Consider the following 57,671-nt stretch of genomic DNA (forward strand, 5'->3'; position numbering starts at 1 on the left):
TTATCCATGGCACCATAAGCGGCCTGAATGCGATCACGCAACAAAAAACAAAGTCTTTCGAGCATAAAAAAGCCAAAAGGCGTGTCCTCGCGCATGTATTTTCTGAGCGGCCGCCCCTTGATCCGAATGACCGTCGAGTCCTTCTGGCAACTGGCCGAGGACATAAGCACATGGGGTTCGCCCAAAAGCGTGGACCAGCATCCCAGGGTGCGTCCCTTGCCCAGGGCATCGATCACCACAGATCCCTTGTGCTTACCAATGTCCATGGCCCGTTCTAAAAAAATGTAGCCATCAACAATAATGAACAGGTCTTCGCCAAAATCACCCTGCCGAAATACATATGATCCGGCCGGGTATTGATCGATGCTGCAAAATTCGCTGATGGTGGTCAGGTGCTCTGAAGAGATGTTCTCCAAAAACTGGCACGACTGCAGTGTGGCTTGGATTTCGGGATCTACCATGGTTTCCTCCAAGAGTTTCCTCCAAAGTTGCCGTCGGTGGCGGCATGGATGCAGGTTATGGGTCATCGTAAAATGGTGTGGAAGCGCACGATGAGCAGCTACTCGCTTTTAGCGATTAGTTGTTACCATGCCTATCCACTTAACGCACAAAGCGATTCTTGAATAGGTAATAATCTACTGTAAATACAGGCATTAATAGGATTGATATCCAAATGGCATACTATAAAATTCATGTATGATAACAGCATTTTTAACCTTGTATGGGCAACATCCGGATAGGCATGGTTGTTACCTTACTATTCGGATAATCCAGGCATCCTAACGGCTAACGCCTAATTGCTAAAAGCGTTAGGCTGTGTTGCAAACCCGTAAACAGGGAATGAAGATCGAACGGCCAGCCCCAAACAGTGGCTGATTCTTTAATTTATAGTATGGTTGAAAACAGGGTGTCAAATCGCAACCTGAGATGAGGGGGGGGATAAAACTAAGTACCCCCTGTTCGTAAATACGGTAGCGTACCTTGCGTCGCCGAATTGTGTCGATTGCTGCGATATACGGGATTATGTACCAAGGCCCTGATGATTTCGGATGAACAAATTGATGCTATCTGTAATTGGGCATGACTTGTACTTATAGTCGACCTATTTCACCTCAGCGCGGGAGCTAATAGCAGTTATGCCATCAGGCCGTTTTCTTTGTCCGTGTTGACACCCAACTACCTTGCTGCCATATTCAAATCAAATAGAAATCTATTTCCTAATCCTTGGGCTCGGATAAACAAACCGAATCAGCTATCTATTTAGCGATGGACAATCAATCATTTTTCCGATTTTGCCGCGTGTTTGCTTTGCTGTGTGCGTTTTTTCTGCATCCTGCCTCGGGAATGTCTCTCACTCTCTTGCTGGCTACTGATGATACGCCTGGCAATCCGTGGATCATGGGTGGTGGTCTCCATTTCCAAAAGGACTTGCCAGGCATTGAGATCGAGCTTTACCGCCATATGGCCGGACAACTGGGTTTGGAACTTAAAATGGTGCGGATGCCATGGAAGCGCTGCCTCTTTGAACTGAAAGCGGGTCTACTGGATGGTGTATTCCCCGCCAGTTTCAAGCCCGAACGTCTGGAAATCGGTGTTTTTCCATTTAAAAATGGCAAGGTCGATCAAACTCGAAAGAGCCGCGACAGCGCCTACTACCTTTACCGACTTAAATCGTCTCCAGTGACCTGGAGAGATGGCAAATTTGTTAATCTGGAGCAAATGCCGCGCCCTACGATTGGGGCACCCCTGGGATGGTCTATCGTCGAGGATTTGCGTCGTATGAACATCGATGTTTTGGAACGGCCAAGGCCGATTGAACTGCTGGAAATGCTATCCAAGGGCGGATTGGCAGGTGTGGCTTGCCTTTCCACCGTGGCTGATGTTTATATTGTTCAAGCACCGCACAAGCTCGGTCAGATTGAAAAAGTGTATCCACCCATTTCCGAGAAAACCTATTTTTTAATGCTCTCACACCAATTTATAGCGGCCCACCCGGTCATTGCCGAAAAAATCTGGGACACCATTGCAGAGTTCAAAACTGGAGATGTTTTCAACTCCATTTCTAAGCGATATACCGACTAATTCTGGATGAATAGTATTCACCTGTTTTCCTCGACGGGTGACTTGATTCTGGTCCGGAACGATGCCTGTGCGCTTGCCATTCTCCATAAAAAAGGCTCATTCCACCAATCTATCAACGTATTTGAGTTATGTACCATAGGTAGTTAGACCCAAAATACAAGAATATTGGCTGGATAGGACGACAATTACCTATCGAAGATCTTTGTAGGATGATCTATAAATGCGGTTACCCTGAACCTGACGAACCTTATAATTGACAATAATTTTATATTTCAGTATATTTTAATATCGTAAAATTAAATTCTTATCTATTTTCTTGTTTATGTCATGCACATTAAAAGTTCAATTTATCTATTATCTTTCAACTTTTTTATTCTATCCATTATATTTTCAACGTTCGTATTTGCTGATGAGAGCCCATTCCCCGTTGAAAGGGGGCTTTCAATTAATAATGTATTTAACCAAAAAAAAAGGAAAAGGATTGCACTTGTCATTGGAAATAAAGATTATCTCAGTTCGCCGTTGAAAAACCCTATCAATGATGCAAGTGATATCGCAGAAGTTCTTCGAGATTGTGAGTTTAGGGTGCATCTATTCCTGAATGCTACTAAGAAAGAAATGGAAGAATCAATACAAGATTTTGGACAAGAGCTTAGAAAAAGTAAGGGAGGCATCGGATTTTTTTATTTTGCTGGTCATGGAATTCAATATAAAGGCATAAATTTCCTTATTCCTATTGATGAAAAAATTATTAGTGAAGCAGACATTGAGTTTGAGGCGGTAAATGCAAACAGAGTGTTGATACAAATGCAAGAAGCCAGAAACAGTTTGAATATGGTATTTTTAGATGCATGCCGCAATAACCCTTACGCGAATAGCTTTAGATCGACTGTTAAAGGTTTGGCAAGGATGAATGCTCCAAAAGGATCCCTTGTTTCATACGCGACAGCACCATTTTCGGTGGCTTATGATGGGCATGGGAGGAATGGAATTTATACAAAACACTTGATTGATAAAATGCGTATGCCAAATGTAGAGTTGTCGCAGATGATGAAACTAATTAGGGCAGGCGTGATGAAAGATACAAAAGGTAAACAAACGCCTTTTGAAGTTTCTTCTCTTATAGGAAATTTTTATTTCAAAACAACTGAAGATTACAACATTAATTCTGTTTCTATGATTGAAAATACACTTGAATCATTAAATGATTATTCCATGCATTCAAGTGAAGGAATTATATATGATAATGATGAAAAAAAGCTTTGGTTATTCTTGGACAAGAACTTAAGGTTAAACTATAAGAAAGCTTCTTTTCATGTGGAAGGAATAAATAGATTGAAAAAGAAATGGAGAATTCCAACATATCAAGAAATATATAATTTTTATCAGAAAATAAAATCTTCTGATTTATTTTTCGAATTCGCTTTAAATGGTATTTATTGGACTTCTTCAATCGAAGGAAAGAACCGAATCCTATTTAATTTTGATACTGGCAATCTGTTCAAATCTTACTCTTTTAACAAGTTTTTCTGCATTGCTGTTACTGACTATTAATAGATTCTAATTGTGAAAGGAGGACTAATTGAAAAGATTTTCATCTTGCCGTTCATCACAAACCATTTTTGGCCTGATGTTATTATTGTTTTTATTCGGGTGTTCTAATTCAATTAAGGTAACGAGGATTTCAAAACTTGAGGCATCAGAAATAAATTCAGACAATATTAAAAAACTTGATTTAACGATCGTTTTTGGATCAATATTTGATAATAGAACACCATATGAGAACTGCTTTGAAGGATGGTGGGCGACGAGCGGAAACGTTCCAATAAACGGTAAAGAGTTAAGACAGCAAATTGTGAAAAATTTGATGGACTTCGATTACTTTAGCCGGGTTTCAATCTTGGACCAAACAACATTTTCTTCAATAGAGGAAGAAATTTACCTAGCAGATAAAAAAGGAGCGGACATTTTGGTCCGTTCACATTTAGGCTCGTTTGAATATTCTGCTGATGTCAACGGCGGAGGGGCCTTCCTGGCTTCAATCCCTTGTATTCCGTTTGGAATCCCCTTAGGCGCCGGTTCACTTGCTGCGGCTCTCGTTGTCGGAATATTTGGAGATGAAGGAGATTTATTTGATTACCGTTGGTTTGCTTGGTGCGATGCAGCTTTTCCTGTTATGAATACCAAAATCCAGCCGATGATCCAAATCGAACTCATTGATATTTCAACGGGTGAAATAATTGGCGAATCATCCATTGAATTCCTTCTAGAAAAAAATGTCACGGCGCCTCTGGGAACCGTGAAAAGTGCTTGGATAGGTAGGGCGAGGGAATTAACCGCTGAGGCTTATCAGCCAATCTCGAAAGATATTGCTGCTTTTTTATATTCTGAAATATCAGAAATGGTTATGGTTTATTAACATTCCAATCAATAAAATTGTTGTCTTATCTTACATTTCGCACGTTTCAAAAATAGTTACTTGAATATTTTTATGAATTCAAAGAAAAACGGTCATGTTTCTTTAAATTGCCACCATGTCCCATGTAAGTCCCCATATGCAGTTCTGGGAACCTCCAGTAGTTTATTGACTTGTTCGTGTAAATCGCTAAGCCCTTTCACCATTGATTGTATACATACGCCATCTTTGATAATCTTCGCATAGTGAATATTGCGATAAAAATATCGGAAAACATTCAGAGGGGCTCGGTAAAACATAACAATACCGTATCCAATAATTACCTTGATTGCAGATACATACTGATTCCAAGGAAAAGGAGACCTGCCAATTACCCGAGTAAGTTTCGAACTTCCCAGGACGACGTTGCCCCAATTCACTTGACTGTGGTCCAGGTTCATCCAACATATCAACAATAATATAGAATTCCAGAATCTTAGTCAATCACTTCCGGTATACCTGATCGCCATCCGACGACAGAAAAATGGCACCATGGGTACAAGTACACCAGATACCACAGCCGGCCCCGCGATAGCGGCGGATCACCTCGGCATGGGGGAAGCCAAAGCGATTGTTGACACCGGCGCTGATCACCACCGTTTGCGGCTGCACAGCGGCAATCAGGCCGGCCGAACTCGAGGTGCGGGAGCCGTGGTGGGGGGCAAAAAGCACCGTGCTAGCCAACTGCAGGCCTTCCCGTTGCACCAGGCCCTTTTCAGCCTCGGCCATGATATCTCCGGTAAGTAAAAAGGCGGTCTTTTCAAAGCGTGCCCGAATTACCAAAGAGGCATTGTTGCGGCGATCCTGCTGGTCGGCACCCACCGTCACGGCATACCCTGGTGGGGGGTGTAAAACACTAAGGGTCACTCCGCCAACGGTCTTATTCCTTGTGCGCGTATCCAGGATACGTACAGCGATGCCTTTTTCCAGGCAGACCGCCATCAATTGCTTATAGCCCCAGGTGGTGTTGGCATCGCCGTTGATCCACAGTTCCTGCACATGAAAATGCCGGGCGATAAAAATCAGACCGTTGAGATGATCGGCATTGGGGTGAGAAAGCGCCAGGATGTTCACACGGGCAATCTTCCTGCGCCACAGCAACGGTGCCACCACCCGCTGTCCCATATCGAAAATACGATTGTCGGAAAAACCACCGCCGTCCATCAGCATCACATCACCGCCGGGAAATTCCATCAACGTAGACGCACCCTGTCCCACATCGATGGCCGTGACTTTGAAATCGCGGTGCCAAAAGCGTTGATAGGTCCAGTAAAGTCCATCCCCAACAGCGACACCGATTACAATGGCCAGCACCCAGGACGCGATAGGGATCCTGCGCCAGTTCAAAAGGGCCCAGCCGGCCGTGTAGTATATCCCGATTTCCAGCACAGAAGGGGATACCGTACGCAGTGCGGCAAAGGGAAGCGCCGCAAACCCATCGATCACCATCAACGCGACATGGACAATCGCCAATGCCATCTGGAAGCCTAAAATTGCCACCGGCTCAAGAAAAAAAGACGTCACCGCGCAAACCAATCCCATCGGTACGGCCACAAATCCGACCAGCGGGATCAGCACTAAATTGGCCGCAACTCCCACCAGCGAGGTCTGGTTAAAATAATAAAGGACCACCGGCATGGTACCGGCAACAGCCAATACGGACACCAGCACACCGCCGATCAGCCATTGGACGGTTTTCCGGGTCAACGGAGCACCCGGGTCCCGGTGGATTCCGATTCTCTGCATGCCCACCACGATGGCCAGCACGGCGGCAAAGGAAAGCTGAAAGGAAATCGAAAACAAGGCCGGCGGAAAGACGATCAAAATTATCAGGGCCGCCACGGCCAGGGTGTTGAGTGTATCGCGCGACCGGCCCAGCATCAGGGAAAACAAAAACACGGCCACCATGATCACGGCCCGTTGGGTGGAGGGGGACATACCGGCCAATAGCCCGTAGGCCAATACGGGAAAAAGGGTTGCACCCGCTGCCCAAGCGCGCCCCCACCCCCGCCACAACAAGGCGGGAAGAAAAGAGAACAGCCACTTGAACAGGCCAAAGGCCAGCGTGGCCACAATCCCCACATGCAATCCGGAAATGGCCAGCAAATGGCCCACCCCGGCCCGGTTGAAGCGCTGGCGCAGCGTATCGTCAATGCCTGACCGGTCGCCGACCACAAGGGCCTTGAGCACGGCTTTATCATCCGCTGTCCACGGGTTGCCAGTCGCGTCGATAATCTGTGCCAGCTTTCTGCGGGCATCCTGGATCAGACGCCCAGCGGATCGCGATGGGGGGCGGGGATCGATGCCAAGTTTATCTGAGCGCACCCAGGCGCTGCCGTGAATCCGTTGAAAAGCCATGTAACGGCAGTAATCAAACCCACCGGGGTTGCGAAAATTATGAAAGGAACGCAGGCGCGCGCGAAAGGAAACAATATCCCCTGGATTCGGGGCCACATCCCCCATCACCGTTAACCGAATTCTGCCGCTGACCGGATGGCGAGTATGCGCACGGGACAGGGCCTGGACCGCGACGACAAAGCGCGTGCGTCCCTGTCGGTGGATTGGGCGATCCACCACCCGGGCCCGAACCAGCCAACGGCCGCTGTCCAGGAAACAGGTGACATGGTCAGGTCCATGGCGGGGAGCAAGCCAGGGCATCAAAGAAAGGTATCCAGCAGCCATGGCCGCCAGCAGCGGTGCCCACAGCGACGATCGGGACCGGTGGAGGCAATGCACCACCCGGAGGATGGTTACAAAAAATATTGCCAAAGCGGCAACGCTGAAACCAGGCAGGGCATCGGCAATGATAATTCCGGTGATCAACGCAGCAGTAAAGGGAATCACCGGACGAAATAGTGGTCCCCCTGCCGTTTTGGCAACAGAGCCCTCCCCCATCAACACGCCCATCTACATTACCCCCATTTTTATTCTGGCCAGCGGTTTTAAAGGTTTACACTGGAATTGACAGCGGCAACCGTCCAATGTACCTTGAAAGCAACCCGTATTTCTAAATTTTGTATATGGATATTCCTCTTCCCATTGTGTTGTCCGGGAGTAAATCCCTCAGGCAAACGCGAGAGTATGGCGATGGCCGCGAAAAATTGGTTGGAAAAGACAACCCTTTCCCTGCGATCCAAATTGGTCTTAGCCGGTATTTTGATCCTTTTGATTCCCATGACCATCATCGGTTCCGTAACCTTTGTCCAATCCTCCCGCACTCTTGAAGAAATCTCCAGCCTGCAGCTGGTTCAAGTGGCCGAAGGCCTATCCGGCATGATTCAGATTTCCCTCGAGAAAGACTTGAGAAATCTGAACAGCATGGCCGCCGACCCTCAGGTTATCCGCGACACAATGGCCGGTGAATACAAAAACATCCAGAAAAAACTATCCGTTCTGTACCAACTGCTGGCCGCCGATTTCGAGGGGATCGCCGTTTACGACACGCACGGGATTATCCGTGCAGATGGTGCGGACAGCGCCCGGATCGGTATTTCCATCACCGAGCGAAACTACTTCGCATCGGCAAAGGAAGGCAAAACCGGTGTGGGCCCCATGGTGCCGTCAAAGGCAACCGGCGCACCGATCTTCGGCCTCAGCGCCCCCATCGTGTCTCCGGATGGAGAATTCATCGGAGGGGTCCTGGGCGTACTCAAGGCCCAGTACCTGGCGACATACATTGCCGCCATCCGGTTGGGAAAAACCGGTTATGTGTTCATGATCGATCAGCAAGGCACATCTATTTCCCATCCGGATCAAACCAAGATTCTGAAAAAAAATATCCGTGATGAAGCTGAAACCATGTCTCTGGCCCAAAAGATGATAGAACAACAAAAAACGTCGGTGGCGTATAACTATCGCGGAACGCCAAAAGTTGCCGGCATATGCCCGATCCCCCTGACCGGATGGAGTATCGGCGCAACGCAGAACAAAAAAGAAATCATGAGCCTGGCCTATGCGAATATGCGTTTTCTGCTACTGGTAAGTGCTTTTTTTGTGGTTCTGATTATTCTGGCCGTCATTTTCTTCTCCAAGACTATCAGTACCCCCGTTCAAACCACCCTGACCACCTTGAACACTGCCATCAACCAAGCCGCCGAAGCATTTGTCATCATCGGCATCGATGGGAACGTCCGGTTCGCCAATCCCGCCATGGCCGCTGCCATTGACCGGCCAATGGCAGATATTGTCGGCCATTCCTTCCGTCCCGACACAGACAACCCGGAAGTAAATCAGGAAATACAACAGGCCATGAAAAAGCAAACGGTGTGGAGCGGCCATTTCAAGGGCAGCCGACAAAATGGCGAATCCCATACTTTGAATGTGACCCTCACGCCGGTTCTCGATCCAACCGGCAACCTGATGTGTTATCTGGCCGTTGGCCGGGATATCACCAAAGAACTCATGATGCAGGAACAGCTTCAACAGAGCCAGAAAATGGAGGCCATTGGCACCCTTGCCGGTGGTATCGCGCATGATTTCAACAACATATTAAGTGCCATATTCGGCTACACGGATCTTGCCCGCCATCACCTCTCCGAGACTGAACGCCTGCAGCAGTACCTTGGGCAAATCATGAGTTCCGCCAAACGGGCCAGGGACCTTGTCAGCCGCATCCTGACCTTTAGCCGCAAATCGGATATGGGCCGGTCGCCGCTGGTTCCCAAAGAGATCATCATCGACACGGTAAAACTGCTGCGGGCCTCATTGCCTTCCACAATTGAGATAAAGGCGAGTTTGGAAAGTGATGCGGCAGTAATCGGAAACGCCACCCAGATCCACCAGATGACCATGAATTTGTGCACCAACGCCGGTTACGAGATGAGAGAGACCGGGGGAACGCTGGAGATCACATTAGATGAAACCCATGCCGGAGCGGACATGTGCCTTCAATACCCCAAATTGCAATCCGGACAATATCTGCGGCTAACGGTGGCCGATTCCGGCAAAGGGATCGAACAGGACGTCCTGGATCGTATCTTCGATCCTTTCTTCACCACCAAACCCACCGGAGCGGGTACCGGCCTGGGCCTGTCCGTGGTCCATGGCATTGCCAAAGGCATGGGTGGAGAAATCATGGTGTCCAGTCAGCCCGGCAAGGGGACCGCGTTCACCGTTCTGCTGCCCATCGCCGAATTGCACCAACTGTCCCTGGACGAAACAGAACACGAAGCCCTGCCTCGCGGAACGGAGCGGATCCTTTTAGTGGATGATGAAGAGGCGATCATCCACTCAACCCAGAACCTGTTGGAAAAACTGGGCTATACCGTTGAGGCGTTCAACGGCTCACCATCAGCATGGAACGCTTTCTCAGCCGATCCGGATGCCTTTGACATCATCGTTACCGACTATACCATGCCCCAGATGACGGGGATTAAATTATCCGAAAAGGTACGGCAGACAGGTTCGTCGATTCCCATCGTGCTCTGCTCCGGGTATTTGGAATTAAAGGAAAAACTCAGTCCGTTGCAGCCCATCGAATTTGTCAAAAAGCCAGTCACGGCAAACGAACTGGCGAACGCCATACGGCATGTCATGGACCGGTCCGATAAAGATGGGCGCTAACTAGTGTCCATCCAGAAATAGGCAAATTTGGTCGAGATCAAGGCGCCCGAAAAATTTTACCACAGACATATGGTTGATATTTCGAGGATAAAATTTTTCGCGCAACGCCGATATCGGGCAAATTGGTCATTTCTGTATGAGCACTAACTATACGCCCATCAGGGTAACCTCGATCGGCCGTTTCCGGGCGCGATTATCGTGGTTGATAACGACGACTTGCTGCCAGGTGCCCAGTTTTAACCGTCCCTTTCTGATGGGCAAGGCAATTGATGGCCCCAACAGCGCGGCTTGAACATGGGAATGGCCGTTGCCGTCATGCCATGCCAGCTCATGCGCATAATCCAGTTCTCTGGGCGCGATCCGATTGATCGCGTCTTTCAAATCCTGGACCACCCCCGGTTCATATTCGATGGTGGTCAAGGAGCCGGTACTGCCTGTCACACACGCATTGACAGTCCCGTTCTCAATGCCGGAACGGGCGATGAGACGATTCAGATCGCCTGTTATGTCTTGAATATCAATCCCCGTATCGAGGTTCACCTCAATGGTGGAAAAATGAAATATGGCTGAGGCCATTGGTCCCTCCTTACTTCCGTAACCGTCTTATGGCGACAACGGCATGTCGATTCGATTGAGCCGTTAATTTTCAGATCATTGGGCTATAACACCCTTGCAATTTTTTCCGCAAACATCAGAAATCAAATTAAAAATGGGGCATGCGAATTCGTTTACAAACTGTTACCAGCATGTAACCCTCCCACCATAAAGACAGGGAGAAAACAGGCGAAATCCAAGTCAGACAACTAGGAGGGATAAAACCGCGCCACGTCAATCAGGAACCCTATGATACAAAAAGTGGCACAAAGCAACAAGGCAATATTGCCTTAACGCACGGGGGAGGCATAAGATGAGCGGGATAGAAACCGTATTGGCCGATTCACTGACCTGGACCGCGGCGTCAACCGTCCTCGACGAAAAAGATGCCACGGATATTTTTGCAGCCCTGGTCAGTCAGAATGATGGTCTCACCCAGCTGTCCAACCAGTTCTTGCAATCCGGGATGGATTCCTACACCAATGAAGACTATGAAAAAGCCGCCAAGGCCTTTGAAGCGGCCATCGCCATCGCTCCGGATTCGGATTACAACACCGAGACCACCCAGTATCTGGCGCAGACCTACCTGAAACTGGAAAAGACCGATAAGGCCATCGAAGCCTACGAAAATGCCATCCAACGCAATGGGGATGACGCGACCCTGCGGACCTCGCTGGCACAGCTGTACTACATGCAAGAGCGCTATGACGATGCCGCGTTCCAGTACGGCAAGGCCGTCGAGCTCGACGACAGCGCAGAGAACCGCTATTCCTATGGCGAGGCCCTGCTGAAAATAGAAGACTACGAAGAGGCCGAAGTTCAGTTCAACAAGGTCAAAACCACTTACCCGGACAGCACGGCCGGCTATTACGGGATGGGCAAAATGTATTCCTTGACCGAAGCGTATGAAAAGGCCATCGAAGAATTTGAAGCCGCCCTTGAGATCGACCCGGAATTCTACGATGCCATGGCTGAGATCGGATATGCCTACACCGACATGGGAGAATACGAAGCCGCCGAGGATATTGTCGATGAACTGGAAGATCTTGACGAAGACCTGGCCGGCACACTCGAGGACTACATCTACCAGTCCAAGGAACCTGAAATCGCCTTTGCCTGGGCCACCAGCACCTTCCCCGATAACATGGCTTCCGGCTATCCGGTTTCGGCCATTGACAGCTACCTGGAAAATGCCGGCGCCGAGCTGAGCATGACCATGACATTTCAGTTCACTAAAGAAATGGATGTCTCCTCGATCCTCGACCGCACCAACTGGACCATCACCCGCGCCTCGAGCCTCAACATCGCCAAAACCTACAACTACGGCGACGAGATCCCCGCCACTGAAATCACGCTCGATTACAACCCGGATTATGTCACCTACGATCCGGACACGTATACGGCGACCATCGGTTTCACCGTCCGCCAGAACGAAACCGCCGACGGCACCATCGACCCCTCACACATTGTTTTTACCTTCAGTGGCGAAGATGTCTACGGCGTGTCCATGAGTGAGGATGCCGACGAATACAGCGGATTCTCGGGGGCGGCCTGACGTCATTTCAAATTTCAAATCTCAAATTTGAAATCATTTCAAGCCGATCGTCCAGTTCCATAACCCCTGTCGCGACTTGATGGTCACCGCCTTGGGTACTGGCTCGTCCAGATGGGCGAATAATTCAATACCGGCCCGCACAAGCTGCTTTTGCTTCTCGGTCAGGTCAAGTTTCCAATTGGGGAAAATCCAATAGTCCGGTCCGTGTTGATCCACCCAGGCCGTTTCCCCCTTGGGGCTGATAAAGGGCTCGCGCAGCCGCATGCCGTCGGCCAGGGTTCGTGATATGCAAAGGGGCCAGTGCCCGGATAAAACGATCCCCAACGGCAGCGGTCGCTGGCGGCAAAGACTGATGATATCCGCCTCTCCCAATTCAGGACTGATAAAGGCGCCGGTCATACCCAAGGTTTTAAAGGTTTCCAGGCAAAGGGCATTGGCGGCATTGCAAAACGGACCGGCCCACAAATCCAGGCCCTTGGGGCGATTGAACAACGCCATCTGCCAGGGCGCTCCCAGTACAAACCGGCGCACCCCGGCTTTCAAACTCTGTCCCACCAGCCCGGCGACCCGGGATTCATCCTCCGGCCAGATCACGGGCGGCAACCAGACCCACAGGTGACCGGCTGACGATTTTCCGATATTGGCCACCGCGGTTTCCGAAAGCCATACGCCGGAAGCACCCCGGCCAACCCCTTTAGGGAGACGGCGACTCACGCGAATTTCCGTAAAGCGCCCCTTTTTCTCCAACGGGCGCGGCAGCGTGACACTGGCATGAAAGGGGCCGGCCGGTTCCACGGGACGCACCTCATGTTCCACCTCGGCCAGGATGGTTTCCAGGGCTTTTTCACGGCGGTCGGTGAGAAAAACCGGCGCACCGGTCTTGGGTGTCTTCACGCTGCCCAACTTCAAGGGGAAGCGTCCTTTCACAGGCACATGGCGTTTGACCCGGCAGATGGCGTGCCCCGGCTCGTCCTCGTATCCGATGCGCAAAACATCACCGGGGAACAACGCCTGGCGAACCACCACCCAGGGATTTTTCGCCGGTCCCTGAACCTTGCCCATGAACAGTCCCGATGCCGTCTGATGCCGGGTATTGATCGGCTTTTGCGGCCGCTGCGGTAAAAACTGGTAATGGGTGGTTTCCCGTCCCAGATTCTGATCCAGAAGACTCAAGGCGTCACGCTTGACCGTTGCATCATGGCCCTTATCGCGCAGCATACGGTAAGCGGATACGGTGTAATAGACATAATGAGGCCCTTTTTTGCGGCCCTCGATTTTCCAGGCGGCCACCTTTTTCACCTGCCCCAGAATCTTGACCAGCACATCCACGGAAAAGTCCTGACAGGAAAAAGCCCGGGCGGTCTGTCCCCCATGGCGGTAATGGCGGCGGCAGGGCTGCACACAGCGCCCCCTGAGCCCGCTTTTACCGCCCATGTAACTGCTCCAGTAACAGCGACCGGAAACCCCGTAACAAAGCGCCCCGTGAATAAACGCCTCCAGGTCCATGTGCGGCGGGCATGCCGCGGCCATGGCCTTGATCTCGTCGATGGACAGTTCCCGGGGAACCACCACGCGGCACACCGGCAGGTGACGGGCAATGAATCCCACGGCCCTGGGAAAGCTGACATTGGCCAGGGTCGACAGATGCAGTTCACCGACGTATCCGACCTGACGAGCCAGGGCCACCACCCCCAAATCCTGAACGATCAGCGCATCGGGATGAACATGGTCGGCAAGGCCGCGAATCAGTTGGCCGGCCCGATCCAGCTGATCCGGTTTGACAAGGGTGTTCATGGTGACGTACACCTTGACCTTCCGATCGTGGGCCAGCCGCACCAGTTGGGCCAGCTCGTCCAGGGAAAAATTCTTGGCCTCCATGCGCGCCGACATGGATTTCAGGCCGCAGTAAATCGCATCGGCACCGGCAGCCAGGGCAGCCAGGAATGCGGCCCGGTTACCGGCCGGTGCAAGGATGGACGGAAAAACAGAATCGTTTGATGGCATGGGTCAGGTTATCCGTATTTTTTTACGAAATTGAGAGTTATGGATTTGAAAGTCGACTGAATTTGAATTCATGGCCATTGGCGGTCAGGCCCTCTTGCTCCACAGGCAACATGTCTTATATTATCGGCATTGTTGATACAACGGCGCAAGTGGATTTTCTTAAGCTCGAAGGAGCGTGTTCACTGTAAACCAAACATTAAATAATAGACTAAAAAGCTTTCATATTGGCTAAACCCAGTATAAGACACACGTGACTTTTCGTCTTTGTCGATCATCATGTATGGCATGGAACGGCTTTTTAGGCAATTCTTCTCCATAGGCGATCCTGGCGATGCGAGCGGAAAAGAAAGGAACAAATTATGAAACTGGCAGTCAGTGGTAAAGGCGGTGTAGGCAAAACGACATTTTCCGCGCTTCTGGCCCGGATGTTGAGTGACCGGGGCAAAAAGGTCCTGGCCATTGATGCGGACCCGGACGCCAATCTGGCAGCGGCCCTGGGCATTGCCGATTCCGAGAAAATCACCCCCATCGCCGATATGAAGGAACTGATTTTCGAGCGCACCGGCGCCCAGGCGGGCACCATCGGTGGTTTTTTTAAGCTCAACCCCAAAGTGGATGACATCCCCGACACCTTGTCAACCCAGTTGGACAACATCAAACTCATGCGCCTGGGCAGTGTCAAAAAAGGCGGCGGCGGCTGCCTTTGTCCGGAGTCGACCCTGCTCAAGGCCCTGATCACCCATGTGGTGCTGGGGCGCGACGAGGTGGTGATCATGGATATGGAGGCCGGTATCGAACACCTGGGACGGGCCACGGCCCAGGCCGTGGACAAGCTGATCGTGGTGGTCGAGCCGGGCCGCCGCAGCATCGAAACCGCTGAAAACATCAAACGCCTGGCATCGGAAATATTCTTGAAAAACATTGCCATTGTGGGCAACAAGATCCGCAGCCCCAAGGACGAGGAATTTCTGCGCGCCAATCTGAATGGATTCGAGTTTTTAGGCTTTATGCCGTACGACGAGGATCTCATCGAAGCCGATCTGACCGGCAGTTCACCCTACGAGACCGCATCGGCGGCCAAAAAAGTGGTGGCCGGCATCATCGACAAGCTATAAGCGCGCAGCAATATGAGCAAACCCGTCAAAGGCGCCCCCCAGGGGCGCCGACGCTATCCGCAGCGAAAAAAAGGCAACAACCGGCGCGCATTCAGGCAGCATCATCTAAAACCCGATGCGGACCGACAACTGAAATCCGTTTTCAGTAAAATCGGTGTACCGCGGCAGCGCCCGTTTACGCCCGATCGGTTTCAAACCCAGGCCGTCGAGGTCATGCGTGAATCAGACTGCCTGGTAACCGCCCCCACCGGTGCCGGTAAAACCTGGATTGCCGAACAGGTGATTCGCCGCGTCTTTGAACAAGGCGGCCGGTGTTGGTATGCATCACCGCTCAAGGCCCTGACCAATGCCAAACTGATCGAGTTTACCGAGATTTTCGGCACCGGCAATGTGGGCATCCTAACCGGCGACCGCAAGGAACTGACCGACGCCCCGATCATCGTGGGCACCACCGAAATCCTCAGAAACCAGCTCTACGATGCCATGCACCACGGGGTGTCCCTGAACACCGATCTGGTGGTTCTGGATGAGGCTCATTTTTTAGGCGATGAGGAACGCGGTGTGGTCTGGGAAGAGACCATGATTTACCTGCCGTCACGCATCCCTTTGTTGATGCTTTCGGCAACCGTGGGCAACGCCGGTGCCATCGCCAACTGGCTCACCGCCATTCGGGGTCGGCTGTGCCGGGTAGTGGCCGAAACCCGCCGCCCCGTTCCCCTCTATCCCATGGTCCTGAATCCCGAAGGCACCTTGCTGCCCTTACTGGCCAAGGAGGGGAGCGGAAAACGGAAATTGCACAAAAAAGTGTACCGGCTGATCGGCGGGAAAACTCCGCCGGAACTCGGCCGACGACGGGGCTTGCCCCCGTTCGGCGATATTCTGCGGGTCCTTAAAGCCTTTGACCTGTTGCCGGCGATTTTCTTTTTGAAATCACGCAGCGACTGCGATGCGGCACTGGCCCTGTGCCACGGTGCCGTAGCGCTGACCGAGGAAAAAAAGGCCGGTATTGTTGGCCGCATCAGCCAGCTTACCGATAATTCACCGCACTTGTCGCGCCATCGCCAGCGCATTCATCTGGAACAGGCCGGGGTTGCCGCCCACCACAGCGGCCATTTGCCCGGCTGGAAGCTGGTGGTGGAAAATCTCATGACCGAGGGGTTGTTGACGGCCGTCTTCGCCACCTCCACCGTGGCCGCCGGCGTCAATTTTCCGGCCCGCACCGTGGTGTTTTTCAATTCCGACCGATTCAACGGCATCGAGTTTATGCCTCTGGATGCCACCCAATTGCACCAGATGACCGGGCGCGCCGGCCGCCGCGGGATGGATCGTATCGGTTTTGCCCTGGCGGTTCCCGGCCGCTACATGGACCTTCATCTGGTTGCCCGTCTGCTGGCATCCAAGCCGGACAAGGTGGTCAGCCGCATCCGGATCAATTTCTCCATGGTGCTCAACCTTTTGCTCTCACACACCCCGGCCCAGGTGGAGGAATTGCTCAAACGCTCCTTTGCCACCTGGCTGCTCATGACCGATGCAGAGGAAAGCCGCCAGAAAAGCCGCATGGCCGACGTTCACGAAATACTGTGGGAGGATTTTCTGCGCCACCTTGATTTTCTCAAGGCCACCGGGTTCGTGGATGCCGACGACCGGCTGACCGAAGACGGTATCTGGGCTTCCCAATTGCGTGTGGACCAGCCCCTTTTGGTGGCCGAGTGCCTGCGCCAGGGCCTTTTGCCGGATACCGACGCGGCCCAGATGGCCGGTGTGTTTGCCTGCTTTGTGAATGAAAAAGAAACCGATGATCGCCTGGAGGGACGCCTGGTGCCCAATCGGCTTAAAAAAGTCGTGTCCCGGATCCAGAAAAAACTGACCGGTTTTGCCCGCCACATGAAATCCCGGGGATTCGAGGTGCGCCAGCTCTATTTGCGGCCGGCAGCCATGACCCATGCCTGGGCATCGGGCTACCCCTGGGAAACGGTCGCCGGCGAATACGGCATGGCCGAGGGCAACCTGGCCATGCTGATGATGCGTACCGCCGACAACCTGCGTCACACCGCCAATCTGATCAATGTATTTCCTGAAGCTGCCACCGCCGCGCGGGAGGCCATCGACCTGATCATGAAGCCGCCGGTGGTGGAAGAAATGGAGGAGGAATGATGATATTTCGTCTACACGGTTCCCGGCTCCGCCCACAACCAGCTGCTCTGGCCCACCGGCCGCGGCAACTATCTTCGCGACGGACGGCCCTTTGCCGATGGTGGCTCAACCAACATCGACGATGGAGATCTGGACGGGCTTGACCTGCACGCGGTGGCCTGGGATTGGGGAGCGACCAACTGCTATGCACCGGACTGCCCCGGTGATCTCACCGGGGACGGCCGGGTGAATGAAGCGGATCTTGAAGCATTGATTGAAGGTTTTGGACATTGATTCTAAATAGTGTCCCTCCAGAACTGGTTTAATCCTATCTGGAGGGACACGCCACGGTTTAAGGATGTTGCGCTTCCAGATACGGCACCCCTTGCTTGGTAAGACGCACCACCCCGGTCAGCGTGACGGGCTCATCATTGGGACTCATAGGACGCAAGCCTTTGGGCACACTGCCGCTCACATAGATGCACCCCGTATCGTCCGCCAGCATCCAATCACTTCTGGTTTTGGGCGGGGCCTCCTTGCATGGGCCCTCCCAGCCTTTGAACCGGCCGGTCAACAGAACCGTCCTGCCGGCGTAACCGTCCGGGTTGTCTTTTATGGCGTTGATGGTGAGCACTTTGCTGGTCGTATCCTCAACATCAGGCGATGAAGCGCAGGCCATGGCCCAAAAAATCGCTGAAACGACGAGCAACAAACATACGATATTACTGTTTTTAAACATCCCCTACCTCTTTTCGTCGGCGACGATCGGTTTGGCCTTTTTGTGTTTGATGGTGATGTTAAAGTTCCGTTCACCGGAGAGCAGTCGGATGGTCTGACCATCGGTCAGTTCTCGGGTGACATTGCCAGGGTACCACCAGTCACTGTAGCTAGCGAGGTCATCCAGGCTGCTGTAGCCTGTCCCCGGATATTGATTGTTCAGGTCCATCTCCTCCTGACCAACCAGCTGCCAATCTTCATAACCGTTTTCAGGATCGATATAATACAGGCTGACCACATCGCTGCTGTTGGAGCTGTCGTAAAGATTGATCATCACATCGTAATCACCGGCCTCCACATAGTCGTCAGCCGCATAGTATTCCTCATGTTCCCCGCTGTCGATAGAGTCGGCGGAAAAATATCCATTCGGGGTCGACTGCCCCATCCAAGGGGCGTATGCGGTACCGCTCGGTTCTATAACGTACAGGTCAACATCCGTATTGGTATCCTGCCAGTACACATAGAATGCAAAGCCACCGGGCTCGAGAACGGTATCCGTATCCCCACTGTTATCGACCATTACATTGACCGCATCCAGCCATACGCTGGCGCGGCTTGCATTGCACGCCAACTGACCGTAACTGGTCAGATCATCGCTGGCGCTGGATATCTGGTTATTGGTCGGCGCATAAATGGCAATCCCGTGAGAATCGTCAACCTCGCTGCCGTAGGTTTTGTTGGCAACGACCATGCTGGTCACGGTATCCATGATGTCTGCGGCAGCGGTTTTGGTATCGTAGTCTGAAGTAAGGTAGGTCGCCAGATAATCCGCAAAATCGTAAAGATCGTGGTTCTCCGCATATTCATAGGCTTGGGCCTGCTGCTGGGCAGCGGTCACAGTTGATGAAATACTATTATATTCAGTGACAATGCCATCGGCAAGCGCCAGCACCTGGGTGTGCAACTGCCCCACAAGAGACATATCCACGGCCGATTTGGTAATGCCTTCGATCCGAACCGCCGGATCACTGTAATAGTTATGGTACGCGTTGACGATGGTCTGCGACAGGGTGCGGGCGGACATGGAGGGCGTGGCCACCAGCGCAGCAAGGATGGTGTCATAGGGGTCCCCGTTACCAGGCTCGGTTTCCTCTGAAAAGACCATATAGTCCACGAGTCCGTTGAACTCATAAAGCACTTCATACATGCCCATCAGGCAGGCGTCAAAATTGATGATGTCCAGATGGACACCAGCATCGGTAACCGCCTGGGCCAGATCCGGAAGGCTCATGAAACTACCGCTGGTTGCGTCCTGCACCGCCCCTTTGAACTGCATCGTTGCCAGGCGCGATTTTTTCCACCCCGCGCCGTGATCCCAGATGACCAGCGCGTAATGATCGGCCGGATAATTGGTCGTGGCCCAGGTGATGAAAGCGCTCAGGGTGGCCGGATCACCCATGTCCTTGTTGCCGATCGACGTTCCGGCCGCCAGGTTGACATCGCTGGTATCGTTATCATTGGCCACCAGAAAACGAAGCGTAGTCCAGTCGTATCCGTATGATGAATCAAGGCTCGGGGTGTATTGATCGCTGAACTCCGCCTGCAGGACAATCTTCACGTTAGCATTGGATCCCACGCTTTCCATTTCATTCAGATCCACCAGCCCGGCGCTGGAAAGGTTGTTGTCGGCGCCCATGTAAACCATATAGGTCCACGAAGCACTGGATGTGGAGCCGTTATCGGTCGTTGTGGTACCGTCGTCTCCCCCACCGCCACAGGCAACCAACACGGCAAAGGCTAAAAAAAGCATCGTCAATTGGCTTGATTGAAAAATAGTTCTTTTCATTTTTTCGCCTTCCATTTGGTTTGGTGTTTTGCTTAGACTTGATCGAGTCTTGTTTAACTTTTCCATCGACATCTGCTGGAAGCAGAAATTTATAGGTTCTTTGTCAATGGAGCTGATGAGACATGAAATTGATTGTGTGATGGGATTAATATCGACAAAAACGAAAAATAATTAATGCAATTTTTCTTAAAACAGCACCGTCTTGGGTTTCAGCATACTATTTTCGTATAATGGTCAGAAAGAAAAAAAATCTTATTCAAATATTAAATCAGCATACCATCGTTGTCACTATAGAATCAATCGGGATAGAAAAATTCGTTTGTGTTATAGCCTGTTAATAGCTATTTTGTAGCGCGAACCGAAAGCGGGTGACCACTGAAAAGACCATGGGGACAAAAATGACTGGAAATGTAGTCGCATTCGACAGCAATTATGCGTTGGTTCCGAAATCTGAAATTCATTTTCGAATTGAAAAGCTCCAACGTTGGATGGCATCAGAGGCGCTGGACGGTGCATTTTTATTTCAACATGTGGATATTTACTATTTCAGCGGCACGCTGCAGCGGTCCATTCTTTTTGTTCCAGTTAGCGGTCAGCCGCTGTTGATGGTAATCAAAAGCCTTAAGCGGGCGCAAACCGAATCCCCTTTGGAACAGATTCTGCCCCTTAAAGGGCGCAACGCGCTGCCCCCCATATTGTCCGATTTCAACTACACCGGCTTAAATCGCGTGGGGCTTGAGCTGGATGTGCTGCCTGCGGGGCATTATCTCTGGTTCAAGAAAACCTTTCCCCATATCGATGGAGTTGATATATCACCGGGCATTCGAGGGTTGAGGATGATCAAATCCGCCTATGAAATCGATCAAATCCGGCGATCGGCCGCGGTTACCGACAAGGGATACCAGACCATTCGGGGATTGATCCGGGAGGGAATGTCCGAGCTTGAACTGGATGGACTGCTCTTCTCCATCGGCCGAAAAAATGGCCACCTGGGCCTGATGCGCATACGGGGCTGGAACCAGGAAATGATGAATGCCCATGTATTCACCGGGCCCGGGGGCGCAGCGGTGTCCTGTTGCGAAACCCCGGGCAACGGCATGGGCATATCACCGGCCCTGCCCCAGGGGGCCGGCTTCGGGCGCGTTACCAGAAACCAACCGATCTACATTGATTATGGCGTGAATTTAAATGGTTATCACAGTGATCAGACCCGCACCTTGATCATCGGGGCCCTGGCCCCCACCCTGGCCAGAGCCCATGCCTGCGCCAAAGAAATCTTAGACGTTCTTGAGGATCAGATCCGTCCCGGCATGGCTTGTCGAGAAATCTACCAAAAAGCCAAGGACATGGCTACCGAGCAAGGATTTGCAGACCATTTCATGGGCCATGGCGAGGGCCAGGTGAGATTCTTGGGGCATGGCCTGGGCCTTGAGATCGACGAGTTTCCCGTGATCGCGACGAAATTCGATATGCCGGTTGAAGAAGGGATGGTCTTTGCCCTGGAGCCCAAGTTCAGTTTTCCCGGCATCGGCATTGTCGGCATGGAGGACGATTATCTGGTCACGGCAAAGGGGCTGGAGCGTTTAACGCTGACCGAGCAGATCCTGCTTAAGATTTGAAGGATTGACTGCACCAATTTCATCTCACCTGATGAGACATCGGTGAGCAATGCATTCGATGAGATTTTTCCCTGAAGGCAATAATACTCTTTTATTCATCCGATAATTTCGATAATTAGAGACGTGCTCATCTTATATGTCGATAATTTACCAAACGCCAATCTAAAGGAGGAATTCGGATGAACGGCCAAACGGTAACATGGTCAGCAAGGGTATTTGTGATTGAAATTGTCTTGTTCGCGTTTTTATCGACATTCCATGGAGCCGCATCAGGCGGTCTGTTCTATATCGACCCCATCAATGGCAAAGCCTCCAATGACGGCACCGCCGAGCACCCCTGGCGCACGCTGGAGCAGGTGGCAGCTGACGGTTTGATTGAAACCCAGGGCTACGACAATCTGCCCTATACCGGTGACAACCCGCTGGTGGTTAAAAATCCGCAAGGACCGGTCAAAGCCGGTGACACCCTGGTGTTGCTGAGCGGTTATCACGGCGCTCTGGAACTCAGCGGTGCGATCAACGATACCCCGATTATTGTACAGGCCACCGCCGGCCATACCCCTACCCTGAGCCATATCTCTCTGGTTGCCGCCTGCAACTGGCACTTTGTGGGCCTGACCATCACGCCCAGCGCAGCCGCCACCTATGAGAAACAGACCCTGTTCAACGCGGCCTCTCACAGCTGGCATGGCCCAAGCAGCCAGATTACTATCGAGGACTGCCAGCTCTATTCCGTCACCGATACCAGCGCCTGGAGCGCGGACGAGTGGAATGCCCTGGCCTGCAATGCCATTGCCATGTCCGGCGATCAGATGACCGCCCAAAACAACACCTGCCGCAACGTCAACTTCGGTATCACCATCAACGGGAACCTCGGGGTGGTGGCGCACAACACCGTCGAGAATTTCGCTGGTGATGGGATGCGCGGCCTGGGCAATGACCTGCTTTTCGAATACAATCTGGTCAAGAATTGTTATGACGTCAACGACAACCACGATGACGGCTTCCAGTCCTGGTCCATTAACGACGATCCGCCCCGTGAACGGGTAACCCTGCGCGGCAACACCATCATCAATTTCGAGGACCCGAACCAGCCGTTGTGGGGGCCCCTGCAGGGGATCGGATGTTTTGACGGGCCCTATGTGGACTGGGTGGTGGAGAACAACTTGGTTATCACGGACCACTGGCACGGCATCTCCCTGTACGGCGCCGTGGACAGCCGCATCGTCAACAACACGGTGGTGGATGCGGATCCGGGAAATCCCGGCCCCCCCTGGGTGATGTTCCACGACCACAAGGACGGCACGCCCAGCTCGGGCTGCCTGATCCGCAACAACATCGCCGCCACGGTATCGGTCAGCGGTGACACGACAGCCGACCACAACTACCTGATAGGCAGCGGCGGCGACATCTTTGTGGATCCGGAAAACTACGACTATCATCTGCGTGACAGTGCCACCGCCGTCATCGACTCGGGTAGCAGCGCGTCCGCCCCGGACACGGACATGGACGGCACGGTCCGTCCCCAGGGGGCGGGTGTCGATCCGGGCTGTTACGAGCGCTGATTGGTTTCGTTATGATTTCACTATAGGTCCCGAGGAAGCGTATTATCAGGTTCAACAGAATCAGCGGGACCATATGGGATAGGTGTTTCCCGCAGCTCAAATGATAATCCTTTTCCACCGCAGTGGCATGATAGCAATCTTGCCAAAATGCTCCCTTTCTATTTTTCCTTGAGTTATATTCCTGGCCGGTTCTACTCTCAACCAGCTTGATCGAATCAGGGATAACGTTACGCCCGCCACGATCAAATAAAAGCAGGTGGATATGGTTGGTAGTGACCCTACTGACCTACCTAATGCGGCCTCCCTGTCTGGAACCAATCAATCACGGGCAAATCGATTTTTTTGAGCTCATGCTCAATAAAAGAGTTGATCCGATAGAGGACTCGTTGTAGATCAACTGCGGTACGCGCCGTTGCAAAACGTAAATTAATAGGAGAGCAGTTAATGGATATACAATCACTGAAAATCGGCTATTTTTCCCCCACGGGCACAACCCGGACGGTAATTGAAGGCATCGCACGTGGAATCGATCACAGCACCTCGGAATTCATCGATATCACCAAACCCGATTTGAGAAAGCAGCCGCTCCAGGCATCCCAGGATGACCTGTTGGTAGTGGCCGTTCCGGTTTACGCCGGAAGAGTGCCCGCTGTTTTGCAAGACTGGCTGAGTGAGATAAACGCCAGCAACACGCCTGCGGTCTGCGTTGTCGTTTATGGGAATCGTGAATATGACGATGCATTGCTCGAGCTTAAAAACATTCTGGAAAAGCGCGGCTGCAAACCGATCGCCGGCGCGGCATTCATTGGCGAGCATTCATTTTCCGGCCCGGACACGCCCATTGCCGTTGCACGTCCGGATGACGATGATTTGAATCATGCAGAAGCGTTCGGGCGAAAGATTAAAGAAAAACTGGGCTCGTTATTATCTGCCGACCAGATTTCTGAACTGAAGGTGCCCGGCAACTTTCCCTATAAAGAGGGGATGAAAAAGATCACAGGCGATTTTATCGCCGTCAGTGATGAGTGCACCCAATGCGGCGTTTGCGCACAGTTTTGCCCGGTTGAGGCAATTGATGCGGAAGACAGCTCGACCACTGATCGGGAAAAGTGCATTTTGTGCTGTGCCTGCATCAAAGGCTGTCCTGAAAATGCGCGCACCATGATGGCCGGCCCGGTCAAGGACATCGCCATACGGCTCAACAAAGCGTGCCAGGATCGAAAAGAGCCGGTTTTCTTCATAGACGATTGATCTAAAAAACTCAGGTTTGCCAATCCTGCCGCACCTTCCGAAATCAGATGGCTTGTCGTTGCAGTCGCCTGCAGCGAAAAGCCATCTTTTTTGAAATCAATTGATACCGTTTATTTGGATTGTTTGAATTCACCTCTTGTGCTTTAATTTTGGTTCGTACATACCACTGATGACTCGACGGATTAATAAGAGGGAAAAACAGGGACAGCTATCCATTGTAAGGAGGTTTGGCCATGGGAGACGATCAGGAGCCCAAGAACAAAAGCGGGTCGAGACTCACCCGCCGCACTTTTCTCAAGACCATGGGCAGCAGCGCCGTGATCGCAGCTGGAGCCGATAGCCTGACCGGATTCAGCCAAGCTGCAGCAGCGCCGGCCGCACCTGAAAAAGTCGTGCGAATCGATTTTTCGGTCAATGACGTTCGCCGCTCCTTGGTTGTCGAACCCCGCTGGACCCTGCTCTATGTCCTGCGGGAAAAACTTGGTATCATGGGGCCCAAACCGGGGTGTGAACGCGGGGAGTGCGGTGCCTGCACCGTGCTGGTGGACGGTGTCTCCCGATATGCTTGTTTGACATTGGCGGTGGAGACCGACGGTTGCCGGATCACCACCATCGAAGGTCTGATGGACGGTGAAAATCTGGGCCCGGTTCAACAGGCCTTTGCCGAACATGACGCCTTTCAATGTGGGTATTGCGCACCAGGCCAGATCATGTCCGCCGAAAGCCTGCTGCGCCGCAATCCATCGCCCGATCCTGACGACATCCGCAGCGCCATGAGCGGCAATGTCTGCCGTTGTGGCGCGTATGCCCATATCCATAAAGCCGTGTCCCATGCGGCGACGCTAAGGCAGAGAAAGTGAGGTCGATGGTGAATCGTGATCAGCCTATTTTCATAACATCGGATCAGCCGGTGCCGGACACCCCTCGACCTGGCGAATCCCTGCCGCCATGGGAAAAAACCCGTTTCGTCGGCCAGGCCGTCCCCCGCGTCGACGCTTATGAGCGGGTCAGCGGGTCAGCGGTCTTTCCTTCGGATGTTGTTTTGCCCAATATGCTTCATGGCGCCATTTTGCGCTGTCCCCATCCCCATGCCAAGGTGCTTCGGGTTGACACGCAGCGAGCCCGGCGTATGCCCGGCGTGCATGCGGTCATTGACAGCCGCACCGCGGAGGCGGATCTCAAGTGGACCTATGCCGGCTCCGGTGTAACCCTTCAAACCAAACTGTTCGACCCCATCTGCCGGTTTGAAGGGGAAACAGTGGCCGCCGTAGCCGCCGAGACCCCCTATCAGGCCCGGGATGCCCTCAAAGCCATTGAAATCACGTATGAACAGCGGCCCTTTGTTGCAGATGAGCGTAATGGGCTCAAGCCAACGTCCGCGAACGTTCACCCCGATGGCAACCAGGTCGGAAAGACGGATACCTATACGCGCGGAGACGTGGCACAGGGGTTTGCCCAAGCTGATGTGGTTCTCGAACAGGACTATCGAACAGCCTGCCAAATCCATACGCCCGTGGAACCCCATGGCTGCGTGGCCAACTGGGAAGGCGACCGGCTGACGCTTTGGGAATCCACTCAAGGCGTGTTTGCAATCCAGAAACAAGTCGCTGAAATATTGGGGATGCCCCTATCCAAGGTCCGCGTCATCGGTTCCTATATGGGCGGGGCTTTTGGCAGCAAACTCGTAACCGGCAAATACACCATCATTGCCGCCCTTCTGGCCCGCATCACCGGCCGCCCGGTCAAACTATTCCTGAGCCGGGAAGAGACCTTTCTGGCCGTTGGAAACCGCCCCCCCACAAACATGCATTTAAAGGCCGGCGTCAAAAAAGACGGCACCCTGACCGCACTCGAGTTCACCTGCAACGGTTCAAGCGGCGCCTACCCCTTTGGCGGCGCACTGGTGGTTGACTGGCTGATTCGCGATCTTTATACCTGCCCCAATGTTAGAACCACGGCCACCGATATCTATATGAACGCCGGCCCGGCCCGGGCCTTTCGGGCGCCGGGCCATCCCCAGGGCGCATGGGCTCTGGAGCAAATGATGGATGCCCTGGCCGATGCCATTGGGATGGACCCCGTGGATTTGCGCGTCAAAAATATTTCGCTTTTTAGCCAGGCGCGCAAAGGTCAGCCCCCCTACACCATCACAGGATACAAAGAATGCCTGATACGCGGCGCCAAAGCCTTTGGCTGGCACGGAGCCCGCAAGTCAGCCGCAAGCGCCGGCATAAAGAACGGCGTTCGCCGGGGCGTGGGCATGGCCGGTGGGCTTTGGTCTTCCGGTAACGGCCGGCCGCCGGCAACCATCATTCTTAAACTCTTTGCCGACGGCAGCGTCAACTTGAACATGGGCGCCAGTGATCTCGGCACCGGCACAAAAACAGTCATGGCATTGGTGGTGGCCGAAGAACTGGGGGTAGCGCCCGATGTCATCCAGATCGAACACGCCGATACAGGCACCACCCAATATGCCTCGCCCAGCGGCGGCAGCAAGACCGTACCCACCGAGGCGCCGGCCGTACGCGCCGCTGCTGTGCATGTTAAACAGCAGCTGATTGAAATGGCCGCGCACAACCTCAAGGCCGATCCTGCGGATCTGCGGTATATCCCGGGAAAGATCGTCAGCAAAACCAATGCATCCCAAAAAATCGATATCAAGCGCATCTCCGCCCTCAGAATGGCCGGAGTGGTCGTGGGCATTGGCACGCGGGCGCCCAATCCCCCGAACAAGGTTGCCAATCCCTTTGCCACACAATTCTGTGAAGTTGAAGTTAATCTGCGAACCGGCGAAGTCCGGATTCTCAGGTTCCTCGGCGCCCATGACAGCGGCCGGGTAATGAGTCGATTAACCTATGATAACCAGGTATTCGGCGGCATCACCATGGGAATCGGCCTGGCCATGACTGAAGAGCGGATGCTGGATCGTAACCAGACCGGAAAAATGGTCAACCGCAGCTGGCTGGATTACAAAATCCCCACCATGATGGATGTTCCCATTGACATGACCTGCCTTCCCATTGAGTTGGTAGACAATATAGCCAACACCACCGGCGCCAAAGGACTGGGCGAGCCTGCCACCATTCCCACGGCAGCCGCTGTTGCAAACGCCATTTACAACGCCACAGGCCTGCGGGTCACTGAAACCCCCATTGACCCCATCCGACTCTGCCAACGTCTGGCAGCCCAACGAAAGGTGGATTAGCCATGTTGCCCAGCTTTGCTTATATTCGCGTCAAATCCCTGGATCAAGCCATCGAGGCCCTTTCCGTTGATGGCGCCCGGCTGCTTGCCGGCGGCACCGATCTGATCGGCTGTCTTCGGGACGGCGTTCTGGAGGCCACCACCATCGTCAGCATCTCCCGTCTTGCGGAACTTCACGGCGTTCGGCGCACAGCCGAGGGCGGCCTGGTCATCGGCGCCTTGGAAAGCATCGCCGATGTCGCCCGTCATCCAATCATCCAATCCGAATATCAGGCCCTGGCCATGGCTGCCGAGACCGTCGCCAGCCCCCAGCTGCGTCACCAGGGAACCCTTGGCGGCAACCTCTGCCAAAAACCAAGATGCGCTTACTATCGCGGCGAATTTGATTGTCTGCGAAAAGGCGGCGATCTATGTTACGCTGAAAGTGGCGAAAACACCCGTCACTGTATTATCGGCGGCGAAAACTGCTATTACGTCCATCCATCTGATACTGCTCCTGCCCTCGTGGCGCTGGGCGCCAGCGTCGTCCTTGTCGGCCCCAAAGGCAAGCGTGTCCTGCCATTGGAACGCTTTTATCTATCCTCATCCGAGGACTATACCCGTGAAACCGTTCTTAATGGCGATGAAATTCTGACGGCAATCCATTTGCCGCCCCATGCGGGCACCCTGCAAAGCACCTACCGCAAAGTGCGGATCCGTGGAGCCTGGGATTTTGCGCTGGCCGGCGCCGCCATTGCTGCTCAGCGCAAAAACGGCCGGGTGATCCATAGTCGAATCGTCTTAAGCGGCGCCGCACCCGTCCCATTTCGCGCGACCGCTTCAGAAGCAGTCCTTGCCGGCAACCCCCTGGACCCCGACACCATTGTCAACGCAGCCCAGGCCGCCATGCAAAACGCCGAACCCTTGGCGCAAAACAGCTACAAAATACCAATGTTCAAAGGTGTTATCGAACAATGCCTCAGCGCCATGGCTTTAAAAAGGGGATAGGTATACATCGACAAGCACGCGCGATAGCCGCAAACGATTTGCGATTTCGGGACGGGCCAGGCCAAGCCAACCAGTTGAAATGAAATAAAAAAGGTTGAAAAAGTAGGCCTATTTTCATTTGTTTAGTTCAAACCATTCCCCATCACTTCCACAATTAGTATGGAATTGACAGTTATTTTGTTATTAAAACCATTCACTCGGTATGTTTTTCAATGTGTGATCGTGACTGCCGAAATCGCCTCCAAAGTTTTCGATCGTTTCGATAATCACATTCAGCAAAATTTCTTTTTCTCTTTCAAAAAGCAATGTTGGTTTCCTGTAAATCCTTTCCGCCTCTTGTATGTCACGGTTTAGACGGACGTGGTTTGCCAGAAGTGCTGTAATACCACTGTCGTCAAGACTCTGAATATGATGCAAAGCGGCGATATCATTTTCGGCTTTGACAAAAGAAAACAACGCCAAGTCACCCAAAAAACCATAGCAATGCCGGATCATGTGCCAGCCCTCTAGTACCGCATCCCATAGAATTATTGCTCGGACGGTTTGGTAATCGGTGTTAAGCAACTCGTTTTTGTGTACGTCTCCTTCAATTGTGCAGCCGGACTGAATGCTGGCGATATCCAGCAAGCGGGAGGTGTAGGCGACCAGATAATTAACAAAATTATGGACCACTGAACCAATCTTCAAAGATGGTTTTTTTCCTGGCGTGCACATGGTCGGATATGCACCGTTGATCACTTTTGTTTCCGGATTGATGCTATAAGCGATCGCCATCCCGGCAAGGAACTCAGCAAAGGCTAACAGTGCAATACCATAGGGCGTCATCGGGCCGTTTTGTCCGCTGAACGGCTGTGTAGTCAACATGACTGGTATTTGCCTCTCTACACAACGGATGAAAACATCAATGCTTTCTCTATAAGAAAGGGTGAGTGGGGAATGGAAAATCGTGTGATGGACAATGATGTAATGTCCATTTCGGATTTGTTTTTCAGCTTCTTCAACACCCGATTCGGTGGAGATGAAAAAGAATTTAGGACCACTGAAAATATTGGATGTCACACTGAATTGTTCAATTTCATATTTGCCCAATTGACGGGCACAGACAAACGAAAAAGGGATTTCATATTTTTGCACTAGCATCGCTTGCTTCAAAATGTGATTCAGGTCAGGGTCTTTTAGTTCATAGGAATCGTTTTCACCGGAGTGGATAAACCCTGCTATACCGCCAGGGCCGAAGGATCTGTCAATGATCGGGAAATCAAAACGGTAGGCTTGGTCTACAATGTTTTGGATGTAATTCGGATCGAAATGAATTCGCTTGGAGGTCAGATCATAGATGGCACCATAGTCGGTTCCCCGGGTTATCCGTTTAACGATGTCGGAATAATCGACAATGGAACCGTTTGATTTTCTATCCGGTACTTTCACACCGCAATATAGCAGGACCTGTTTTGCATCGTAGATGAGATTCCGTGCCAATCGATTCCACAAATTCTCATAATCTGATTGTCGGATTCTTTTCAGCATTTTGCAACCTATCGATTTCGTGATAAATGCATAAAATGCCGTTTTGGGGCCGGCCGAAAAAATGAAATCTTGTTGAGACCTGTTGTTCTGGTGCTGTTTTCATCGGCAAGGGTGCATGCAACTTAAACAGATAGCTTTTATACAATGGCAATAATCCATCATTTTTGTCAATTCGTTCAAGCCAATTATAATTTTTTTGTGGAAAGCCATGTTCTGTCGCAAGGAAAAAACGATAGAATAGAATGCCCCGATAATCCCACGAAGGTCGTAACTCAACCGCCTACTATGATCTAACCACCCTGCTGCCCGTACGCACCGTGGTTCCGGGACTGGCCGAGGTCGAGTACGGCTTTGATGCCAAGGGCCGGTTGCCACATGTGCTCACGGGAAGCCGTGAAACCACCTGTACCTATACACCCGAGTGCTTTTTGGCCACGGGCGCCGATCCGGAGCAGACCACCACCTATGATCACGATGCCCTGGGCCGGATAACCGCCGTGCATCGACCCGATGCCGGTTATATCCATTTACCGTCGCCGTGAAAGCAACGATTAACCGCCAATTATTTCATTCAATCCGTCAATGATGAGGGCTAATTCTTCTTCAGATGCTTCGGCAATTTTATTGCCGATTCGCTTCGTTGAAAGGATTCTAATCTGACTAATCTTTACCCAAGATTTTTTTGGTAGTTTGGTATCCATTAGTTCCATGGTTAGTGGATAGCCAGCCCTTTGTGGTTGAGAGGTCCCTTGCAAGGTATCAATCCTTCTTTGTCTTGTTCAAGTGGGCCTGGACCAGTTTGATCTCACCGTAGGAGACGTCGGCCCCCAGGGCTTGCTTGACTTCCTTGAAGGACGAGGTCTGGGGCTGAAGCAATTCCTTCTCGATGCGCTTTTGTTTCTCAGATGACACCAGCCGGTCGATGGAAATCGTGCCGGTTTCCACAAAATGGGCCAAATGGCCTTCGATGGTGGCGGGCACCAGCTCGCGCGCCTTTGCGATTTCTTCGATACCAAGGCCTTTTTCGAACATGGCCAGGGAAATCTGTTTGGTCTCACCGCGGGGTGTTTTGCTCTTTTTTGGTTTCTCATCGGCTGGCGGCGGATCCGGCAGGGTCACGGTCTGGATATCGTGCTTTTTGCGATAGTCGCCGACCAGGGTTACCAGTTCCTCGCCATACCGCTTGGCCAGCTGTTTGCCGATGCCCTTGATATTTTTCAGGGCCGTCAATGAGTCAGGCAAATTGATGGCGATCTGGATCAAGGGTTTCTGGTGCATGACCTGAAAATGAGCAACGCCTTCGCTCTGGGCTTTCTCACTGCGCCAGGCCTTGAGGATTTCAAACAAATCGCGGTGGGTGATGTCGGTTTCCGAATAGGTTGCTGCCTGCGGTTTGGGCGTTGTTGGTTTGCTGCCGGTCACTGCTGCGGAAATGGCCCGGAAATAATGGTCTGCTGAAAACCCCTGGGCGCAGCTTTTTACAGCGGCCAGCTTGACGTCGATCTCCTCCTGCAGGCGTTTGCGGGCCAGGTTGACTTTCTTTAAGATGGCCTTGTTGTCCGAATCAATGGCCAATGACGGAATCGCCTGCCCTACGCCGATCTCAATTTTCTCCTGAAAATAGGCGGATGCCTTGGTGATGCGCTCCAGCACGGCGGCATCGTCCGCCGGCAGGCGATCGGCGGCGAAAAGCCCCTGCAACTGCCGGCCGAATTTTTCGCCTACACTGATAATTTCTCCCTCGGCTTGGTTTTGCAGGGCACGCAGGTCCTGACCGCTGGCCACGTGCACCACACCGGGATTGCCCAAAATCAACCCGATCAGGCGCCGCAAACGCGCGCGCAGCCCATTGAAATCAAAACAAGCCAGCAACAGGCGCTGTTGGTACTGGACCTTGTGGTGCTGCAACTGCTCGGTTGTCGGCTGGTTCTGGCGGTTTTCCGCGTTGAAGCGTTGTACCGCCGGATCAGCCTTGATCGCCCTGGATGACAGCGGTGTGGACAGTACCATGCCCTCAAGAGTCCGGCAACGGCTCAAGGCCACATAGACCTGTCCGTGGGCAAAGGCGGCCTGGGCATCGATGATGGCCCGGTCAAAGGTGAGCCCCTGGCTCTTGTGGATGGTAATGGCCCAGGCCAGCCGTAAGGGATATTGGCTGAACGCGCCAATCTTGTTTTCCTTGATTTCCAGGGTCTCCCGGTTCAGCGTATATTCGATATTCTCCCAGGTGACCGGCTCTACATCGATCACGCTATCGTCTTCAGGACACCGGATACGGATCTGTTTGCTTGAAATATGAGTGATCGTCCCGATTTTTCCGTTGAAGTATTGTTTATCGGGAGACGGGTCATTGCGCACGAACATGACCTGGGCCCCTTTTTTTAGCGCCAGACTGGACGCCGTGGGAAAGGTATGCTCGGGAAAGTCGCCCTCGATATCCGCCGTGAACGTGTGGGCGCGTTGGGCCAAGGCACCTAGCCGGTCGGCATTGATGGTATCGGCCTGTCGATTGTGGGTGCAAAGGGTGATGCTTCCGTCAAATGATTTATCGGGCCCATGGGCAAGATGGCGTTGGTTGAGGGCGGTCAGGGCGGCATCGTCAAGCCGGCCACCTCTCACCTGGTTGAGCAGGGCGATAAAGCGGTCGTCCGCCTGGCGGTAAATGTGCATCAGCTCGATACTGACCATCTCGGTTTGCTGCAGTGCCGTACTGCTGAAAAAATAGGGTGATGCATAATACTTTTCAAGCAGCGTCCACTCCTCGTCCCTGACCACCGGCGGCAGCTGAAAAAGATCACCGATCATGAGCAGTTGCACGCCGCCGAACGGTTCATTGCCCGGGCGAAAACGGCGCAACATGGCGTCTACGCCATCCAACAGATCGGCGCGCACCATGCTGATTTCATCGATGACCAACAGATCGAGATTCTTGATGATGTCGATCTTGTCCCGGCTGAATCGATACTGCAGACGGCCGGTTTCACCGTCCGGCACAAAGGGACCGAAGGGCAGCTGGAAGAAAGAATGCAGGGTCACCCCGCCGGCATTGATGGCGGCCACGCCCGTGGGCGCCGTGACCACCAGCCGCTTGGGAAAGGATTGTTTAAGGGTCTGCAGGAAAGTGGTTTTTCCGGTTCCGGCCTTGCCGGTCAGAAAGATATTGCATCCCGTATGGCGCACATACTCGCCGGCAAGCTGCAGTTCGGGATTGGTGGCATTCATTGTCTGTGACCTCCTCTTAGCGCACGAAAAATCATCTCAACACAGTGAGATATTTTTTTAATTGGACACGATCATCCACACGAGGGTCAGCAATCCAGACAACAGAAAAAGGCTCTCCACCAAAAATTCCATGTGCATGCCGGGCAACATACGGCCCTTTTCATAGGACCGGATCAGCTTGAACATGACCGCCGGACAGAAAATCAGAAGAAAACCCAGTTTGGAAAACACACCGATGGCCGCCATGGCCGCCGGCAGAATCATGCAGCCAATGAGAATTTTTTTCAGCAGATCAAACGTCCGGCGATCGCCCAACAGGATGGGCAGGGTCTCCTTGCCGATGATACGGTCTCCCTGAACATCGAGCAAGTCGAAAAAAGCGGTGCGCGCAAACACAAGGGCCGTAGCCCACACAAACACCGCGCCAACACTGACCACCGATGCCGAGTTGCCGGTGAACCCCGGCAAAATCGCCACCACCACCCCCCATGCGGCAGCAATCAGAATGGTTTTGGAACCGGGGATATCCTTGATGCGCCGGAACCGATAGCCAAGACTTGCTGGAATTAAATAGAGATTGTAGGACAGTCCCAAAAGACTCATGACCAGCAGAGAAACAAAGGCTACGCCGCCAATGGCCGATGCAGACAGCAGTCCAAAGCTGCCCGCGGCAATGGAAATGGCGGACAGGGCCAATCGGTGCTGACGGTAAAATCGTGCCCGTTCCGGGTCATTGTATTCATCTTCGGCTGTGCCGGTAAGGTGGTTGAGCAAATGCATGGACAGCACATACAGCACGGCCACACTGATCGGTGCGATCTCGGTTGGTATCGCCATCAGCTTCGCACAGGCGAAACACAGGCATCCCGCACCCACCGCCACATAGACATTGACCAGCAACAACACCTTGATCAAGGTGTTGACGGCCCGGGCAGCACCGTTCTGCCGCTTGGACGGCAGCCGCTCCAGTTCTCGATAAACCCGTTTGATGATCCAGTTAGGCGTGGAGGCCCCGGCCGTAATGCCCACCTGCTCTACCCCATCCAGACCGCATCCGTCCAATTCCACTTCGGTCTCAATGTGAAACGCTGGTTTGCCGGTCTCAGCGGCAATTTCAGCCAGGCGCCGCGTATTGCCGCTTTGCTTTCCGCCGACCACGACCACGGCATCCACGCGCCCGGCCAGCTGTTTGACTTCCGCCTGCCGCTTTTCCGTGGAATCGCAGATGGTGTCAAAGGTTTTATAATGGGGGAATGTCTCGGCCGCCCAGGCCTTTACCTTGCCGTAAAACCGGAGATTCTGCGTGGTCTGGGCCACGATAATGGCTTTTTCAAAAGCCGGCAGCGCGTCGAGCTCGGCCATGGAGCTGACCACATGTCCCATATCACCGGCATATCCGACCAGGCCGACCACTTCCGGGTGATCTCGATCACCGACGATGATGGCGGCATACCCTTTTCGTGCATGCACACGAATGATGGTCTGCACCCGGATAACCCGAGGGCAGGTCGCATCCACCACCTGAAACCCCGCATCGGCCAGCCGCTCTTTATCCGCCGGTGGCACACCATGGGCCCGGATCAGTACGGTGCCATGCCCTTTTTCAGGAATCGATTCAAGCACCGAGATTCCTTTTTCGGCAAAAAGTCCCAGCACCTGCGGATTGTGGATCAAGGGGCCATAGGTAAAAATGGGTTCAGCGTGTTTTCCCGGTGCATCCAGCGCAAGCTCAACAGCCCGCCGCACCCCCATACAAAAACCGGCGGTCTTGGCAATCTCAATCTTCATCAGCGATCAGCAGCTCTTTTCAACCTTCCAACGATTTGAGAAAAACTTTATGGTCGACAAGCGAAAGGGATTGAATCTCGGCCCGCAAGAACTTTTGCTCACCGAAAATATTGACCAGTTTCAATCCATCCCCTTCAGGGGTAACGTAATCCACGGATTTCATGACCAGTGTTTCTTCCCCGTCGGCAACTAAATATGCATTGGCTTCACACATGGGTATTTGTACCTTCCAATATTGGTGGTCAATGGGTATCGTCCACCAGTGGTTTGAGATGATTCGTGACCAGGGCATCCACAAGGTGGGGCAAAGGGTCGTCCGATACGCCGATCACATCGACGTTCTCCTGAGAAATGGGCAGAATCAGCTTGATTGCCCTACTGCCGGACACGGCGGCAGCCATTTTGGGCGTGACCTCCCCCATCATGGCATGCGGCAGCATGATGGCCAGGGTACCGACCACCACATCCATCCGCGGAACCGTCTGGACGATGGCATTTTCTCCGGATGCCCCCCGATTGGCCCGGGCCTTGAGCATCTGGGCCGTGGCAATGGCGTTGGTGCCAAGGGCAATGATCTCCACCAATTCACCAAACTGTTCCTTGATCTTCTTGATGATCGTACTGCCGATACCGCCCCCCTGCCCGTCGATCACACACACTTTTTTCTGCGCACCGTCCATATCCATTCCTGATTTTTCAGATTAACGCTACAGTTTGTCTGCCTTGGCCTTGGCCTTCCGCTTGCGCTTGGAAAGCCGCCGACGGGGCCCCTTTTTACGCGTTGTCGGCTTCCATCCCGTATCCTCGTCAAACTCCTTACCGCCTTTGACCGACAGATAACGGGCCATGATCACCTTGGACTCGAATGCATTCGAGTCCATGGCCGCCGCACCCGCCGATTCGGCGGCGGCCATGACTTCCCGGTCACTACTGACCACCAGCGCCCGTTCTCTTTCTCGCCGGGCCATGCGCCGGATCACATCATCAGCACTTTCCCCGCCATGAGAAAAACGCAGACGGATTCCTTTGGCACGATCTCGATTGCCATACAGGAAAGGCTCCTTTACACCGTCAAAAACCACGGTAATCTTATGCGGCTTGAGTTTTTTGTAAACCGCCAGCATGTCTACCAACGCCTCACGTCCCAGTTGCAGGTCCTGGATGTCCAAGGCGGAGAGTTCGGGTGATTGGCGAATCAGGTTATAACCGTCGATGATAATGTGAATAGCCATGGGAAGAGGTTAATTTCGCTGTAGTAATTCTAGAAGCCGGCCCAGGTCTTCGTCACTGAAAAAATCAATTTCCACACGTCCTTTTTTGCCCTTGCGTTGAATCCTGACGCGGGTGCCGAAATATCGCGATAAATTCTCGGAAACATCGTTAAAATAACGCTGTTCAGAACTCGGTTCGGGAGCCTGCGCGGATTTTTTTTCCGCATTGATGCGTTTGATCAGGGCTTCGGTCTGGCGTACGGACAGCTTTTTGGACATGACCTCCCGAAAAGCGGCCTGCTGCTTGGCTGCACTGTCAGCCCCCAACAACGCGCGCGCGTGTCCCATGCTGAGCGCCCCGTCCAGAATACTGGCCTGGATCTGCTGGGGAAGCTGACGCAAACGCAAAAAATTGGCCACGGCACTACGGCTTTTCCCCACCCGCTCGGCGGCCTGGTCCTGGGTAAGTTCAAATTCGGTGATCAGGCGGTGATACGCCTCGGCCTCTTCCATGGGGTTCAGGTTTTCACGCTGGATGTTCTCCACAATGGACATCTCCAGCATTTTGGCATCCGAAATATCCTTGACCACCACCGGTACTTTTTTAAGCCCGGCCAGCGTTGCCGCCCTTAGCCGTCTTTCACCGGCCACCAGTTCATAGCCCACATCGTCGGCACGCACCAACAGCGGCTGGATAATCCCCTGGCTGCGAATGGAGCCGGCCAGCGATTCCAGTTCGGCATCAGGAAAATGACGCCGGGGTTGATACCGATTCGGTCGGATCATATCGACATCGCACAGAAAGAAGTCTTTCTTGGGTGGCGCCTGGGTATCGGTGATGGTACTTACCGCGCCCAGATCCGGTATCAGTGCATCAAGCCCCCGGCCCAAGGCCACTTTGCGTTTTTTTTTGGGGCTGGAACCGGCGCTGCTTGCCTTTGGTTTATCTGGCATGTGGTGTCCTAGATAATGGCTGATCAAACCGGAACGGTAATCCGGCCCCGGGTTGATCGATGTTACCGAAACGCCTATTAGGCCTGTCCGGTATGATTGGCGGTCATGATCTCCTTGGCCAGAGAAAAATAACTTTTCGCCCCGGGCGACAAAGCATCGTACAGCAGTATGGGCTGGCCAAAGCTGGGTGCTTCACCCAAGCGGACGTTGCGGGGGATGGTGGTTTTGAACACCAATTCTTTAAAATAGTTCTCCGCATCTTCAGCCACCTGATGACTCAAATTGGTGCGGCGGTCGAACATGGTCAGCAAAATACCGGCAATACCGAGCCCGGGATTCAACCCACTTTTGATCCGCTGATAGGTCTCGACCAGTTGACTGAGCCCTTCCAGTGCATAAAATTCACATTGCAGCGGAATCAGCAGCGCGTTGGCCGCTGTCATGGCATTTACGGTAAGCAGACTGAGTGAGGGTGGACAATCAATGACGATATAATCGAAATCATCCACCACCGGGGTCAATAATTGGCGCAGGGCCTTTTCCCGATTGGAACGATCCATCATTTCCACATCAAAACCGATCAACTCCACTCGGGAGGGCATTACCTTGAGGCACTCGATCTGACTGTCGACAATCACGGTTTTGGCATCAACCTCGCCAATCATCCCATGATAAAGGGTTTTGTCCAATTGGGATTTATCGAGCCCGACACCGGTCGTGGCATTGGCCTGGGGATCGCAATCCACCAGAAGGGTCCGTTTCTCGGAAACGGCCAATGCTGCGGAAAGGTTCACCGCTGTGGTTGTTTTTCCCACGCCACCTTTTTGGTTGGCGATGCATATGATCTGTGCCATGGTGCTAAGCTTTAACATAAAACATGCTGTTTGAAAAGTGGATTAGAATGTGCCATGCTAGTAAAAATAGATAACATGAGAACGTTTATCAGAACCATTGGGAAACCTATTAACATGCTAATAATTAAAAAAATCATTGCCATCTGGGCGCTTGCCGCGTTTTTCTTCTCAACAACGCTGGTATGGACGCCTGATGGCAATTGCATCACCATTCAGGAAGAGCGCGAACTGGCCAAGGAATTCATGGCCGTGGTCAAATCCCAGTACCCGCTGATCGAGGATCCCGTGATCGTGGATTATGTCAACCGGGTCGGCAATCGGATACTGAAAAGTATCCCCCCCCAGCCGTTCGTCTACCAGTTTCATGTGATCCATGAGGATGTGTATAACGCCTTTGCCACGCCGGCCGGCCATATTTTCGTTAACAGCGGCCTTTTTGCGGCCCTGGATTCCGAGGAGGAGCTGGCCGGTATCATTGGTCACGAAATCGCCCATGTGGTCTGCCGCCATATTTCCCAGCGCATTGAAAGTTCTAAAAAAATCGGCATGGCCACCCTGGCCGGCATGGTCGCCGGGGTACTCCTGGGTGTTGGCGGCGCCGGCGCCGCGGCGGGCGCCGTCACCATGGGATCCGTGGCCGCGGGACAGTCCGCTGCGCTGGCCTACAGCCGGGAAAACGAAATGCAGGCCGACCAGTTGGGGTTGGGGTACCTGACCCACGCGGGTTACACCGGCGAGGGTCTGTTGACATCCCTAAGAAAGATCCGCAGCAAACAATGGTACGGCTCCGACCAGATTCCCACCTACCTGACCACCCACCCCGCGGCTGAGCAGCGCATGAGCTATATCGACAACTGGCTGCACCAAAACCGGGCCCAAACAACCGTAAAAAAGTCACCGGTAGGCGGATTTGAATTGGCCCATACGCGCATCACCGCCCTTTATACGAACACGCAATTGGCTCTGGACCATTTTCAAAAGGCTTTGAACAGCTCACCGGATGACCCCATGGCCAACTATGGTTACGCGCTTGCCCTGACGCGTAAGGACCAGTGGCATGCCGCAGCCAAACACATGCAAAAAGCCATCGAAAGCAACGCCTTGGCCACCTATATGCTTCAGGACCTGGGAAAAATCTATTTCCACGAGGGAGCCTTCGAAAAAGCCCTGGAAGCCTTGTCATCCAGCAGTTCTTCCAAAGATCTGGAAGGCCAGCTGTACCTGGGGCGCACCCAAATGGAACTGGAACAGTTTGCGGAGGCCAAGGCCACCTTTGAAAAACTGGTACGCTATCATCAAGACTACACCCAGGCCTACTATTATCTGGGCGAAAGCAGCGGCCGGCTGGGCGATATGTTCGGGGCCCATTATAATCTAGGCCGTTTTTATCAGCGCCGGGGGGATATGCGCAACGCCGGTTTTCATCTCAACCGGGCCATGAAACTGGCCACCAACGAGACGCAAAAACAAATGGTGGACCATGAGCTCAAATCCCTTGATAGCATGGCCAAGGATAGAAAAAAAAACCCGCCGGGATAAGGCAGGTGCAAAGCCACTTTTTCAAGCCGTGGTTGCATCCAATGCCTGCCGAATGGCCACCGCCATGTCCTTCATGACCAGGGGCTTTTTCAGATAAGTGGTAAAGCCCATCTCGCCTGCAGCCGTATCACTGATCGAGGAACTGAACCCCGAGCACAGAATCATCGGCACATCGGACCGGATGGCATGGATTCGCTGGGCCAGCCGTTTCCCGGATAACGCCGGCATGGTCATGTCGGTCACCACCAGATCAAACGCGGCCGGGTCCTGCTCGAAAAGGGATAATGCTTCGACGCTGCTGGTTTTGGCAACCACGTCATATCCCAGGCGCGTCAGCACCTGGCGGGCCAAATCCGCCTGAACGGTCTCGTCATCCACAAACAGAATCCGTTCGCTGCCCTTTGGCATGCCCGCAGAATCCCCGGCGGAATCGTCGACCCGCTCACGAAAAAGCGGTAGATAGACATCGAAACGGCACCCCCCGCCCGCCTGGTTTTGTACGGTGACCGCACCACCGGCTGCGGTCACGATGCCGTGAACCACGGACAGCCCCATGCCTGTTCCCCGGCCATTGGGTTTTGTGGTAAAAAAAGGCTCAAAAATCTTGTCGATCACGGAATCGGGAATCCCCGGGCCGCTATCGACCACCGACAGCCGGACATAATCCCCCGCTTTGAGCCTGGCATGACTTGAGACGAACGATTCGTCCAGGGTCACATCGGTCAGATGCACCGCGATCGTCCCGCCGTCTTCCGCCATGGACTGGCCGGCATTGGTGCAAAGATTGATACAAATCTGGTGAATCTGCGTCGGGTCACAGCGCACCGTCGATCGGCTGATAAGGAAGGTGTCGATCGCGATGCTTGAGGGCAGGGTCGCCCGCATCAACTTGAGCGCCTCCACGATGATCGGCCTGATTTTGACCGATTTGACGATGGTTTCGGCTTGCCTGCTGAACGTCAGAATCTGCTGGACGAGATCCTTGGCCCGATTGCCCGCCGCCAGCACCTGATCCAGGTTATGGCAGGTCTTTGTCGATTCGTCCAAATCCAGGCGCACAATTTCGGCATACCCGATAATAGCGGATAAAATATTGTTGAAATCATGGGCAATGCCGCTGGCCAAGGTCCCGATGGCCTCCATCTTCTGCGCCTGCTGAAGCTGAAACTGAAGCGCCTTTCTGTAGGACACATCATGAAAACTGAAAACAACATGGGCATCGCCGTTAATTTCCAGTCGGACGCATCCCCCTTCAACGGGAATGGCTGAATGGTCATCCCGATACAGGCAAATTTCATCGATCGGCGCCATCCCCGCCTTGAGGGTGGTGACCAGCACATTGTGAATGCTCTGTGCCTCGTGGGCAGGAAAAAGATCACTGATCTGATGGGTGCACAGCGCGTCCTTGGGACTTGCCATCAACCGGCAGGCGGCGCTGTTGACATCCCGGATGCGGCCCTGTTGATTGACCAGCACCTGGGCATCGAAAAGGTTGTCAAAAAGGGTTCGAAAACGATGCTCACTGTCGGCCAGGGACTTTTCAGCCCGTTTGCGTTCCTCAATTTCCGATTTCAAACGGGCGTTGGACGCCAACAGGTCCCGGCTTCGCTCCTCTACCCGCGTCTCCAGTTCCGCGCGCAGATGGTCCGCAATCCGCTGCTGGCGACGGGACTGGTCAAGATTCAGCTCCAGTTCACGTCCGGTCTGGATCAAGGCCTGTTTTTCCGTGTGCGCGACATCACAGGATTCAATCAAAAGCAATTTTTCCCGGCCAAGCTGGACCGCACTGGCCTCCAGGGCAATCTGCGTTCCATCGGGCATGCATTGGATCCACATCCCGGAGCGTAGGCGGCCCTTGTTCTGTGTATCCCAAAATGCCTTGGCATCCACCATGAAATTGGCGAGAAACGGGAAATGCTCCTCAGGAGGGTCAGGCAGGCAACCGGATGCCCCGTGCTTACAAAGCTTGCCGAACCAGGACGGCGCATCACCGATCAACCGAAAACAATTTTCCGCCTCACGAATCACCACCGCAAATCCCAACACCTTCAATAAATTGGCTTGTCCATCAATTTTCATGCATCATCGTCCAGCTATAGGCGGTTATGGGGCGATCCATGCCCCGAGGTGTCAATCGTCTGGCCGTAAACGCCAGACCGTTGGCCGGCAATACCTGCCAAGTAGTCCGATCGATCAATAGTTCCTGCCCGGCGGCCTGATGCGCCAGATGCGCCGCCAGATTAACGGGGCGGCCGGTAACGCTCATCGTTTTTCGATGCTGGCTGCCAATCATGCCCCAAACCACGGGTCCGGTGGCAATCCCGATCCCCACCGTCAAAGGCAAGTTCCCGGTCTGCCGACGATTTTCAGCCTCAACCCGGGTTTTCTCGATGACGGCTTTGGCGGCCGCCACAGCCAGAGCCGCGGATGCACCATCAGATGGCAACAGACCAAACACCGCCATCACCCCGCCTCCGACGATTTTATCAACAATCCCGGAATATTCGAGGACCGGCTCGATCATGGCCGCCAAATACGCGTTCAACGTGTCGAACCCATCCGCCGGCGATGCGTGTTCACAAAACCAAGTAAAGCGCCGGATACTGGCAAACAAAATGGAAAGCGTGCGCCGCTGGGCACCCTGGCGGACATCGATATCCAAAAGGCCCCGGGTAGCGTCTTTGAACATATGCGCAGCCGGCGTGGGCGGATGAGCATCACCCAGCAATTGCATGGCATTGGCCTGTTGCTGGACCCGACGCTGGTATTGGGCCTTGGGGCCCGCATCGGTCAAAAGCAGCCATAAGCGCCCCGCATCCCGAAAAAGATGCACATCAACAACAATGCCGTCGCGCCATTCAACACATTCCAAAACCAGGTGGTTGTCAGGCATGGGCAACAATCCCTCGACGAAAAAAAGCAGATCCCCTATACGCATGCCTTTTTGCGGTGCCGGAATGCGGTAGTCATCCAGCGCCCCGCCCCAACTGAGAATCGTTCCCTGATCATCGATAAGAAAATAAACCGGATGCAATCGGTCCAATAGATAGGCTAAAATCGAGTCCGGATAATCCACCGTCTACTCCATTAGCATCATCTCCACCAGTCTGGTGAAGGCCGACTCCACGCCGGATCCGTCCTTGGCGCTGGTTTGAACCACGACAGCGCCCTCTCCTTCAAGGGCGCTTTGCTGGGACGCTGAAATCTCCCATCGATCCATCAGATCGGATTTATTAAAAACAAAAATCACCGGGACATTTCCAATGGTTTTCCGGCAGCGCGTGACAAGGTCGTGGGCAACGGTAAGGGTATACCCCCGGGTTCCATCGACCACCAACAGGCAGCCGGACGCGCCCCGCAGATAGGATGCGCGAACAGCCTGAAAATCATCCTCGCCGTGAATATCCCAGAGGATCAGATCGACGGTTGAATCATTACAGGCCACCGTTTTTTTATCAACCTTGACCCCCACGGTGGTATGATACTTTTCCGAGAAAAGGCTGTGAACATAACGCCTGACCAGGCTGGTCTTGCCAACCGCAAAGGCACCTAACATGCATACTTTCTTTTTTAACATGACTGCTGTTTTCCTATCGCAGCAAACGATGGTTGAGCAATTCAAAGACCACACATCGACTCAGGGCCTGAACCTTTTCAGTTGGGGCAACCGGCTCCACCTGCGGATACATGCCCAGCCCAACCCGTTTAATATCGATATCCAGATCACTTTTCCGAAGAATATACCGGTACACGGCCTCGGCCCGCTGCTGGCTGATGGCCAGTCTAACAGCCTCAGTCCCCGCTGAATCGGAATATCCCAGGATTCTGATGCCAAGCGCACGGCCCAATCGTTGGGACAGTTGCTCCAGCAGGCCAAGGTCGTCCATCAGGCGTGTCAACACACCATCCTGCCCTTGATCCATGGTCGCCGAGCGGACGGGAAAAAGGATGCGCAATTGTTGAAGATGCCGGTCAAGCGTGCCCAGCGCCTCTATATCACTGTCAACGAGTTTTTGCGTGTGGATGCCAAAGACGCCCGGGATTGCCGAAAATGTGGTCATGAGCCGCTGGATCCATTGGTGTCCCGCCACGCCACTGACCACCAGCGCACCGCTTTGCATGGCCAGTTGCACCGACGGCGGTGGTCCCAGGATTTGTCTGGCCCGTTTCAGAATAAAACTTGGCTCAAGCGAAACATAGGGCTGTAAATGAAAGTCCACCTGGTCGTCGGAGAACCCGAACGAACGCGGAAGCGGCGTCGGGTCTTCGGCAAGCGGGTCCTTGAGCCCCAATACCATCAGGTGCCGCCCCTTTTTCTCAACATCGGTGACCACGATCCCGGGTTGGTGCTTCAGGGCGGCCAGAAAATGGTTACACCGCCTTTTGTATTGAAACGCTGCCACCGCCCCCCAGGCGACAATACCAATCAGGATGGCCGCCATGACCCAGAGCAAGGGCGATGTCTTTTTCGTGGTCTCCTTGAACCGTGCATCCAAACAGGTGGCCAGTACCTCGTCGGCATTTTCAAAGGCGGCTGAGTCCCCCTGGTATTGTTCCAATGGCTGTTGAAACCGAATGTGGATCGATCCCAGCGTTTCATTCATACGTTGGCGCAATTCAAGGGGCGGGGTTCCGCGAATCACCGCGGCCATGTATGCCTTGGGTCCCTTTTCGATCCAGATCGTGCGCTGATTGCCAATACGCAGGGTATCAAGCCCCTCTTCGGATGTTCCTCCAAAGGAATCGCGTACAAAATCTTCAATGGCGGTGAGCATTCCAGACACCATATCCGGATCCTGGTAATCCGCCGTCCCTCCGCTTACATGGTGAAGGACCAGTCCCGAAGCACAATGGATGAGAAAGATCTGTTCGACCTGATAGACCAGTGTATGGAAAAGGACGATTTCCGCATAGGGCCGATGGGTACGCAAGGCCTCGAACCGCCACTTCAGTCCCTGGATGGAGAAACTGTGGTTGAGCAATTGATTGAAAGACTGAATCATGCCCATGATCGCGGTGGCGATCGCCCGGCGGATACCCGGCCCCATCAATGGGAAAATCGCATCGGCCAGGACCTTGGGATCCTTGCGAACGGAATCACGGATCGAATCTTCGATGGTCGCCCGCAAAGCACCGGCAATACGCCGATCCTGATCCAGGGACAGGGCGATTGCATCGGGAAGAATATGGCTGACCTCTTTTGTCCGCGTGGCAAAATCATCTAGCCGGTGTTCCAGACGGTGAAGACGGTCCGCCGCTGGGCCGACGATGATCCGGCGAAGGGTTTTTAGCTTCTCCTGGTTCGGTGTCTCATTGTCCGGGGATGGAACAATCGGATCACTTGGGGAAACCATAGCCAAGGGATACCCCTTAATCGGATTCGGGTAGCTGGAACTCGTTCTTGAGCCGCATGGCGGCCTCCATCATCAAATCGGCCAGGGCCAAACGGTCGGTTTTCTCGTGGGTCAACGCCTCGACAGACTGGTCCAACTGTTTCTGCAGGGCGTCGTTTTTCTCACGGATTTCGGTCATTACGGTTTTGGCCTGTTGGAGGATCTGATCCTGGGCCTCACGCTGGTTGTTGACGACTTTATCACCGAGTAGACTGAGTTTATTCTCTAACATTCTTTTCGCATCGTTTACTTTCTCAGAAAGCGTCTGTACGGATTCGATGCGCTCGGTTTTTTCACTTGTCAATTGATCGGAAAGGGATTGAAATTCTTTACGCACAAATTGCTCAAGCGTATCCAGGGTGCTTTTCATTTCGATACGAACCGATACGATAGCTTTTTCTATTTTGTCGTCCAAAGCAACCAGTTTCTTCTCTATTTTCCGGGACTGGGAACCAAAAAGAATATCCCGAATTTTATCAATGTTTTCACTTTCAGAAGGTTTATTTTCCGCTACAGGAGTCACTTCAGGAATATCGGCTGCCTCATCCGAGGCCACGGGTGTCGAGGTTTCGGACATATCACCTCCTTTATCAATTTTCTAAAATGGAACGTAATGAACCCAGTTGGAGCGGTTACAATGGAAGCAAATAGAAAGAATTCAATCAACGCGCTGGCGAAGCAGGCGCACCTTTTTGAGGTACATATACACAACTATCAATGATTTAAGGAAGTTGTCAAGAGCGTTTCCACGCCCCGAAAATAGAAACGCCGCCTTGTCTAACAAGGCGGCGTTGATGTCAATGGATGGTCTGTTGGGTCAGCTTCGATCAAACCGGGAAAACTGCATGGAAAAGGTTCCCCTGCCCTGGGTGGCCGACCGCAGGCTGGTCGAATACCCGAACATTTTGGCCAGCGGTACAGTGGCCTTGATGATCTGGACACCCATTTTGGGTTCGATGGCTTCGACCTTGCCGCCTCGGGCGTTGAGATCGCCGATCACATCGCCCATAAAATCCTCGGGCACGAGTATTTCCACATCCATGATGGGATCCAGCAAAAATGAACCACCCAGAGAAAGGGCCTCACGCACCGCCATGGAAGCGGCCACCGTAAAGGCCAGTTCGGTACCATTGGCTTCCCCGGCAGTGGCCGCGGTGAGCACCGCCTTGACATCCACCACGGGATAGCCCATCAAAATACCGCTCTCCATGGACTCCATGACCCCTTTTTCCGCCGCTTTGGCCAGTGCCGGCGCCAAAACTGTCTCGTCCACCAGGGATTCAAAACAATTGCCTTCACCGCGTGGTTGGGGCGCCAATCGAAGGGTGACTTCCGCATAGTGACGGTTGCCGGCCACTTCCTTGTCAAACACGGCACTGCCGCTGGCAGCGGATTCGATGGTTTCACGGTACACTACCTGGGGCTTGCCCACGTTCACCTGGGTATTGAATTCACGCTGCATGCGGCTGGTGATGATCTCCAAGTGAAGTTCACCCATCCCGGACAAAATGATCTGTCCGGTATCCTCATCCTCTCTGACCCTCAAGGTCGGGTCCTCGGCCATGAATTTATCCAGCACCTGCTGCAATTTTTCCTGATCGGCATGGGTTTTGGGTTCCACCGCCACGGAAATCACCGGTTCGTAGAATTCCATTTGCTCCAGCAATACCGGCTTGTCCTGTTGGCAAAGGGTTTCGCCGGTAGAGGATTCCTTGAGCCCCACCACACCGACAATGGATCCCGGTCCCACGGCATCCACCCGCTCCCGCTTGTTGGCGTGCATTTTAAGGATGCGCGAGAGTTTTTCTTTCTTTTTCCGACTGGGGTTGTAAACATCGCTCCCGGCATTGAGCATCCCGCTGTAAACCCGCACGAACGACAGTTTGCGGCCTTCGATCATGGACACCTTGAAGATCAAAGCCGCCAAAGCGGCTTTTTCTTTGGGTTCACATACGATGACTTCGCCGGTTTCAGGGTGGACACCGCTGATGGCTGGCACTTCGGCCGGACTGGGCAGGAACTCGACAATGGCATCCAGAAGCGGTTGAATGCCTTTGTTTTTCAGCGCGCTGCCACACAGCACCGGAACCAGATGCAATCCCACTGTTGCCTTGTGGATGGCATCTTGAAGCGTCTTCGCATCAATGGGCGATTCAGCCAGGTAGGCTTCCATGATCTCATCATCCACCTCGGCAAGGGTCTCTATCATCTGGTCGCGGTAGATCTCCGCATCATCCTTGAGCGCGGCATCAATTTCCCCGGCGCTGAAACTGGCGCCCAGGCTGTCATCGTCCCACTGGATCTGCTGCATGGTGATCAGATCAATCACCCCGGTAAAACTGTCTTCACTGCCCACCGGAATCTGCAGAATCAAGGGTGTTGCCTTGAGCCGGTCGCGCATCATCTGCACCGTACCCAAAAAATCGGCCCCGATCCGATCCAATTTGTTGACAAAGGCGATCTTGGGCACTTTGTAGCGGTCGGCCTGGCGCCATACGGTTTCGGATTGGGGCTCGACACCGCCCACGGCACAAAAGACCCCCACGGCACCGTCAAGTACGCGCAAGGAGCGTTCCACTTCGATGGTAAAATCAACATGTCCAGGGGTGTCGATCACCTGGATGTCCTTGCCCTTCCACTGACAGGTGGTTACCGCACTGGTAATGGTGATGCCCCGTTCCTGCTCATCGACCATCCAATCCATCACGGCCTCACCGTCATGAACTTCGCCGATTTTATGAGACCTGCCGGTATAGTAAAGCACCCTTTCGGTAACCGTGGTTTTACCGGCGTCGATGTGGGCAATGATACCAATATTTCTTATATTATTGAGTTTTTCCGTTTTTTTCATCGTGTCAACAGCATATCTGCGGTTAAAGGAAATGCCAGGGTCAAATGCCCGGCCAATGTCTGCGCCTCGGCCCCGTTGATCAACATTTTAACTCGCCTAATCTTCGGCACATTCAGTATTAAAGAATTAACTATTGAAAATAATGTCAATTGCTCCATTCGGCAACTACCCGGATGATTTTCTGTGAATTGGGAACTAAAATCCACGACCGCCGTACCGTCGTCTATCAGAAAAAAGGCACGCAGCTGCGTTCCTTTGGGAATGGTCGGCGAATTGCCTTCAGCGGGGCCGGCGATCAGTTCCTCGATCAATTGTCGGCCTATCATCACCGGGTCGCCGGATTTGGCCATCACGCGCTTTTCGGCAACCAGAAATGGATTTCGCGCATCAGCGAAATAAAGATGCGCCACCCATTTATCCCCATCTTCGGCGAAACCCTGCAGAATGGGTGCGGCAATGACTGTTAGCAGGCAAAAAAACACCAGCCGGCGCGCATCTCGCGGCGTATGCATCCAACCATAACGCTTGAGCATGAATGATATCCCCGAAAGCCGTTGATAGGATCCAATAAAAGAATTGATGTATGCCAAGGGGGTGTCCATGTCAAGACAAACACATTATGATCAGCAATTGTAATTATGCCGTGTCGAACTTTCCGATTACGATTACGATTACGAGCACCGCTTCGCTGAGCACGACGGGTATTGGCGTTTTTCGTGCTCGTGCTCGTAATCGCAATCGATTATTATTTTTTGCTATCGAACGATGAAATTCCCGCTGAACACCTTCAAAATTTACATTTGCTGTATTCTGACACCATGTGTTCGTGTAAGTGAGGGACAAAAAAAGCGGCGGGTTTCCGATAGGATACGGAAAACCCGCCTTGAATTGGCTTCGCTGTATTTTTACAGATCGCCGATGGCTTCAGTCAGCTCAGGCAGAAATTCGAGGATGTCGGCCTCGATACCGATGTCGGCCACCTGGAAGATCGGGGCCTTGACGTTCTTGTTGATGGCCACGATAAACGGGGAGCCCTTGATCCCGCCCATGTGCTGGAAGCTGCCGGAGATACCGCAGGCCATGTACACCTTGGGTTTGACCGTCTGGCCACTGGTTCCCACCTGACGGGATTTTTCCAGCCACTTGGCATCCACGATGGGACGCGAGCAGGAGACCACCGCGCCCATGGCATCGGCCAGTTCCTGGGCGATCTCGATATTCTCTTCGTCCTCGATACCGCGGCCAACGGAGACCAGAACATCCTCTTTGGTGATGTCCACATCGCCCACTTCGGCTTCCACCACTTCCAGGAACTTGCGGCCACAGGACAGATCGCCGATGTCACCGGATTTGTCTTCCACGGTGCCGCCGGCCGATTTACTCTCGTCCGGCGCAAAAGACCCCGGGCGGATGTTGACCACCGCACCAGATGAGATATCGCAGCGCACATGCGTGCTCACCATGCCCGAGTATTCCTGACGGATCACCTTCAGGGCATCGCCTTCCACGCCTTCGATATCCACCACGTCGGCCACAAAGGTCGAGTCCAGCTTGATCGACAGGCCCGGGGCCAGGTCCATACCAAAGGTGTCGTGGGGCACCAGCACGATGGCATCCGCGGGCAGCACACCCACCAGCAGTTTTCTGACCACTTCCGCATTGGGATAGGCCAGGGCGTCGCTTCCGAATTTCAAGACTTTGGGATACGTGGCCGCCACTGCATCGGCCACCTGGTCCAACTCGGCGCCCGATCCGGTCACGATGGCCGTTACCGCAGCACCGGCATCGATCTTCTGGGCCGCAACGATCAGTTCCAGGGCCGAATCATCGGCCACACCATTATGATGGGTAATATATGCGTAAATGTCAGCCATTATTTCAGTCCTCCTTTGGCCTTCAGGTGTTCGATCAGTTTGGCGATGATCTCTTCCGTGCTGCCTTCAAGCATCTCGGCGCCCTCGCCCAGTTCAGGCACGAAGTAATCCAGGCGTTTCACTTTGGCACCGGCTTCGCCGACAGCGGAGGCATCCACGCCCAGGTCACCGGCACCCAACTCGGGAATATCCACAGAGGCCACCTTGCGGATACCGCGGATACCCACGTAGCGCGGCTCGTTGATTCCGGTCTGGATCGACAGGACACAAGGCAGGGAAATTTCGTTCATCTCCTGGTTACCGCCTTCGATCTCACGGCCCACCTTGAGTTTGTCGCCGTCCACCTCGACCTTGTTGACCAGTGAGGCATAGGGGTAGTCCAGCATGGCCGCCAGCATACCGCCCACCTGGCCCGCGCCGTCATCGGCCTGGGCACCGGTCAGGATCAGGTCGTATTTGCCCTTTTCCACCGCGGCCTTGAGCAGGGTAGCAATGCCCTTGCCGTCCGAGCCTTCAAAGGCATCGTCGGTCAACAGAATCCCGTTGTCCGCGCCCATGGCCATCTCACGGCGCAGCACTTCTTCGGACTCGTCATCGCCCACCGTCACGACCGTTACGCTGCCGCCCACATTATCGCGGATCTGAATCGCTTCTTCCACCGCGTAGTTGTCCCATTCGTTGACCGAATAGACCAGATCGTCGCGCTCGATGTCGCTACCGTCGCCGTTTACCTCGATCTCGTTCTCGGCCGTATCGGGTACCCGTTTGACGCATACTAAAATTTCCATAGTTCCTCCGGTTAGTTTTACTTGTGAGTCTTTATCGAAACTGGTTCAAAATAAAACCCCAAATCCCAAGCACCAAGTTCCAAATAAATCCCAAATCTCAATATTCAAATCTCAAACAAGGCATAACCGGGTTTGGGATTTGACATTTGGTCATTGGGATTTATTTGGGATTTGTCATTTGATTATTGGGATTTTTTATCCATTAATGCGTTCATTTTCAAACCAGAATTATGCCAGGTGCCTGGCAATCAGCTCCGACAGGTCAATCGCCTCCATCTCCCCTTCCAGACCGGCCACCTTGATGGCATCTTCCATGTTGACCAAACAGAACGGACAGGCCGTGACGATCACGTTGGCACCGGCTTCTTTGGCCATCTCAACCCGCAGCACGCCCATGCGCTGTTCCTCTTCCGGTTCGTAGAAGAGCATCAGCCCGCCGCCGCCGCAGCAAAAACTGCGATCCCGGCTACGTTCCATCTCCACCCGCTTCAGGCCGGCAATGGCGTCCAGCGCAGAACGCGGATCATCGTACACCTCGTTGTGCCGGCCCAGGTAGCACGGGTCGTGGTAGGTATACACCTTGTCGCTGTCCCCATTGACACCGGTCAGCTGCAGGGCACCGCTTTTCACGTTGCGCGCGATAAACTGGCTGATGTGCTCCACCGGCGGCAGATCCTTGTATTCGTTCTTAAGCACGTTATAGGCATGCGGGTCGGCGGTGATGATGTGTTTCACACCGCTATCCATGATCGCGTCGGTGTTCATCTCTTTCATGGTCTGAAAGAGCATCTCCTCACCAAACCGGCGGATCTCGTTGCCCGCGTCCTTCTCCTTCTTGCCCAGGATACCGAAATCAGAACCGGCAGCCGACAGGATCGTCGCTGTGGCCCGACCCAGATCCTGCATACGGTCATCGTAGCTGGTGATACTGTCCACAAAGTACAGAGCCTCGGCCGATTCCTTGCCCTTGGACAGGTCTTTGACCTTGACGGTCTCGGGCAGGTCCTTGGTCCAGTCCGCGCGTTTCTTCTCCATCTTGCCCCAGGGATTGCCACGTTTTTCCAGGGCCTTGAGCGGTTTCTGCAGGCTCTGGGGAACCAAGCCCTCGTCCACCATGCCGCGGCGCAGGTCCACGATCTTGTCGATATACTCGATGCCAATGGGACATTCCTGCTCACAGGCACCACAGGTCGTACATGACCAGATCTCGTCCTCCTCAAAAATTGTGCCGATCAGGTCCTTACTTTTCTTGAACTTGGCACCGTACGGGTAGATCGGGTAGTTCTCGAACACCTGGTTGCGGCCCTTGATGGAGATGAACCGTGGTGACAGGGGGCGGCCCACGGCATTGGCCGGACAGTTATCCGAGCAGCGACCACAGTCCGCGCAGGAGTAGAAATCCAGGATGTGTTTCCAGGTAAAATCCTCCAGTTTCTTCACGCCAAAGGATTCCAGGTCGTCCAGCTGCTCGTCGCTGATCCCGTGCTGCACCGGCTTGATGTTGCCCTTATCGATGCGCATGAAAAACACGTTGAAGATCGAGGTGATCACGTGAAAGTGTTTGCCCAGGGGCAAAAAGCACAGGAAGAAAAAGAAGGTCAGGTCATGAATGTAGTAGGCGATCACGTGGATGGCTTGCAATGCCGAAGTGGACGCCGATGAAAGGGCCATCTTGAACAGCCAGCCCAGGCTTAAAGGGGCCAGGAACGCTACATGCAGGCCGGCCTGGGCGTTGGCCGCCACATGGCTGGCCTCGAACAGGCTCTCGGAAATCATCAGGGTCGAAATCAGACCCAGCACAAACAGGGCCTCAGCCGTGTGATCCTTGCCGTACTTGGCCGGCACCTTGTATCGTTCGGGCTTGACCACCGCTCGCCGCCAGGCTGCAATACCACATGCGATCAGCACCGCAGTGGCCGCGTAGTCCTTAAGGAAATTGTAGATATCCCCCACAAACCCGCCAAAACCAGGCATCACGAAGTCAGGGTCGATGCCGATGATTACCAGTGAGCAGGACCGGATACTCAAAATCAAGAAACCGGCGAAGATGATAATGTGCACCACCCCCGCCTGCTTGTAACGCGGCTGACGATACTGGCCCAGCCAGATCTTAAAAACGTTGGCAAGGCGCTGCGGAATGCGGTCGAACCGCAGATCCGGCGCCGCTTTGACAAGCGGGGCCGTTCGCAGGGCCATGATGTAGGTGAATAAAGCGACTCCCAAGGCTGGAATGAGGATCGAGAAAATGACCGTGGGAATAAACATAAAAATGTAGTTTGCCGGAGCGATCAACGCGTTTTCCATCTTTTACTCTTGCTCTCCCTTCGGTTTCGTATTAGAATTCGTTAAAAAATGAATGAGTATTCATTCAGCACCTAACCACTTAATCTCCTGTCAAAAAAAATTTTGACTGGATCGGATTCATTTTATTACTATGTATGAAAACCCGCTGCATGGGTCATCCAATGGTATCCGTCGATTATTTACACGTGTTCAACCTCGCTCAACCCGATGGTATTCAAACCGACCAGTCGTTCTTATTAAGGATGGGGAAGTTACCCCAAAAATCCTCATCGTATAGGAAAGGAAGGTAATTTATTACGAACGCCAAGGAAATACAAGCAAAAAGGAGACGACCGTGAGTGCAAGCAATCCATACCTGGCAAAACCGTGGCTGAACCATTACGAATCAGGCGTTCTCGAGCACATCCAATATGAACCCATCTGCCTGCCGGATTGTTTGAAACGATCCGCCAAACGGTTTCCTGATAAAATGGCATTGTCTTTTCAGGGCTACCAGATCACTTTTTCCAAACTGGATGAAATGGTGGATCGATTTGCAACCTGCCTCATCGATTTTGGTATCCAAAAGGGAGATAGTGTGGCAATCCTTTTGCCCAACACGATTCCCTGCGTAGTTGCTTATTTTGCCAGCATGCGCATCGGTGCCATAACGGTCATGAACAACCCCCTTTATTCAGACCGGGAACTTTACCACCAGTTCACCGATGCCGAAGCCAAAGTACTCATCACGCTGGATCTTTTAGGCAACCGCATGATCGATTTACGCCCTCAGACGCAGATCAAGCAAATTGTCATCACCAGCATTGGTGATTACCTCCCATTTCCCAAAAACCTCTTGTTTCCCCTGATAGGCAAAAAAAAGGGGCTGGCCGCCAAGGTCAAACCCGCAGAAGATGTCTATCAATGGAAAACGCTGCTATCCAGGCATGCACCCCCCCCTGCCCACGTGCCCCTGGATTTTGAAGATGTAGCCATGTACCAGTACACCGGTGGAACCACCGGTGTCTCCAAAGGCGTAATGCTGACCCACGGTAACTTGAGCAAGCAGATCCAGCAAATCTGTGCCTGGTTTCCTCAATTCGGCCCCGACGAAATCATGCTGGGCGCCCTGCCCTTCTTCCATGTCTTTGGTCTGTCCACAGCCATGAATCTGGCGATTTACAGCGGCTGGGGAAATATTCTGGTGCCCAAGCCCCAACCGACCCAATTGCTTGAGGCCATCAGCAAATACAAACCCACCTTCGCGCCGCTTGTGCCGACCATGTACATTGGCATGCTTGAACACCCCAAGATTGAAAGCACTGACCTGACGTCGATCAAAGGCTGTTTTTCCGGTAGCGCCCCCCTACCGATCGAGGTAATCCATGAATTTGAGAAAAAAACCGGTTCTACCATCGTCGAAGGGTATGGCCTGACCGAATCGTGTCCGGTAACCCACGTAAATCCGTTTAAAGGTCAACGCAAAATCGGAAGCATCGGCGTGCCGATCCCGGACACGGTATGCCGAATTGTCGACTTGAAAAACGGTGCAACCGACGTGCCGCTGGGCGAAAGCGGGGAACTGTTGATCAAAGGGCCGCAGATCATGAAAGGCTATTGGAAACGACCTGACGCGACGGCCGAGGCCCTGACGGATGGCTGGTTGCACACCGGAGATATCGCCCAAATGGACGAAGACGGCTATTTTTACATTGTGGATCGAAAAAAAGATCTCATCATCTCCGGTGGATATAATGTCTACCCCCGGGATATCGAAGAAGTCTTTTTCGAACACCCCAAAGTAATGGAAGCCACGGCCATCGGCATTCCCCATCCCAAACGCGGTGAAGCAGTCAAGGTCTTTGTGGTGTTAAAAGAGGGCAAGCAAGCAACCACCGAGGAACTGATGGCCTATTGCCAAGACAAACTGGCCAAATATAAATGGCCCACGGAAATCGAGTTCCGCAAGGATCTGCCCAAAACCAATGTGGGCAAGATCCTGAAAAAAGATCTCAGGGCCGAGGAACTGGAAAAGCGCCAAGAATAATCCGGAAATGGCTAAAACAAACGGGGAATCAGCCTGTTGGCTGATTCCCCGTTTTATTCTCACGGATTGGGTAAGGTGTCGAGAAACGGTAGCTTTCGCCCGAGTTCAAGGCGGGAGATGGATTCGAACCGCAGGAATATATGTAATATTTTGAGGATTCGAATCCATCTCCCAACGCCGAAATCGGGTGAAAGATGCCGTTTCTTTAAACACTATTTGGCGCCGAAGGCATCTTCGGATATATCCACCGCCGCACTACTGGTCACCATGATGGCATCCATCTTTCCCATGGTAATGGGCAGCACCGCCTGGCTAAAGTATTGAATACTCTTCAGTTGGCCTTCGTAAAAAGCCTGATCTTTTTTCTTGGATCCTTTTTCCAACGCCTTGGCGGCAATCACCCCTCTCCACAACAACATCCAGGTCAATATCACATCACCAGATGCCTCCATGAACGGGTGGGCAAAGGCAAAGGCATTCATCACCTTGGGCGACATGGCCGTAGCCCCTAAATGCATGGCCACTTCTCCCAGGCGATTCAGTGCTTTTTCAAGGCGGGAGGCGAACTCTTTCAGGCTGTCAATGGCTTTGGCCTGGGCGATGGTCTGTTGAATTTCCCCCATCAGATCCATGATCGGTTTGCCCTTGTTCATGCCCAGCTTGCGTCCCAACAGGTCCATGGCCTGGATGCCGTTGGTGCCTTCGTAGATCAAGGTGATGCGGCTATCCCTGAGCAGCTGCTCCTGGGGATACTCCTTGATGAATCCATACCCGCCATAAACTTGCACGCCGGTACTGCAGATGTCAAAAGCCCGGTCGGTCACATAGCCTTTGCAGACCGGAATGAGCAGGTCCAGCATTCCCTGAAGCCGGGCCTTTTCATCTTTATCGGCGGACACGGTCATCCGGTCGGTAAGCGATGCGGCATAGTAAAGCAGGCTGCGCATGCCTTCCACATAGGCCTTCATCGAAATCAGCATGCGGCGCACATCCGGGTGCTGGATGATGGGCACCGATGGCGCGTCAGGATTCATCATCTGCAGCAGATTCTTGCCTTGGATTCGCTCCCGGGCATAGTTCAGGGCATTCAGATACGATGCGCTGGCACAGGACAGTCCCTGCAATCCCACCAACAGCCGGGCCTCGTTCATCATTAAAAACATGGCCCGCATGCCCTTGTTTTCCTCACCCAAAAGCTCTCCGATGCAGTTGCCTTTGCCGCCCAGGGTCAAGGAGCAGGTGGCATTGCCATTGATTCCCATTTTATGTTCAATCCCCGTGCAGACCACATCGTTGAATTCCCCCAGACTGCCGTCTTCATTGACGCGGTATTTAGGAACCAAAAAAAGTGAAATGCCCTTGGTGCCTGCCGGCGCGCCCTCAATACGGGCCAGAACCGGGTGGACGATGTTCTCCACCATGTCGTGCTCTCCGGCGGAGATGAAAATTTTGGCGCCGGTGATCGAGTAGGTCCCGTCCGCATTTTTCTTTGCCGTTGTGGTCAGGTTGCCCACGTCGCTGCCGGCCTCGGGTTCGGTCAGCAGCATGGTGCCGGTCCACTTGCCGGTGAACATATTTTTCAGAAACAGCTTTTTCTGCCGCTCGGTGCCAAAGGCCTCCACCAGAAGGGCGGCACCATGGGTCAGCCCCGGATACATCATAAACGCGTAATTGGCGCCGTTGAAGTAATCACTGGCAGCCAGGGCCACGGTTCTGGGCATACCCTGTCCCCCATATTCCGGGTCCTCGGTCATGGCCAGCCATTCCCCCTCGATGAACAACGCATAGGCCCGCTTGAAACTTTCGGGTACAGACACCTGACCATTTTCAAACCGGCAGCCCTGTTCGTCGCCTTCCTTAAAGGTCGGTAAAATTTCCTTGATTGCCAGGTTGCGGGCTTCACTGACAATCAAGTCGATGGTCTTTTTGTTAAACTCGGCATACATCTCATGCTTACCCAGCGAGCCGATGTTGAGCTGCTCGTGAAGCACAAAATCAACGTCTCGTCTGTCAGCGATTACCTGTGCCATGGTTGGTTTTCTCCTTGTTACCAATTCCGTTAATAAAAAGGTCGACCAAGGGATCGGCCATGGTTACCAGATCATATTGTCCGTCGGAATGAATCCAGGCATTGATCACCTCGTCCACCGCCCCGTTGATCATGCGTTTGACCAGGCCGATAAAGAGGTTCCGGCGAATGGAGCCCTCCTCCTGTCCCAATTCGACGACTTCCGAGATAATATCCCGATAGGCTTTGGACATGTTTTTCAGGTAATCATCACCGAGCCAGCGGTTTTGATGGGTTTCAGCCTGGTAGACGATGGCCATGTTGCGATCCTTCTGAAATTCCTCCAGGTGGACGCGAATCAGGCGCCTTAATTTTTCCTCGGCAGTTTTGGGTTTTTTGACCGCGTCTCTGAAACGCTTGAAAATCTGTTGGGTCTTGTACTCGTAAAATTGAACCAGAATGTCGTCTTTATTCTTGAAATAAAGATAAATGGTTCCATCGGCGACACCGGCCGCTTTGGCAATTTGGGCAATGGTGGATTGAAAAAAGCCCTGCTCGGCAAACACTTTTACGGCGGCTTCGAGAATACGATGGTATTTTTCCGTATTTTTCCTGTTGGTACTGATAGCAAACCTCCTGTAGA

General features: G+C 53.1%; 43 protein-coding genes (2 of these 43 only partly in view). 16 read left to right on the forward strand and 27 right to left on the reverse strand.

The genetic code is table 11. The features are described 5' to 3' along the window. Positions 1–461: the 5' portion of a Crp/Fnr family transcriptional regulator gene (locus Dvar_RS31100; protein WP_419657014.1), read on the reverse strand. The gene continues 7 nt to the left of window position 1, outside the view; the window shows 461 of its 468 coding nt (coding positions 1–461); the start codon lies at positions 459–461; its stop codon lies off the left edge, out of view. A gap of 763 nt (positions 462–1,224) precedes the next feature. Between Dvar_RS31100 and Dvar_RS31105 the strand changes: the two genes are divergently transcribed. From Dvar_RS31105 to Dvar_RS31115, 3 genes are all read left to right on the forward strand, one after another. Then, positions 1,225–2,082 carry a substrate-binding periplasmic protein gene (locus Dvar_RS31105; protein WP_419657015.1) on the forward strand — a complete coding sequence of 286 codons (858 nt, stop codon included), beginning with the start codon at positions 1,225–1,227 and terminating at the stop codon, positions 2,080–2,082. 327 nt (positions 2,083–2,409) lie between these two features. After that, positions 2,410–3,636, forward strand: coding sequence for a caspase family protein (locus tag Dvar_RS31110; RefSeq protein ID WP_419657017.1), 1,227 nt, complete (start codon positions 2,410–2,412; stop codon positions 3,634–3,636). Between the two features lie 28 nt (positions 3,637–3,664). Beyond that, positions 3,665–4,501, forward strand: coding sequence for a hypothetical protein (locus Dvar_RS31115; protein ID WP_419657018.1), 837 nt, complete (start codon positions 3,665–3,667; stop codon positions 4,499–4,501). A gap of 480 nt (positions 4,502–4,981) precedes the next feature. On the opposite strand, the gene Dvar_RS31120 is transcribed toward Dvar_RS31115, so the two are convergent. After that, a complete protein-coding gene (locus Dvar_RS31120; RefSeq protein WP_419657019.1) occupies positions 4,982–7,444 on the reverse strand; it encodes a DNA internalization-related competence protein ComEC/Rec2 in 2,463 nt (820 codons plus the stop codon). A gap of 180 nt (positions 7,445–7,624) precedes the next feature. Between Dvar_RS31120 and Dvar_RS31125 the strand changes: the two genes are divergently transcribed. After that, the gene (locus Dvar_RS31125) at positions 7,625–10,099 is read left to right on the forward strand and encodes a cache domain-containing protein (protein WP_419657020.1); all 2,475 of its coding nucleotides are present in this window, start codon (positions 7,625–7,627) and stop codon (positions 10,097–10,099) included. Between the two features lie 147 nt (positions 10,100–10,246). Here the strand turns inward: Dvar_RS31125 and Dvar_RS31130 are convergent, their stop codons facing one another. Continuing rightward, entirely contained in the window at positions 10,247–10,675 is a 429-nt protein-coding gene (locus Dvar_RS31130; RefSeq protein ID WP_419657021.1) for a secondary thiamine-phosphate synthase enzyme YjbQ, read from the reverse strand. A 331-nt stretch (positions 10,676–11,006) separates the two neighbouring features. On the opposite strand from Dvar_RS31130, the gene Dvar_RS31135 reads away from it, so the two are divergent. Next, the gene (locus Dvar_RS31135) at positions 11,007–12,248 is read left to right on the forward strand and encodes a tetratricopeptide repeat protein (protein ID WP_419657022.1); all 1,242 of its coding nucleotides are present in this window, start codon (positions 11,007–11,009) and stop codon (positions 12,246–12,248) included. A gap of 33 nt (positions 12,249–12,281) precedes the next feature. Here Dvar_RS31135 and Dvar_RS31140 read toward each other — a convergent pair whose 3' ends face one another. Then, positions 12,282–14,252 carry a U32 family peptidase gene (locus Dvar_RS31140; RefSeq protein WP_419657023.1) on the reverse strand — a complete coding sequence of 657 codons (1,971 nt, stop codon included), beginning with the start codon at positions 14,250–14,252 and terminating at the stop codon, positions 12,282–12,284. Positions 14,253–14,611: 359 nt separating this feature from the next. On the opposite strand from Dvar_RS31140, the gene Dvar_RS31145 reads away from it, so the two are divergent. Further along, the gene (locus tag Dvar_RS31145; protein WP_419657024.1) at positions 14,612–15,367 is read left to right on the forward strand and encodes an AAA family ATPase; all 756 of its coding nucleotides are present in this window, start codon (positions 14,612–14,614) and stop codon (positions 15,365–15,367) included. 12 nt (positions 15,368–15,379) lie between these two features. Beyond that, positions 15,380–17,521 carry a DEAD/DEAH box helicase gene (locus tag Dvar_RS31150; protein ID WP_419657025.1) on the forward strand — a complete coding sequence of 714 codons (2,142 nt, stop codon included), beginning with the start codon at positions 15,380–15,382 and terminating at the stop codon, positions 17,519–17,521. A 331-nt stretch (positions 17,522–17,852) separates the two neighbouring features. Here Dvar_RS31150 and Dvar_RS31155 read toward each other — a convergent pair whose 3' ends face one another. Then, on the reverse strand, positions 17,853–18,239 hold the full coding sequence (locus Dvar_RS31155; RefSeq protein WP_419657026.1) for a hypothetical protein: 387 nt from the start codon (positions 18,237–18,239) through the stop codon (positions 17,853–17,855). A gap of 3 nt (positions 18,240–18,242) precedes the next feature. Then, a complete protein-coding gene (locus tag Dvar_RS31160; protein ID WP_419657027.1) occupies positions 18,243–20,063 on the reverse strand; it encodes a clostripain-related cysteine peptidase in 1,821 nt (606 codons plus the stop codon). A 398-nt stretch (positions 20,064–20,461) separates the two neighbouring features. Here Dvar_RS31160 and Dvar_RS31165 point away from each other — a divergent pair, with 398 nt between their 5' ends. From Dvar_RS31165 to Dvar_RS31190, 6 genes are all read left to right on the forward strand, one after another. Then, a complete protein-coding gene (locus Dvar_RS31165) occupies positions 20,462–21,682 on the forward strand; it encodes a M24 family metallopeptidase (RefSeq protein ID WP_419657028.1) in 1,221 nt (406 codons plus the stop codon). A gap of 179 nt (positions 21,683–21,861) precedes the next feature. Continuing rightward, on the forward strand, positions 21,862–23,247 hold the full coding sequence (locus Dvar_RS31170) for a choice-of-anchor Q domain-containing protein (protein WP_419657029.1): 1,386 nt from the start codon (positions 21,862–21,864) through the stop codon (positions 23,245–23,247). Positions 23,248–23,691: 444 nt separating this feature from the next. Continuing rightward, on the forward strand, positions 23,692–24,498 hold the full coding sequence (locus tag Dvar_RS31175) for an EFR1 family ferrodoxin (protein ID WP_419657030.1): 807 nt from the start codon (positions 23,692–23,694) through the stop codon (positions 24,496–24,498). 233 nt (positions 24,499–24,731) lie between these two features. Next, complete coding sequence (locus tag Dvar_RS31180; protein WP_419657031.1) at positions 24,732–25,358, forward strand: (2Fe-2S)-binding protein; 627 nt, start codon at positions 24,732–24,734, stop codon at positions 25,356–25,358. Positions 25,359–25,363: 5 nt separating this feature from the next. After that, complete coding sequence (locus Dvar_RS31185) at positions 25,364–27,703, forward strand: xanthine dehydrogenase family protein molybdopterin-binding subunit (RefSeq protein ID WP_419657032.1); 2,340 nt, start codon at positions 25,364–25,366, stop codon at positions 27,701–27,703. 2 nt (positions 27,704–27,705) lie between these two features. Continuing rightward, positions 27,706–28,689 carry an FAD binding domain-containing protein gene (locus Dvar_RS31190; RefSeq protein ID WP_419657033.1) on the forward strand — a complete coding sequence of 328 codons (984 nt, stop codon included), beginning with the start codon at positions 27,706–27,708 and terminating at the stop codon, positions 28,687–28,689. Positions 28,690–28,872: 183 nt separating this feature from the next. Here the strand turns inward: Dvar_RS31190 and Dvar_RS31195 are convergent, their stop codons facing one another. Next, complete coding sequence (locus tag Dvar_RS31195; protein ID WP_419657034.1) at positions 28,873–30,216, reverse strand: trimethylamine methyltransferase family protein; 1,344 nt, start codon at positions 30,214–30,216, stop codon at positions 28,873–28,875. Positions 30,217–30,533: 317 nt separating this feature from the next. On the opposite strand from Dvar_RS31195, the gene Dvar_RS31200 reads away from it, so the two are divergent. Continuing rightward, complete coding sequence (locus Dvar_RS31200; RefSeq protein WP_419657035.1) at positions 30,534–30,758, forward strand: hypothetical protein; 225 nt, start codon at positions 30,534–30,536, stop codon at positions 30,756–30,758. A 9-nt stretch (positions 30,759–30,767) separates the two neighbouring features. Here the strand turns inward: Dvar_RS31200 and Dvar_RS31205 are convergent, their stop codons facing one another. From Dvar_RS31205 to Dvar_RS31240, 8 genes are all read right to left on the reverse strand, one after another. Next, positions 30,768–30,971, reverse strand: coding sequence for a type II toxin-antitoxin system PemK/MazF family toxin (locus tag Dvar_RS31205; protein ID WP_419657036.1), 204 nt, complete (start codon positions 30,969–30,971; stop codon positions 30,768–30,770). A 4-nt stretch (positions 30,972–30,975) separates the two neighbouring features. Then, positions 30,976–33,438, reverse strand: a complete 2,463-nt coding sequence (locus Dvar_RS31210; protein ID WP_419657037.1) for a helix-turn-helix domain-containing protein — start codon at positions 33,436–33,438, stop codon at positions 30,976–30,978. 57 nt (positions 33,439–33,495) lie between these two features. Beyond that, positions 33,496–35,226 carry a 4-hydroxy-3-methylbut-2-enyl diphosphate reductase gene (gene ispH, locus Dvar_RS31215; RefSeq protein ID WP_419657038.1) on the reverse strand — a complete coding sequence of 577 codons (1,731 nt, stop codon included), beginning with the start codon at positions 35,224–35,226 and terminating at the stop codon, positions 33,496–33,498. A 19-nt stretch (positions 35,227–35,245) separates the two neighbouring features. Then, on the reverse strand, positions 35,246–35,440 hold the full coding sequence (locus Dvar_RS31220; protein WP_419657039.1) for a CooT family nickel-binding protein: 195 nt from the start codon (positions 35,438–35,440) through the stop codon (positions 35,246–35,248). Positions 35,441–35,468: 28 nt separating this feature from the next. Beyond that, the gene (locus Dvar_RS31225) at positions 35,469–35,906 is read right to left on the reverse strand and encodes a DUF3842 family protein (RefSeq protein WP_419657040.1); all 438 of its coding nucleotides are present in this window, start codon (positions 35,904–35,906) and stop codon (positions 35,469–35,471) included. A 27-nt stretch (positions 35,907–35,933) separates the two neighbouring features. Continuing rightward, entirely contained in the window at positions 35,934–36,458 is a 525-nt protein-coding gene (locus Dvar_RS31230; RefSeq protein WP_419657041.1) for an NYN domain-containing protein, read from the reverse strand. 9 nt (positions 36,459–36,467) lie between these two features. Then, positions 36,468–37,391 (reverse strand): ParB/RepB/Spo0J family partition protein, encoded by a 924-nt coding sequence (locus tag Dvar_RS31235; RefSeq protein WP_419657042.1) that lies wholly within the window; start codon positions 37,389–37,391, stop codon positions 36,468–36,470. Positions 37,392–37,468: 77 nt separating this feature from the next. After that, complete coding sequence (locus tag Dvar_RS31240) at positions 37,469–38,245, reverse strand: ParA family protein (protein WP_419657043.1); 777 nt, start codon at positions 38,243–38,245, stop codon at positions 37,469–37,471. A 114-nt stretch (positions 38,246–38,359) separates the two neighbouring features. On the opposite strand from Dvar_RS31240, the gene Dvar_RS31245 reads away from it, so the two are divergent. Continuing rightward, entirely contained in the window at positions 38,360–39,784 is a 1,425-nt protein-coding gene (locus tag Dvar_RS31245) for a M48 family metalloprotease (protein WP_419657044.1), read from the forward strand. Positions 39,785–39,805: 21 nt separating this feature from the next. Here Dvar_RS31245 and Dvar_RS31250 read toward each other — a convergent pair whose 3' ends face one another. The 10 genes from Dvar_RS31250 to Dvar_RS31295 all read right to left on the reverse strand — a co-directional run bounded on the left by Dvar_RS31250 (position 39,806) and on the right by Dvar_RS31295 (position 52,994). Next, entirely contained in the window at positions 39,806–41,863 is a 2,058-nt protein-coding gene (locus Dvar_RS31250) for an ATP-binding protein (protein WP_419657045.1), read from the reverse strand. After that, positions 41,853–42,860: an adenylate/guanylate cyclase domain-containing protein gene (locus Dvar_RS31255; protein ID WP_419657046.1), complete on the reverse strand. Its 1,008-nt coding sequence runs from the start codon at positions 42,858–42,860 to the stop codon at positions 41,853–41,855. Before Dvar_RS31255 ends, Dvar_RS31250 begins: the two co-directional genes overlap by 11 nt. Positions 42,861–42,863: 3 nt before the next feature. Next, the gene (locus Dvar_RS31260; RefSeq protein ID WP_419657047.1) at positions 42,864–43,361 is read right to left on the reverse strand and encodes a Rab family GTPase; all 498 of its coding nucleotides are present in this window, start codon (positions 43,359–43,361) and stop codon (positions 42,864–42,866) included. Between the two features lie 13 nt (positions 43,362–43,374). Then, complete coding sequence (locus Dvar_RS31265; RefSeq protein ID WP_419657048.1) at positions 43,375–45,144, reverse strand: OmpA family protein; 1,770 nt, start codon at positions 45,142–45,144, stop codon at positions 43,375–43,377. Between the two features lie 10 nt (positions 45,145–45,154). Next, positions 45,155–45,754: a hypothetical protein gene (locus Dvar_RS31270; protein ID WP_419657049.1), complete on the reverse strand. Its 600-nt coding sequence runs from the start codon at positions 45,752–45,754 to the stop codon at positions 45,155–45,157. Between the two features lie 240 nt (positions 45,755–45,994). Further along, complete coding sequence (gene fusA, locus Dvar_RS31275; protein ID WP_419657050.1) at positions 45,995–48,028, reverse strand: elongation factor G; 2,034 nt, start codon at positions 48,026–48,028, stop codon at positions 45,995–45,997. Beyond that, on the reverse strand, positions 48,025–48,561 hold the full coding sequence (locus Dvar_RS31280; protein ID WP_419657051.1) for a GerMN domain-containing protein: 537 nt from the start codon (positions 48,559–48,561) through the stop codon (positions 48,025–48,027). Before Dvar_RS31280 ends, fusA begins: the two co-directional genes overlap by 4 nt. Before the next feature lie 372 nt (positions 48,562–48,933). After that, positions 48,934–49,902, reverse strand: a complete 969-nt coding sequence (locus Dvar_RS31285; protein WP_419657052.1) for an electron transfer flavoprotein subunit alpha/FixB family protein — start codon at positions 49,900–49,902, stop codon at positions 48,934–48,936. Next, the gene (locus Dvar_RS31290) at positions 49,902–50,690 is read right to left on the reverse strand and encodes an electron transfer flavoprotein subunit beta/FixA family protein (RefSeq protein WP_419657053.1); all 789 of its coding nucleotides are present in this window, start codon (positions 50,688–50,690) and stop codon (positions 49,902–49,904) included. Before Dvar_RS31290 ends, Dvar_RS31285 begins: the two co-directional genes overlap by 1 nt. 228 nt (positions 50,691–50,918) lie before the next feature. After that, positions 50,919–52,994, reverse strand: coding sequence for a (Fe-S)-binding protein (locus Dvar_RS31295; protein ID WP_419657054.1), 2,076 nt, complete (start codon positions 52,992–52,994; stop codon positions 50,919–50,921). 334 nt (positions 52,995–53,328) lie between these two features. On the opposite strand from Dvar_RS31295, the gene Dvar_RS31300 reads away from it, so the two are divergent. Next, the gene (locus tag Dvar_RS31300) at positions 53,329–55,020 is read left to right on the forward strand and encodes a long-chain-fatty-acid--CoA ligase (protein WP_419657055.1); all 1,692 of its coding nucleotides are present in this window, start codon (positions 53,329–53,331) and stop codon (positions 55,018–55,020) included. 212 nt (positions 55,021–55,232) lie between these two features. On the opposite strand, the gene Dvar_RS31305 is transcribed toward Dvar_RS31300, so the two are convergent. Then, positions 55,233–57,050, reverse strand: a complete 1,818-nt coding sequence (locus Dvar_RS31305) for an acyl-CoA dehydrogenase (RefSeq protein ID WP_419657056.1) — start codon at positions 57,048–57,050, stop codon at positions 55,233–55,235. Continuing rightward, on the reverse strand, positions 57,031–57,671 hold the 3' portion of the coding sequence (locus Dvar_RS31310) for a TetR/AcrR family transcriptional regulator (protein ID WP_419657057.1). The gene runs 25 nt beyond the window's last position; only the last 641 of its 666 coding nucleotides appear in the window; its start codon lies off the right edge, out of view; its stop codon occupies positions 57,031–57,033. Before Dvar_RS31310 ends, Dvar_RS31305 begins: the two co-directional genes overlap by 20 nt.

Origin of the sequence: Desulfosarcina variabilis str. Montpellier (genome assembly GCF_048565275.1) — a bacterium.
Classification (GTDB): domain Bacteria; phylum Desulfobacterota; class Desulfobacteria; order Desulfobacterales; family Desulfosarcinaceae; genus Desulfosarcina; species Desulfosarcina variabilis.

Bases quoted from the DNA above. Each gene is read 5' to 3' on its own strand.
- Dvar_RS31110 (WP_419657017.1), top strand. From the start codon at position 2,410: ATGCACATTAAAAGTTCAATTTATCTATTATCTTTCAACTTTTTTATT.
- Dvar_RS31120 (WP_419657019.1), bottom strand. From the start codon at position 7,444: ATGGGCGTGTTGATGGGGGAGGGCTCTGTTGCCAAAACGGCAGGGGGA.
- Dvar_RS31125 (WP_419657020.1), top strand. From the start codon at position 7,625: ATGGCCGCGAAAAATTGGTTGGAAAAGACAACCCTTTCCCTGCGATCC.
- Dvar_RS31130 (WP_419657021.1), bottom strand. From the start codon at position 10,675: ATGGCCTCAGCCATATTTCATTTTTCCACCATTGAGGTGAACCTCGAT.
- Dvar_RS31135 (WP_419657022.1), top strand. From the start codon at position 11,007: ATGAGCGGGATAGAAACCGTATTGGCCGATTCACTGACCTGGACCGCG.
- Dvar_RS31140 (WP_419657023.1), bottom strand. From the start codon at position 14,252: ATGCCATCAAACGATTCTGTTTTTCCGTCCATCCTTGCACCGGCCGGT.
- Dvar_RS31145 (WP_419657024.1), top strand. From the start codon at position 14,612: ATGAAACTGGCAGTCAGTGGTAAAGGCGGTGTAGGCAAAACGACATTT.
- Dvar_RS31150 (WP_419657025.1), top strand. From the start codon at position 15,380: ATGAGCAAACCCGTCAAAGGCGCCCCCCAGGGGCGCCGACGCTATCCG.
- Dvar_RS31155 (WP_419657026.1), bottom strand. From the start codon at position 18,239: ATGTTTAAAAACAGTAATATCGTATGTTTGTTGCTCGTCGTTTCAGCG.
- Dvar_RS31160 (WP_419657027.1), bottom strand. From the start codon at position 20,063: ATGAAAAGAACTATTTTTCAATCAAGCCAATTGACGATGCTTTTTTTA.
- Dvar_RS31165 (WP_419657028.1), top strand. From the start codon at position 20,462: ATGACTGGAAATGTAGTCGCATTCGACAGCAATTATGCGTTGGTTCCG.
- Dvar_RS31170 (WP_419657029.1), top strand. From the start codon at position 21,862: ATGAACGGCCAAACGGTAACATGGTCAGCAAGGGTATTTGTGATTGAA.
- Dvar_RS31175 (WP_419657030.1), top strand. From the start codon at position 23,692: ATGGATATACAATCACTGAAAATCGGCTATTTTTCCCCCACGGGCACA.
- Dvar_RS31180 (WP_419657031.1), top strand. From the start codon at position 24,732: ATGGGAGACGATCAGGAGCCCAAGAACAAAAGCGGGTCGAGACTCACC.
- Dvar_RS31185 (WP_419657032.1), top strand. From the start codon at position 25,364: ATGGTGAATCGTGATCAGCCTATTTTCATAACATCGGATCAGCCGGTG.
- Dvar_RS31190 (WP_419657033.1), top strand. From the start codon at position 27,706: ATGTTGCCCAGCTTTGCTTATATTCGCGTCAAATCCCTGGATCAAGCC.
- Dvar_RS31195 (WP_419657034.1), bottom strand. From the start codon at position 30,216: ATGCTGAAAAGAATCCGACAATCAGATTATGAGAATTTGTGGAATCGA.
- Dvar_RS31210 (WP_419657037.1), bottom strand. From the start codon at position 33,438: ATGAATGCCACCAATCCCGAACTGCAGCTTGCCGGCGAGTATGTGCGC.
- ispH (WP_419657038.1), bottom strand. From the start codon at position 35,226: ATGAAGATTGAGATTGCCAAGACCGCCGGTTTTTGTATGGGGGTGCGG.
- Dvar_RS31220 (WP_419657039.1), bottom strand. From the start codon at position 35,440: ATGTGTGAAGCCAATGCATATTTAGTTGCCGACGGGGAAGAAACACTG.
- Dvar_RS31225 (WP_419657040.1), bottom strand. From the start codon at position 35,906: ATGGACGGTGCGCAGAAAAAAGTGTGTGTGATCGACGGGCAGGGGGGC.
- Dvar_RS31230 (WP_419657041.1), bottom strand. From the start codon at position 36,458: ATGGCTATTCACATTATCATCGACGGTTATAACCTGATTCGCCAATCA.
- Dvar_RS31235 (WP_419657042.1), bottom strand. From the start codon at position 37,391: ATGCCAGATAAACCAAAGGCAAGCAGCGCCGGTTCCAGCCCCAAAAAA.
- Dvar_RS31240 (WP_419657043.1), bottom strand. From the start codon at position 38,245: ATGGCACAGATCATATGCATCGCCAACCAAAAAGGTGGCGTGGGAAAA.
- Dvar_RS31245 (WP_419657044.1), top strand. From the start codon at position 38,360: ATGCTAATAATTAAAAAAATCATTGCCATCTGGGCGCTTGCCGCGTTT.
- Dvar_RS31250 (WP_419657045.1), bottom strand. From the start codon at position 41,863: ATGAAAATTGATGGACAAGCCAATTTATTGAAGGTGTTGGGATTTGCG.
- Dvar_RS31260 (WP_419657047.1), bottom strand. From the start codon at position 43,361: ATGTTAAAAAAGAAAGTATGCATGTTAGGTGCCTTTGCGGTTGGCAAG.
- Dvar_RS31270 (WP_419657049.1), bottom strand. From the start codon at position 45,754: ATGTCCGAAACCTCGACACCCGTGGCCTCGGATGAGGCAGCCGATATT.
- fusA (WP_419657050.1), bottom strand. From the start codon at position 48,028: ATGAAAAAAACGGAAAAACTCAATAATATAAGAAATATTGGTATCATT.
- Dvar_RS31280 (WP_419657051.1), bottom strand. From the start codon at position 48,561: ATGCTCAAGCGTTATGGTTGGATGCATACGCCGCGAGATGCGCGCCGG.
- Dvar_RS31285 (WP_419657052.1), bottom strand. From the start codon at position 49,902: ATGGCTGACATTTACGCATATATTACCCATCATAATGGTGTGGCCGAT.
- Dvar_RS31290 (WP_419657053.1), bottom strand. From the start codon at position 50,690: ATGGAAATTTTAGTATGCGTCAAACGGGTACCCGATACGGCCGAGAAC.
- Dvar_RS31295 (WP_419657054.1), bottom strand. From the start codon at position 52,994: ATGGAAAACGCGTTGATCGCTCCGGCAAACTACATTTTTATGTTTATT.
- Dvar_RS31305 (WP_419657056.1), bottom strand. From the start codon at position 57,050: ATGGCACAGGTAATCGCTGACAGACGAGACGTTGATTTTGTGCTTCAC.